Genomic DNA, 56,438 nt, shown 5'->3' with positions numbered 1-56,438 from the left:
CGACGCACGTTCGAACGCTATCGATCGCGTTCGGGTGACGGACGAAAACACTATTCTACACCGCGCGCGAGCAAGTGTCGGCTATCGATCGGCGGATCTGCGGGGTGGGAACACTTTCCAGTCTGGTAAAAAAGACGCCGAACATCTACTTCTATATTTTATTTTTCGGGACCTTTATCGAACCGAAAACAGCCATAATTGACCCTCACAGTATTATGCGGGAATCCCCGGAGGGCTTAACCGTGACAATTGGCGATCGCGGGACTGTATGTCGACAACTGTCGTTCAAAACGTATTGAGTGGCGATGGGGATCGGTTCGTGTACCTGGTCTCGGCGATGGCCGCGTTGAACGGCTTGCTCTTTGGTTTCGACACCGGGATCATCTCCGGGGCGATCCTGTTCATCAACGATACCTTCCAGATGTCGGCGCTGGTCGAGGGCATCGTCGTGAGTGGGGCGATGGCAGGTGCCGCGACCGGGGCGGCACTGGGCGGACGGCTGGCCGACCGCATGGGACGGCGACGGCTCATCATGCTGTCGGCTGGCGTGTTCTTCGCGGGCTCGTTCCTGATGGCCGTTGCGCCGACGGTACCCGTCCTCGTGGCTGGCCGACTCATCGACGGCCTCGCGATCGGCTTTGCCTCCGTCGTGGGCCCGCTGTACATCTCCGAGATCGCGCCGCCACGAATCCGTGGTGCCCTTACCTCGATGCACCAGCTAATGGTCACGATTGGTATCCTTTTGTCGTACTTCGTGAACTACGCCTTTGCCGGCAGCGGCGCGTGGCGGTGGATGCTCGGGGCCGGCATGGTCCCCGCGGTTATCCTCGGGATCGGCGTCCTGAAGATGCCCGAGAGCCCGCGGTGGCTTTACAGCCACGGCAAGCCCGAACGCGCCAAAGCGGTGCTCCGGCGGACCCGACAGGGAAGTGTCGAGCAAGAACTCGAAGAGATCAGAGAGACTGTCGAGCGTGAATCCGGGACGCGTCTCCAGCAACTCTTCGAACCCTGGCTGCGCCCGGCACTCATCGTCGGGATCGGCCTGGCGATCCTCCAGCAGATCACCGGGATCAACGCCGTGATGTACTACGCGCCGACGATCCTCGAATCGACTGGCATCGGGAGCGCGGCTTCGATCCTCGCGACTGTCGGGATCGGCGTCGTCAACGTCGCGATGACCGTCGTCGCGATGGTGTACATCGACCGGGTCGGCCGTCGGGCGCTGTTGCTCGTCGGGACTGCTGGCATGACGGTCACACTGGCGATCCTGGGTGTCGTCTTCTACCTTCCGGGCCTCTCTGGCGTCCTCAGTATCACGGCGACGATCTGTCTCATGCTGTATATCTCCTTCTTCGCGATCGGACTGGGCCCGGTCTTCTGGTTGCTCATCTCGGAGATCTACCCGCTTGCCGTCCGCGGGTCCGCCGAGGGGATCGCAACGGTCACCAACTGGGTTGCCAACCTGGCAGTCGCGCTGTCGTTCCCGATCCTGACCGCTAACATCGGCCCGTCGGCGACGTTCTGGCTGTTCGGCGTCTTCAGCGCGGTGGCCTTTGCCTTTACTTACGGACTCGTCCCCGAGACGAAAGGCCGGTCCCTGGAAGCGATCGAAAGCGACCTCCGGGATAACGTCTCGCTGACAGACTGACACTGATTCGACTTCGCCTCCCGAGAACGGTGGTTTGACGCCGACGCGTTCCGACACCCATTCGACTGCCGACGTGACCTCGTCTTTGCCCTCGGTCACTCCTCTCAAGCGACCAAGCCACGTTCCTCGCGCGTGCCCGATGCCGTAGACGAAGGCAATGATGCCACCGACGGCCAGCTGGACCCCCTGGCGACGAAGCAGGGTCTGACGCAGTTCACGGTCACGTCGGCGCGCATTTCCATCAGGTCTACCAGGACCAGCGGCACCACAATGTTCGCCCCGATCGGCAGGGTGTTCTGGATCCCCAGCAGGACTGATCGACCCACCGGTGGGTGATCCTCGATGCCGTATTCGACGAGTGAGTCGCCTTCTGTCTCCGTGTTCGTGTCTCCGTGTTCGTGTCTCCGTGCTCTGTGGCCTACCTGCATAGATGCAGTTGACACGGCATCGAAACGATCGCTTCGTCTACACCCGCGGTGAATCGACAGATCCGCCCCCAGTCTTGCTCTTTGTCGCGTTCCGATCAGACGCCGGCGGTATCCCTGCGTGTGGGTCGCAACGTCTATGCCCGTTGGACAGCCCTAGATACGCATATGAGTGACTTCGATGAGGAAGCCGAGCGGGAACGCTTGCGCGAGCAGTACGAACAGGAGCAACGCAAGCGCGAGGCGACCGAACACATGAGCGACCTTCTCCTGAAAGGGGCGACGATGACCGACGGCCACTGTGAGCAGTGTGGCGACCCCATCTTCCGGTACGACGGCCAGGAATTCTGTCCCACCTGCCAGCAATCGGTCGAGGCCGATGACGGAGGGGCGACCGACGAGCAGGCCGACCAGCAAGCCCAATCCGCGGCCGCCAACACTCAAGCCGAAACGGACCGGTCGGGGACACCGGACCAGTCTAGCGTGGAGGCACAAACTGAGCCTGTGAGCGAAACCCGGGAACAGGGAACAGCCGATGACCAGCCCTCGGCACCGCAACCGGGGTCCTCGGGAGCCCATCCCGCCAGCGGCACAGCGACACCGGAGGCTGATCGAGTCGAAGTGCCGACGATCGATCCAACGACCGGACGCGAGCAGACTGAGCGCGCGTCTGAGGCACCCGCAGGCAACCTCCAGTCGGCCCGTGAATCACTGGTCAAGACTTTGGCTACGTTCGCCCGGCAGGCCGAAACTACCGACGACCCACGGCGGGCGCGTGACGCACTCGAAACCGTTCGGGAAGCTGCAGAGGCCCTGGCCGCGCTCGATCAGGTTCGCTGAAGTCCGTCAGAGGCCCCATAGATCGTTCAATCCTGTCTCCCGCACGCTTCAAGTCTCCACTAATTTCTCCGCATGCGTTCGACACGACTCACTGTCGTTCGCAGAAGTCTCACGGGCCGGATGGGAGTGAGCGGATTCGACGAATCCGCGAACGCTGAACGACGCTGGCGTCGTTCAGAAATTGAACCGAGTGAAGACGTTCCGGGATGCTCGCTCACTGCGTTCGCTGCGCTTCCGGGGCTGCGACTTCCCGGCTTCAATTCCCACCGCATGTGTTCGACACTGCTCACTGTCGTTCGCAGAAGTCTCACGGGCCGGATGGGAATTGAACCACGGTCGTTCCCGTTCGCTCGCTGCCTCACAGCTACGCCGTTCGGCTTTTCGAGGTCGCTTCGCGACCTCGCACCGCTCACTCACCTCCCACTCCCTGATTCAATCCCACCGGCAACGCACAGCAGGCGCTCGCGGTTTCACCGCTCGCATTCGAGGTCCGTCACTCCGTTCGAACCTCGCTACGCTCGCGAGTTTGCGAGCGCCACATGAGCGGGCCGGATGGGAATTGAACCCATGACCGTCTGGTTAAAAGCCAGACGCTCTGCCTGACTGAGCTACCGGCCCTCAAGCAAATCTGGGGGAGTCGCCGGCTAAGTCCTTACGGTTGTCGACGATCGGATGCACCGACTGCATCGTAATGCTCTGCCAGTGCCGCAGCGATCAACTCGCCCGGCGATTCATCCTCCAGTGAGGCACGACGCCGGAGTTCACAGTAGGCGTCGGTCGGAAGTGTGACCGAAATCTCGCCGAGCCGGTACCCGTCCCGAGCCAGTGCCGTCACCGGACTCACTCCCTCGTTGATGTCGCTCGCCAGCGAGCGCACCTCCCGAACGGTCAAGTCGTGATCCAGGGCGGCAAAGGCCAGCAGGAACCGAGCCGGTCCGCCGACGCGGGCGATGTGCTTGGCTGCCGTCGGGGCGATCTCGCCTTTTGCGACGTGACGCCGGATCGACCGCGGCAGATCGTGCACCCGTGACCACTTCCGGACGAACGAGACGGTCGTTTCGCCGCCGGCCCGCTCGGCCGCGGCCTTGTAGGAGCCGACACCTCTGACCAGCGCTGCACAGGCGGCTGCGCCGCGGAGCATGTAGACGCTGTCTTCGTCGCCCACGGTGTTTTCGGCGAACGACCGCACGGTCTCGGCAGCCTCCTGAACGCTCTGTGGATCGTCCGGATCGAACTTCACGGCGCGGTCGGCATGCTCGCCGGTCGCCTCCGGATCCCCACGAATCACCGGTTGGCCGACTGGTGACTCGCGGTCGGTTGGCAGGCCCGGGGCCGGCGTCTCGTCGCTCATTCGTGTGCAATTCAGGTCATGCGAGGGTAAAAACGTCCGGTCGCCGGTCAGTCGCCGGCGGCTTCCGCCTCTCGCTCCTCGGAGAGGTGCTCCCACACCTCGGCACAGCCACACCCATCTTCGACGTTGTCGAGGTGGTCGGTCTCTGTGTCACTCATCTGTCGATCCCTCCAGTCCGCGACGGCCAAGCCCAGCCCCGCCGGCGGCCGAGGCCTGCCCGACGGGGACGTCGGCACTCTCGATCATCACTCGACCATACCGGCTACAGGCGTATAAGGCCGCTCGCAGTGGTAATCACTACCCGAACTCCCGTCTAGCAGCAATAGCTTCCGATACCAGTGACGCGACACTCGCTGCTGTTTGCCAGCCCTGGCCGCCGGGCTGGCGACGAATTGCCGATACGTCCTCCTACAGCCCGTCCAAATTGCGGCGATGCTTGTCCGGGGCGACGCCTACACCAACGAGGCCCCCGAAGGCCCGCCAATGACAACCGCCGTGCGGATTCTGGACGACGGCGCTTGGATCAGCGTCGATGACGAGCGCGTCGTCTCCGTGAGTGAACTCTGGCAACTCGCCGACCACGATGTTTGTGGCTGTGAGACGGCTGATTTTCTGATTGAGGGATTCGTCGACGTCGACGCGGCCGGCCCGGCTGTACTCGTTCGGGCTGCTGGCCAGTGCGTGACCTGTGGGGAAAGTGCCGTCTCGGGATGGCTTCCCGTCGGCCGAATCGTCGGGCCGGACCGTCGCTTTGCCTCGCTCGCCACGGGCCACGTTCGCACGCCGCGAGCCTGAAGCCAGCAATACTCGCTGCTTTCCGGGAGAGGGCGGGAGGCTTGACGAGATACCCGGTCGTTTACGTGGCCCAGTCTAGTAGTGCGTACATGCCTACTGACGTCGAGCGCTGGAAGGACGAAGTCTACGGGAACGAAATACGCGACCACCTCATGGAGTTCGCCGAGGAGGGATGGGACTCGATCCCCGAGGACGAAGAAGACGCCTGGTTCGAGCGCTTCAAGTGGTGGGGGCTGTACCACCAGCGGGCCGGCCAGGAGAGCTACTTCATGATGCGGATCGGGACGCCAAACGGCGTCATCGAGCCCGGACAGCTGCGGGTCGTCGGCGAAATCGCCAAGGAGTACGCGACTGGCCCCGTCGAGAACCCCGAATTCGGCGAGGCCTACTGTGACTGGACGACTCGCCAGTCGATCCAACTCCACTGGATCAAGCTGGAAGACGTTCCCGAGATCTTCGAGAAACTCGAGGACAATGGTCTCTCGACTCAGCAGGCCTGCGGGGACTCCTGGCGGAACATCGTCGGCTGTCCGGTCGCCGGCAAGGACAAGCAGGAACTCGTCGATGCCTGGCCGATCGCTCGTGACCTCCACGATACGTTCAAAGGTGACGAGGACCACACGAACCTCCCCCGAAAGTGGAAAGTCTCGGTCACGGGCTGTACGGAGGGCTGTGGCCAGGGCGATATCAACGACCTCGCGCTCGAACCCGCACGCAAGGAAATCGATGGCGAGACGGTCACGGGCTTTAACGTCCGGGTCGGCGGTGGTCTCTCTCGGAAGGAACCCCGGCTTGCGCGGGACATCGATGTGTTCGTTCGCCCGGACAACGCCGACGAAGTGGCGGGCGGGCTCTCGGCGCTCTTCCGCGAACATGGCGACCGCGAGAACCGCTACAACGCCCGGATCAAGTTCCTCGTCGACGAGTGGGGCGTCGAGAAGATCCGCCGAGTTCTCCAGGAGGACTTCGTGGACTTCGACCTTCATACTGCGGGCGAGGATCTTCGCGATGAGTACACCTACAACACCGGGAGCCAGGACGGTCATAACGACCACGTCGGCGTTCACGAGCAGGCCGACGGCAACTACTACGTCGGCCTGAACGTTCTCGTCGGGCGGATGGGTGCCGAGGACACCCTCGAACTGGCCGACCTCGCCGCAGAGTACGGCAGTGGCGAGGTCCGGCTCACCCAGCGACAGAATATTATCGTCACTGATGTCCCCGAAGAGAACCTCGATGCGCTGCTGGACGAACCCCTGCTCGAAGACTATTCGCCGGACCCCTCGCCGTTCATGCGCGGTTCGATCGCCTGTACGGGCACGGAGTTCTGCTCGCTGTCGATCGTCGAGACCAAGAACCGCCAGGTCCGGTACGCCCGCTGGCTCAAAGACAACGTCGAGTTGCCTGCCGATCACGAGGAGTTCCACATCCACCTTTCGGGGTGTACGGCCTCGTGTGCTCAGCCACAGATCGCCGACGTCTCCCTCCGGGGCATGAAGACCCGCAAGGACGGCGACCCGGTTGAGGCGTTCGATATCGGGCTTGGTGGCGGCCTCGGCGAGGACCCACGCTTCGCCGACTGGATCGAGATGCGTGTGGCTGCTGACGAAGTCCCGGGTGCCATCGCCAATCTCATTGCTGACTTCGAGACCGAACGTGAGGCGGGCGAGACCTTCCGGGAATTCGTCGAGGCACGCGACGAGGACGAACTCGGCGAACTACTGGACCCGGAAGAAACCGACTACGAGGACCCGTACATGCACAACACGAAGAAGACGTGGTATCCCTACGCGGACGACGACAACATGGACGACTCGCCAGCGCCGACGGACGGGCAGGGCGAGCCGTTGCCCGCCGACGACTAACCGGGATCCGATTCTCACTGACATCATTGTCGAACTAGAAGATTTTTGATGGGGGCGGTCCAGGCTCGATCTATGCGATCGCGAGCCCTCCTCGCAGTCGCCCTGACAGTATTGGTCGCGTTGAGTGGGTGTTCGGCGTTGCCCGGCGGTGGTGGTGACAGCGGGCCGACCGGCGAAGTCGCCACGATCCAGGAACAGTCGATGGACGCCGTAGCGGACGTCTCGACCTACGAGTTCCAGATGGAAATGTCGGCCTCGGGTGACGGCCGGACGATCTCCGCGGAGGCCACCGGCGCGGTTGACGAGGACGCCAAGCGGATGCGGATGAATATGACGGTCAACGGCCAGGAGATCGTCCAGTACGTCGACGGGCCGACGATGTACCAGAAAACGAATATGCTCTGGCGGACCCAGGATATCTCCGAGCAGAACCTCTGGGACAGCGGGACTGTCCTAGAGAACCAGCGCGATCTTATGGACTCCTCGGACGTGACCCTGGAAGGAACGACGACGATCGATGGCACTGAAGTCTACGAGATCCGGATCGATCCCACCAAGAAAGCCGTCGAGGACCTGCTCAGCCAGCAGTCGGGGACCAGCCAACTTTCGGCTGGTGACATCGACGAGATGGAACTGACCCAGTACGTCCGAACGGAGGACTCCCTCCCGAAGCGATCCGAAGTAAGCCTGACGGCCTCCAGCGATGGCCAGACTGTCGACGTGGACGTGACGTACACGCTGGAGAACTACGGGACGGACGTCTCGATTACCATTCCCGAGGACGCAACGTCCAGTTGACGCCAAGGTTCGGTGCCCCGGCGACGTGGTTCCGGCCCGTTGTCTCGGACGTCACGCCTAAGGTCGATCGACCATCACTGTTTCCATGGCCGATCGTATCCTCACGGTGAATGCGTACACGACCTTCGACCTCCTGGACGCCCGCGTCGAGGGTCACGGGTTCGACGAACGCGCGCCCGCCGTCTTGAACGTCACGGCTGCTCGGACGGACCCGGAGCACGTCCAACTCCAACTCGAACTCGATAACACTGTACTCCAAGCCCTGCCTGCTCACGCCGAGACCGTCGAACTGTCGGCCGATCAGGCCCGAGAACTCGCCACCGAACTACACGACTACGCCCAGACGGTCGAGTCCTCGTGATACTCTCCCCCAATATATGGGGTTTCGAATCCCTGGATACATTCCATATCCGTGATTAAAAAAGACCGTGATGCATCTCGAATCTGGTGAGGGAACTGTCGTGATACATCCCGGATTCGTGTAGACGGCGTTTTCACGCGCTGGGAATCGCGCTGTCATTTACTATCGTTAGGAACAGTTCTCCCGATGTGAATCGCATCTTAAGCCCACTATATAGGGGGTCAAACCACTGATGACCGACGGATGGAATATCGTTGTCTGCGTCAAGCAGGTACCTGACGCCGACGAGGTCTCGATCGACCCCGAGACGGGGATCCTCAACCGGGCGGACGCCGAGGCCGTCATGAACTCGCCGGACTACAACGCTGTCGAGGCGGCACTCGAAGTCCGGGACGTGGTCGGTGGCACTGTCACCGCCGTGACGATGGGGCCGGCAAGCGCGGACGAGGTACTGCAGGTCGCTGTCGGTATGGGCGCCGACAACGCCGTGTTGCTGACTGACCGGGCCTTCGGTGGCAGCGACACCTGGCCGACAAGCCTCGCGCTGGCTCGAGCAGCCGAGGAACTCGACGCCGACGTCGTCTTTGGCGGCGAGGAAACGACGGACTCCTCGACCGGGCAGGTCCCGCCGGGCATCGCCGCCCACAACGACTGGGCACAGCTCACCTACGTCGAGGGACTCGAACCGCGCCCCGAAGAGGACCGCCTCGTCGCGAAACGCGATGTCGAAGGTGGCTACGAGCGGGTTGCCGCCGACCTTCCGGTGGTCGTTGCCATGGAATTCGGCGAGAACGAGCCACGGACCGCCGGTCTCCACCGGAAGATCTACGCCGAGACGGACTTCGAGCCGGTCGAGTGGTCGGCCGCCGACATCGGCGTCGAAGACGAGGTCGGGCTGGCAGTCTCGCCGACCCAGGTCGGCGGAATGGCCACTGCAGAGCCAGTCCCGCGCGAACAGGAGATGGTCGAAGGCGTCGAGGAGCTCGCTGATCACATCGTGGAGGTGCTCTGAGATGGCCGCCGGTGCTGACGCCGACACGGCGGCCGATGTCGAGGCTCACTCAGACGTCTGGGTGTTCGTCGAACAACACGCTGGCGACGTCGCCGGCGTGACCTGGGAGTTGCTCGGCAAGGGCCGAGAGTTGGCCGATCAGAAAGACGAGGACTTGGTCGCGTTGGTCATGGGCGAGGCCGTCCGCGAGACGGACATCCCCGAGGAAGCGATCGCTCGCGGCGCGGATCGGGTGCTCGTCGCGGACGATCCGGCCTTCGAGCCCTACCGCGCCGATCCCTACGGTGAGCAGTTCCGCCACTTAGTCGAAGTCCGCAAGCCCGACATCGCGCTGATCGGCGGGACTCACACCGGTCGGGACTTCGCCGGTCGTGTCGCGGTACCGACCCACGCCGGGCTGACCGCCGACACGACGGAACTCGAGATCACCGACGAGCAATACGAGATGCGCCGGCCTGCCTTTGGCGGGGACGCCCTGGCGACGATCATCTGTCCGAATCACCGCCCGCAGATGTCGACCGTCAGGCCCGGCGTTTTCGACGCGCCCGAGCCGGACGAGAGCCAAGAGGGGGCTGTCGAAGACGTCGAGGTCGTCGTCGGCGAAGACGAGACGCTTACCGAGGTACTCGAACGCGAGGTCGGTGACGTCGCGGACATCACCGATGCCGAAATCGTCGTCGCCGGCGGCATGGGCCTAGAGGGCGACGTCGACCCGCTGTGGGACCTGGCAGATCTACTCGGCGGCGAGGTCGCGGCGACCCGCGAAGTCGTCGAAGAAGGCTGGATCGAACCCGCCCGTCAGGTCGGCCAGACCGGCAAGACCGTCCGGCCGAAACTCTACATCGCGGTCGGTATCTCCGGGGCGATCCAGCACGTCGAAGGGATGGACGACTCCGAGACGGTGATCGCGATCAACAACGATGCCAACGCGCCGATCTTCGAGAATGCAGACTACGGGATCGTTGCCGACTACGCCGACGTGCTGCCCGAACTCATCGAGATCCTGCGTGAGCGTCTCGACGCCCAGGAGGTGACAGCATGAGTACCGACGCCCAATCCGGCGAGGACGCCGGACCGGAGCCCGAAACCGCCGAGAGCGAGGGGCCGACGATGCCGACGCCCCAGACCGAGACGCCCAATTACGACGGCGAGTTCGACGCGATTATCGTCGGTGCGGGCCTGGCCGGCAGCGCCGCCGCGTTGACGCTCGCCCGCGAGGACAAGGATGTCATCATGCTGGAGCGGGGCAACTCCCCGGGGACGAAAAACGTCTTCGGCGGAATCATGTTCACGCCCCGGATTCGGGAGTTGACCGACTTCGATGACGCTCCCAAGGAGCGCTTCGTCGCCGAGAAGACCTTCTCGATGCTGAGTGAGGAGGGCGACGCCACCGAGATCTCGATGCAACCGGGCGCCTGGAAGGAGGAGCCACACAACGACTCCTGGATGGTCCTGCGCGGGAACTTCGACGAGTGGTTCGCCGAGCAGGCCGTCGAGGCCGGCGCGACGCTCATCACCGAGACGACCGTGACCGATCTCGTTCGCGAGGACGGCGCGATCGCCGGCGTCGAGACCGACCGCCCAGACGGACAGCTTCACGCGCCGACGGTCGTCCTCGCCGAAGGGGCAAACTCGCTGGTCAGCGAGGGCGCTGGACTGGCCGATCCCCAGCACCGCGAGGACGTCGCCGTCTCCGCCAAAGAGGTCCGCAAGTACGATCGGGAGACCATCGAGGATCGCTTCCACCTCACCGACGAGGAAGGAGCGGCGATCCACTACTTCGGCGACGGTGCAGTGGGCGATGCCGTCGGCGGCGGGTTCATCTACACGAACAAACGAACCCTCTCGATCGGCGTTGTCTACTCAATCGAGGACGCTGTCCACGACGAGCGCACGCCTGATGAAGTGCTCGACGAATTCAAGTCCCACCCCGCGGTCGCACCGCTCATCAAGGGTGGCCGGATGATCGAGTACTCCGCCCACGCGATCCCCGAGGGCGGCCCGGAAGCGATGCCCGACCTCGTCCACGACGGGGCCGTCATCACGGGCGATGCTGCGGGCCTCGTCCTCAACAACGGCCTGCACCTGGAAGGGACGAACATGGCCGTCGAGAGTGGCTTCCAGGCCGGCAAAGCCGTCGCCGATGCGCTGGCGGCCGGTCGAACGGACGCGAGAGCCCTCGCCGACTACGAGGACGCACTGGCCGACTCCTACGTCATGGACAACCTGAACCACTACGGGTGGTTCTTAGACACCGCGGCCGAGGACCGGGAGTTCCTCTTTGATGATCTGCCCAAAGCGTTGGCCGACGCCGAGACCGAATACTTCCGGATGGACGACGATTCGAAGACCCGCCACACGAAATCCGCTCGCAAGCGAGTCGTCTCCGCGATGGGCGGGTACCTGGGCGCGGCGAAGAAAGCCTGGAAATACCGAAAGCTGTTCCGCTAGACTCATGAGCGCACAACCATCAACCCCCGACGTCGAACAGCCCTCGATCGAAGACCGCCTGTACACGGTCAAGTACGAGGACCCCGGCGACTCCCACCTCGACGTGGAACTGCCCGGGATCTGCGAGGAGAAGTGTGTCACCTACGACTGCGTCTCTGTCTGTCCCGCCAACGTCTGGCGGGAAGAAGAGGACGAGGGCGTGCCGACCATCGCCTACGAGAACTGCCTGGAGTGTGGCAGTTGCCGGTGGGCCTGCTCGCACGGCAACGTCGTCTGGGAGTACCCCGAGAACGGGAGCGGCGTCTCCTATAAGTACGGGTAGGAAATCACAGGCATATATAGCGGGCTGGAATACGGAGACTGTTCTGAATTAGAAGACGTTGTGTCTCGGTTATAACGATATCTTCTCTGGGATGGATTTTCCTATGGCTAACTCGAATATATACACATGTGTGAGCTATCAGCTGGAGAGCTTGAAGCCCGGATGAGGAATGTAAATCACGATGACTTTCGAAAAATTGTCGGAGGGGTGTGGCAACGCCAAGGATGGAATACCTCAATAATTGCAAACGATATCCACGTAAAGTGTGTCAAATCAGGTCCGGACGGTGATACAGTGAAAGCGATCCAATGTCATCGCCATGCCATCGAAAATCCCGTAAACAAGACTCACGTAGAAGCGCATACTGAACTTGCAGCGAGAAGCGATATTGATAAAATAATCATCGTAACAACGAGTGAATTCACTGAGGGAGCGAGACGAAAAGCCCAATCATTGGGTATCCAATTGATGGACTCTACAGCGTTCGCTCGTACCATTAAAGAAAACGAAGCTGATGATTTCGTTATCGCTCTAACTGAGCCAACACTACGTGAGGTGAGTCTTGGAAGGGTGCTTCGTAGAGGACTTCGAAAAATACTACCTGGGAACTGACAAGTCTCTCGTACCGAAGCATTTTGTCACTCGCCGGCCTATCAGCAGTATGTCGCGAGCCAATTATGGTGACGCTGACGCCCCCAATCGGGAGATCCGACTCCTGAAAAATCCCGACGGTCAGTGGACAGCTCGCGACCTTGAGATTGGTGTTAGCGCGCAAAGCGAGACACGAGAGGGTGCCCTCGCGAACTTGGACGACGTCGTCACGGCCGTCGAAGATGACGGCGGACACGAGCCCACAGACGAGGAACTCCAGGAACTGGGCGTCGATCCTGAGACAGCCCGATCTCAGGATGACGAACTCCCAGACGTGTTGCGATAACGATGGTCACGCGGGACTTTTCTGGTGAAGAATATACAAGGTTCTGGTCAACGTCGGCGGGTTTCAGCACGTACGTACCACGGGAGACCATCTGATCTTGCGCTGGGTACCTCCGAAGAAGCAAAAATAGACGGACCCCGTATCGTGACCGTTCCGGATCACGTTTCAATCAGTATCGGAACGCTCCGTGACATCGCGACCGACGCCGGTGCCGAGGACTTCGAGGCGTTCTGTGCGTGGATCGACGAGCACCGCTGATCGACTCTCGAATGCACGGCACCGTCGTCTGGGAGTACCCCGAGAACGGGAGCGGCGTCTCCTACAAGTACGGATAATCTGTCCACCGAATTTTCACAACCGATAAGCCCCACCCTTGCGATCGAGCCCCATGGACGCCAAGGCAGTCGATTTTGTCCAGTACAACGTCACCGACCTCGAGACGGCCATTCCCTTTTATCGGGACACGCTCGGACTGGAGATGGAGGAGCATCTCGAGGAGTTCGGGTGGGCGGAGTTCGCGGCCCGACCGACGACGCTCGCGCTGAACGAACTCGATTCCGAAGCAGACAGCGAGCCAGGTCCCGGCGGGGCGGCGGTCGCCCTCGCCGTCGATGACGTCGAATCGGCAGTCGAAGAGATCAGTGAAGACGGGCAGGCGGTCTTCCAAGAACCGATCGATACCGGCGTCTGTGACATGGCGACGGTGGCCGATCCGGACGGCAACCCGATCGTGCTTCACCATCGCCAGGACGGCACGGCCGGTCGGCGCGACCCCTTCCAGTGAGTGAGCGACCGAGTCAACTACGATATTTATTTGTGTCAGTGACTATATCTGTGCCGCATGGCGACAGATACGGCCGGCGGAACGCTCGCCGCCTCGACCCAGCGGACGATCCTCGGAATCTTGCTGGCGATACTGTGGGCTGGGTTGGGGGCGACAGTGCCGTCAGTCCTCGGTGAGGGGCTTCTCGGGACGGTGGCGCTGATCGTGCTGACAGTGGTGCTTGGCGCGGCGATCGTTGCGCTGCTCATCGAGGGTATTCGGGAGGGTCAGAAGGAATAGCTTCATATGGGCAACGGGAGATGGGCGTCCTGAACGATGGGATTCTTCAGACGCATCTCGACCGGATTCGGACTGGCACGGCGTAGCGGCCGGGTCCTCCGAGCGCACCCGAAACTGCTCGCCTTCCCCCTGTTGGGTGGACTGGCCGGGCTGGCGTTCATGCTGACGTTGTTCGGCGGACTGTTCATGGTCGATCCCGAGCCAGGGCCGGTACTGTATGCGACCCTGTTCGTCGTCTATGTCGTCGAGACGTTCGTCGCGTCGTTTTTTACGGCAGCACTGGTCGCGGCGACGCGGCGCACCTTCCGGGGTGAAGCGCCGACAATACGGGAGTGCCTGGCAGTCGCCTGGTCGAAAAAGTGGCAACTCCTAGCCTGGGCGATCATCGCCGCCATTGTCGGCGTCATCATCCGGGCGATCGAGGAGTCAAGTGATCTCGCAGGGACGATCCTCGCCGCGGTGTTCAGTCTGGCGTGGGGCGTCATGACCTACTTCATCGTGCCGGTGATCGTCTTCGAGGAGACCTCGATCACGGGCATGTTCAAACAGAGCGGGCGGACGATTCGAAACACGTGGGGCGAGTCACTGGGGGCGTTGTCGGCGATCTCGATCGTCACATTCCTGCTCGTGCTCGGCGGCGTCGCCGTGGCGACCGTGACCTTCCTGGCGGTGCCCGGATCGGGGCTGGCCGTGATCCTCGCGACGGCAGCGGTCGGCGGCACGGCCATCCTGCTTGCGTTCTTGATCGGCCAGGCATTGACTGGGATCGCCAAGACCGCGCTATACGTCTATGCGACCGAGCAGGAAGCACCGGAGTTCTTCGAGGACATGGATTTCAGCCGGCTGGGGGTCGAGAGTCAGGGATCGGCCGGCATGGTTGGTGGCCGGATTTGAGTCGTCGCCCGGCCCCGGATGTCGCTGGCGTCGACACGACGGGTGCCGGGAATGCGTTCGACGCGTGGTTCGGAGTGGCACTCGCTGAGGGAATCGATCCCGTCGGAACTGCGACGTTCCTCGGTCGGACTGGTGGGCTTGCGTATACGGACTACGAGGGTGCCCCTGCATTCCAGGCCGAGATGCGATCGAATCGTTCGCTCTGACGCGGCGTGGGGTCCTTCAAGCGGCGGTGGGCCAAACAGTCATTTGTCCCCTGGCCAAGGTTTGGGGTATGTCTCTTCCAGACGAGCGAGCGGTTATCATCGACACGGACACGGCTGGCGACGACACGCAGGCCCTGTTGATGGGCCTGTTATCCGACCGAATCGACGTCACCGGCATTACGATCTGTGCTGGCAACGTCGCGTTCGACCACCAGGTCGAGAACGCCAAACGGACCCTCGAACTCGCGGGTGCCGAGGACGACGTGACTATCTACGAGGGCGCCCGCTCACCGCTCCAGAAGGACCACGAGTTCGCCGAGCACATCCACGGCGAAGGCGGCCTCGGCGGCGACCGTTTCCCCGACACTGGAATCGACTCGGGCGAACAATTCGCCGTCGATTACATCGTCGAGCAGGCGCGGGCGAACCCCGGCGAGATCACGCTTGCCTGTATTGCCCCGCTGACGAACGTCGCCCTCGCCTACAAGAAGGAACCGCACCTCGACGAGTTGCTCGACGAGGTCTGGGTCATGGGCGGGAACGTCAATTGCTTGGGCAATATCACCCCAGCCGCTGAGTACAACTTCTGGGCCGACCCAGACGCGACAAAAATCGTCTTGAACAACTTCGATGTAACGTTGTTCGACTGGGGGCTGACTGTCCGCGATACCGATTTCGGCCCCGAAACGCTCGAGCGGATCGAATCCGGTCCGGACACTTCCCTCGCAGCATTCTTCACCGACATCACGACGCAGGTACGAGAATTCAACCGCGAGGCGATGGGCCGAGACGTCGTCACGCAGCCTGATTCGGCACTGGTGGCGGCACTCGTCGAACCCGCTCTCATCGAGGAGACGGGGACGTACGCGGTCGACGTGGACGAACGCGAGGGACTGACCCGCGGATACACGTCGGTCGACGAATTGGGTGTGACGGAGACAGAACCACGAACCCGCGTCGTCGAGTCTCTCGACAGCGAGCGATTCGAGGCGATGTTCCTCGATATGCTGTTCGAGGAGCGACCAGATGCTGCCCTCGAATCGTAATCAAGCATCTCGGTTGCTACACAATTTACCCCAGTGCGACATCCAGATATAGCATCACGAAGATGCCGGCCATCGTGCCCAGCGTCGCGATGCGCTCGTTGCCCCGCGTGTGGGTCTCGGGGACGATCTCATCACTAATGACGAACAACATTGCGCCCGCCGCAAACCCCATCGCGTAGGGGGTAGCGGGGTGGCGACCGTGACGGCGACGGCGCCGATCACGGCCAGCGGGATCTCCACGACGCCCGCACGAATGCCGGCGACCGCCGCATAGAGCCGCCGATCGAGTCCGGCGTTGATCGCCGCGATGGAGACGGCAATCCCTCGGGAATGTTCTGAATCCCGATCGCCAGCATCAGGGCGAGCGCCCCGCCGACATCTCCCGAGCCAAAGCCGACCCCCACGGCCAGTCCCTGCGGCACGTTGTGGAGTGTGATCGCCAGGATGAACAGGACAACGGAGGCGATCCGGGGGTCGTCGATCGGCAGGGATTCCGACTGGCCGGCCGCGTCGGCGCGTTTACGTCCCGTCAGCAGGATGTGGGCGTGGGGAACCAGAGCGTCACCACGATCGAGCACGAGTGCGCCCAGCGCGATCCCAATCAGGACCGGCAGCGGCCCCAGGAGTCCGTCGGCGGCGACGCCCGGCACCAGGATTTCGGTTGCGTCGATCCCGGGAACGATCAGGCTGGTGAACGCCGCCGCCATCATCACGCCGGCAGCGAATCCCAGCGCGCCGTCCAGGGCGCGCTCGCTCGGATCGCGCCAGACGAGCACGAGCGACGCGCCAAGCAGGTTCATCAGGGCGATGACGATCCCACCGACCAGCGCCTGGACGATCGGGTTTGTTCCAACTAGATCGACGAACGCGTCGGTTACCATCGTCGGTCACCCTGGAACGGATGTGTCGTGGTAACGCTCGACAGGCCGTTATATATAAGTTGGCCGTCGAACTGCTGTCGTGATCGCAACGACATTCGGCGCGTTCGCGGGAATCGAGCCGGTCTCGGCGTCACTCGCCGTCGTGAACCGCCCGCAACGGCGTCACCCGCGGCCCGTCGTCGGTCGCTGTCACTCTGGCCTCGACACCGAACACCTCGGCGAGCATCGCCGCCGTGATCACTGCCTCTGGTGGGCCCCGATCGTAGATTCCGCCGTCATCCAACACGACAACGTGGTCAGCATACCGGGCCGCTTGCTCGATGTCGTGGAGGACGATCCCGACGGTCACGTCGCCGTCGTCCCGGAGTCGCTCGACGATCTCCATGACTTCGAGCTGATGGTGCATATCGAGGAACGTCGTCGGCTCGTCGAGTAGAAGGACGTCGGTGTCCTGGGCGAGGACCATGGCGATCCAGACCAGCTGTGCCTGGCCGCCGCTGAGATTTCCGACCTCGCGGTCCCGGAGGTGTTCGACCCCGGCAGTCTCGATCGCCTCGTCGATCGCTGCCCGATCGGCCGGCGAGAGCGACTCGAAAAAGCCGCGGTGGGGATACCGACCGTGGGCCACCAATTCCTCGACAGCGAGGCTGTTCGGCGCGACGTTCTCCTGGGAGAGCAACCCCAGCTTACGGGCGAGTTCCGTCGCCTCCAGCGCGTGGATGTCCTCGCCGTCGAGCAGGACGGTGCCCGCGTCGATATCGAGCTGGTCGGCCAGTCCGGCCAACAGCGTGCTCTTGCCGCTGCCGTTCGGGCCGACCAAGGCGGTCACTTCCCCCGGCGGGAGCCGGATCGTGGCACCGTCGATGACCGGTTCCGCACTGGTGGGATACCCTGCGACGATATCCTCGCCGACGAACTCGGCGGCCGCTCCGGCGGCTGGATCGGCCGGCTGGTCGTCTTCATCGATGGCCGCGCTAGGGATGTCGGCGTCTGTCCCTGGCGGCTGGAAGACCTGACTGCCGCCGTCTGTCTGTGGTGTGTTCTCGTCTGTCATATTTCACCCATGGATTCCTGTTTGCGCATCAGATAGAGGAAGTACGGCCCGCCGACGAGGCCGGTCACGATACCGACGGGGATCTGGACCGACAGGGCAAGTCTGGCACCCACGTCGGCGGCGACCATTAGCGCCGGGCCGACGAACAGGCAGCCGACGATCAGCTTCCGGTAGTCGCTGCCGACGATGTTCCGGACCATGTGCGGGACGATCAGCCCGACGAACCCGACGATGCCCGCGACGGCGATGCTCGCCGCGGCGGCGAGGACCGCAACCCCGGAGAGGGCAAAACGGACGCGTTCGACGCGCATGCCCAGCGAGCTCGCTGTCCGCTCACCCAGTAGGAGGACGTTCAACTGTCGGGCGGAGAGCACTGCGAGTGCCAGCGCGATCACCGACCAGGGCAGGACCATCCGGACCTGCTCCCAGTCGGTGCCGGTCAGCGAGCCGGTGATCCAGGCGATGGCTGACTGGACGACCCCGAGATCGTCGGCAAAGAAGAACATGGCGCGCTGGAGGCTGCCAAAGACCGTACTGACGATCACGCCCGCAAGCACCAACCGGACCGGCGAGGTGCCGTTCTTCCAGGCGATAGCGTAGACGATCACGAACGCGAGGACGCCGCCCACGGCGGCGAACACCGGCAACAGCATCGACGTGGAGACCTGCAACTCGGCGACGAGCAAGGGGACGACGATCGTCACGCCGGGGATGACCACGAGTGTGAACAAGATCGCGAGCCCGGCCCCCGAGGAGACCCCGAGGATGAATGGACTCGCGAGTTCGTTCCGGGTCACGGCCTGGAAGATCGCTCCCGAGACGGCGAGGTTCATCCCGACGAAGACGGCCACGATCACCCGCGGGATGCGCATGTCCCAGACGATCAAGCTCTGGTGTGACAGTTCGGGTAACTCCCCGCCGAGCAGGAACCCCTTCCAGGCCTGGACGCTGAAGAGGACGTTCGGGTCGGAGACGGCCGCCCACGCTTTCCCCCACGTCATCGCGAAGTCCCCGTAGCGGATCTGGACGAACCCGGCGACCAGCACCACGATGACGCTGGCGAGACAGAGGCTGACCAGCGAGCTATCGACCCGGGAGAGCCGGCCGAACCGCGAGGCGAGCCGGTCGCGCGTCGTCGGTTCGCCCGCCATGCTCAGGTGGACACCTCCACCGCGTCACGGTCGGCCGCGATCTCCGCGGCCCGTTCGAGTACCAGGTCCTCATCGAGACGGTCGAGCAATCGTCGCTGACCGCGTTGGGCTGTCGATTCGATCTCCTCGGCCGAGCGATACGCTGCGAGACGACGGTCGATCTCCCGTTCCCGGAGTTCGACGTACCGGCGTCGATCCACTGTGTGGTCGTCCGGCCACCGCTCGGCGATGGATGCCCGCCAGGTCTCGCGCTCGCCCCACTCCTCAGCACGTCCCTCCTCAGGGCGAACCCAGTCGTAGGAAGCCGCGAGGGCGGGCGGGTACCCCCGATCGCGGCGGGCGGCTTCGACGACCGCGATCCCGACGCGAGCGCCGCGGCCGGCGGCGACGATCGCCTGTCGATCCGCCGCCTTCGAGGGCGAGGCGACGTAGAGCCCCTCGACGGGCGTCGCCCCGTCACGGTCCGGATACGATCGGTCGAGTCTGCCCCGGCCGTCGTTCCCGTCGAGTGTCTCGAAAGCGTCGTCCTCGAGAGCGGGCCGGAGATATTCGCCGCCGTAGCGCGTCGCCGCAATGATCCGGGCGGCGGTGTGAGTGGTTCCGGTCGCCGTCTCGACGAGGAACCCAGGGCCGTCAGGACGGCGGTCAACGCGCTCGACGAGTTCCGGGGTGATTTCACAGCCGGCTTCCGCGGCGTGGTCCTCGAGGAGGGTCGACAGCGTTTCCACACCGATCCCGTCGGGGAACCCAGGGTAGTTCTCGACGACGGCGCACTGCCCGAGCGACGACCGTCCACGATCGAGGACGAGCGTGTCCAGGCCGTACCGGGCCGTGAACACGCCCGCCGAACAGCCGGCCGGGCCGCCACCGACGACGACCACGTCGTGCTCGGCGCCTTCCTCCGAATGCGATAGGTCGTGATCGGACATCGTTACGTGTCCCCGGTGATGGTGGCGGCGACCCGCTGGTGATCGAACAGCTGTTCGTCGGCCGAGAGATCGGGGTACGGGCCGGACTCGTAGCGCGGCCACGCGCCGAAGTGCTCGGGATAGAGTTGCTTTGCGCCCATCTCGAGCTGGAAGAGGTTCAGCAGGGGGCCCTGGTGTCTCCCGGCTTGAGCGTAGATCCGGTCGTTCTGGACCGCACTGACTGCGCTGGCGACGGGATCGTCGGCGAGCGTCTCTCGAATTGCGGGCATGTCGTGGGCGTCGACGATGCCACCGAGGATCACGAGGACGTCCGGATCGGCCGCAAGGAGCTCCTCGTAGTCGATCTGCGTGCCGCTGCCGACGCCGTCGTTCTCGGTGAAGGCGTCGACCGCGCCCAGCGGCCGGGAGTGGGCGGCGTGATACCCCGGGCCGTTCACGTCGTAGACCCACATCGTGTCGTCGCTCGTCGAGGGCAGGACCATCGTGACCGTCGGGCGCTCCGATTCCGGGGGCAGTCCCTCCCGGATCGTCGACACCAGCGCCTCGTGCTCACGTCGAAGGGCCTTGTAGCGCTCTTGTTCCTGGAGGACTGCGGCAACGTGACCGAAGGTCTCCCAGAGGGTGTAATACTCGTAGCTGTCGGCGTAGGATTCGGGCGGTGTGCCGTGTTCGGCGCTGAACTTGTTGCCGAACCACGGCGCGACGCCTTCCGCGACCTCCTCGATGTCCGCGTGCTCCCACTTGCCCATCGTGACCACGTGAGCGGGATCGGCAAGGTGGACGTCGCTGTCAAGATCGTAGACCGTCTCCTTGCTGGGGTTCCAGGAGTCGTAGCAGTCACTCCAGTCGACGGAGACACCCTCGAGTGGTGCCGTGATGGCGTCCATCAGCGAGTTCGTGTACTCGGCGGCGTAGACGGCGTTGACGTCCGCACCCCGGCCGAGGGCGAGTGCCATCTCGGCGTAGGGACTCATTATCGTGAAGATGTCCGCGGGCGTCTCCTCGAAGGTCACCTCACCCATTGGGGCCATCGAAACGGAATAGGACTCGGCTGTCCGCGCCTCGGTCGAGTCCGTCGTGGTTTCGGCCGTCGATTCGGGTTCGGTTAGGGTGTCCGTCTCGTCGTCGCTGCGGGTTGGTGTCCCCGTCTCATCCTCGCCGCTCAGACAGCCGGCCAGCAGGCCCCCACTGAGAAGTGCCGTTCCGCCCGCGAGCCATGCCCGCCTGGTCAGTCCAGCGTCTCCATCCGCTTCCGCCGGGAATTGGTCATCAGCCATCTCAGAACGCTCCGTTGACGACGTTGGCGACGCGTTCGCGGTCGAACAGTTCGCCGTCGGCGCCGTAGAGTGCCCGTGCGAGGCGCTCGGTCACGACCAGGTTCGTGATCGGCCCCTGATAGAGCGGGCCGGCCCGGTAGACGTCGCCGTTCTCGACGGCCGTCAACTGGCTCGCGACCGAGTGGTCCTCGAGGAACGCCACGACGGAGTTTCGGAACTCCGCGCCGGACTTGGCCTCCTGGCCGCGCAGCAGAATGACCTCGGGATCGACCGACAGCAGCGTCTCGAAGTCGATGGCCCCCCGGGAGCTGTGGAAGTCCTTGACGTCAGTGCTGGCGAGCGCGTCCCTGACGCCGAGATCCCGCAGGTGCTTGAAGCTCGTCCCGTCGTCGATCACGTAGGGGAAGAACTCCTCTGGTTCGTCGCCGCCGGCCCAGAGAACCGCCGCCGCGGGCCGGTCGCCGAGTCCGGGGACGACGGGTGCCAGCTCGGCCTGGAAGTCGTCGTGAATCCCGATGAACGCCTCGTAACGCTCGCGCTCGTCGAAGACGGCCGCGAGCTTCTCGAAGGCCTCCATGAGCGTGTAGTATCGGTAGTCGTCGTGCCAGGCGTAGCTGCGGGAGAAGATACTGTTGCCGAAAAAGGGGCCGACCTCGCGTTCGACCGCCGCGATGTCGTCGTCAGTCCAGCTGAATCGGTTCGTGATGAAGTTCGGATCGATCACGTGGACATCGGCGTCGATCGCGAAGAAGCGCTCCTTGCTCACGCCGTCCTGGGAGAGACGCTCGATCCCGGACTTGTCGACGGACACGCCCGGGATCTCGTTGTAGTACTGGGTGTGATATCGGTTCGGGAGCCAGACGCCCTTCGGGGGGTCCTGGCCGAGCGCGATCCCCATGTCCGCCCAGCTACCGTTGTTCGCGATCCAGGTCTCGGGGACGTCTTCGAAACTGACCTCGCCGACCGGGACGAGCGAGACGGAATCGGATTCAGGCGTCGATTCGGTGGTGGGTTCCGTGTCGGTTCCTGTCGGCGTCTCCGTCCGTGTTTGCGTTGCCGTGTCTGTCTGCGACCCGCCTTCCGTCGTGGTATCGGCGCTCGTGCCCAGACAACCGGCCAGTAAACCGCTTGCGACCGCCGCGCCGCTGTACTGCAACAATCGTCGTCGCGTCGGAGTGCGTGCGTCGTCGGATTTGGGCTCCATATGGATTAGGCTCGCCTAAATAAATAAGACCCTTTCGAAGTTTTGGCTTGCCTAAAACGGGTGAGCAATCAGTAGCGACTCCAACAGAGACGACCCGGAAAACCGATCCACAATGCAACTTTTGTCATGGATTGTCGGCTGCTGACGGGAGTCCGGTCGTGGAACTGCCAGCTGTAATGTCACATCCCTGGTGAGAACTATAATTTATAATAGTTGGATTTGTACGTTCAGTCGTACGCACCATGAAAGCGTTTGTTATGCGCGAGATCGGCGAAACGGCAATAGTCGAAAAAGAACGCCCGGAGCCGGGACCGATGGACGCGATCCTCGAACCCACCGAGGGGCTGATTTGCACCTCCGACTGCCATACAGTCCACGGCGCGATCGGTGAGCGCGAGGATCTGACGCTGGGTCACGAAATCGTCGGCGTCGTCGACGAAGTCGGCAGTGAGGTCGAACATTTCGAACCCGGTGATCGTGTCGCAGTCGGCGCGATCACGCCCGACTGGAATTCCCTGGCGGCCCAGGACGGTCATCCCTCCCAGTCCAATCAGGCCCTTGGCGGCTGGAAGTTCGCCAACGTCAAGGACGGTACCTTCGCGGAGTACGTCCACATCAACGACGCCGACGGGAACCTCGCGAAAATTCCCGAGGGCGTCACCGACCACGAAGCAGCCTATGTCGCGGACATGCTCTCGACCGGCTTCGCCGGTGCCGAACGCGGTGACATTCCGATGGGGGGGACCGTCGCCGTCTTCGCACAGGGCCCTGTCGGCCTGATGGCGACCAAGGGTGCCGAGTTGCAGGGTGCCGGACGGATCATCGCTGTCGAGACGGTTCCCGAACGGAAGGACCTCGCCCGCGAGTACGGCGCGACGGACGTCGTCGACTTCGGTGAAGTCGACCCCGCCGAGGAGATCATGGACCTGACGGACGGCGATGGCGTCGACGTGGCTATCGAGGCCCTGGGCGCCGATGAGACACTGCAGGACTGCATCAAAGTCACGAAGCCCGGCGGCACGGTCTCGAACGTCGGGTATCACGGTGAGGGCGAGTTCCGGAAGATCCCGCGCGCCGAGTGGGGCGTCGGGATGGCCGAGATCGACATCGTCACGGACCTCTGTCCGGGCGGCCGCCTGCGCATCCAGCGCCTGCTCCGCCTGCTCGATCAAGGGAAGGTCGACCCGACGAAGATGACCACCCACGAATTCGAGTTCGACGAGATCCAGACGGCCTTCGAGATGATGGAGACCAAAGACGATGGGATGATCAAGCCGCTGATCCACTTTTAACGTGGGTCAGCACGCAACTCACCGCAGAGGGTAATACATCGGGACGGTACTTCGCAATCGGCCAAGACGGAACACCTACCGAGTGTATCGTCGCTGAATGGCGTGTATCGTCGAATTTTTACGTCGGGTCACAAAGTGTGTGGCGCATGCCCTCCACCAGACGGCCGTACAGAACCGCTCTCGCAGTTGGATTGCTCGTCCTCGTCGCGCTGTCCGGTTGTGCGAGCTTGTCGGACACCGATTCATCGACGCCCACAACAGCACAACCTACCACCCCGACGCCGTCGGTGACACAGACGCCGACCCCATCACTATCGCCGACGGCACCGTCGGCCGTCGACTCCCCAACAGCGACACCGACGACGACTGCAACATCGACCGCGGCTGGACCCGATCAGCTCCCTCCGGGACTGACCGACACAGGCATTCGTAACGTCACACGGCTACTCCGTACACACCAGGCAAACGCGATCGAAACACCGGGTGTCGTGACTCATCAGACGAACACGACAATCCGCAACCTTTCCGTCGTTGCATCGGTGCGAGTGACGGCCGAAGCGAATCTCAAACGGGTTCTGTACGTCGCACAGAGCCAGCGTACGGCCGAAAATGAGGCACAGAACAGCACGACTGTCATTGCCGCCAATGAGACGGTTGTCAGACAGTCTACCGTCTCCGGTGGGAACGTCACGCTGGACAACAGCCGGAACCGAACCGACCTGTTCGACCGATCGCTCCGTGGGCTCTCGACAGCGACGAGTCCGCTCCGAGGGGCACTCCGGCGCGGGAACTTCAGTATCACCAGTGTTGACGACGGAGAGACCACCAGCTCCGTCACGCTTCGTGCTGACCGATACGCCGGTGGGAAACTGTTCGACGCTGGGAACGTTGTGGCATACAACGCAACCGTTCGAATCACGACTGATGGGCTGATTGTTTCTGCCACCGAGCGTATTGTCGCCCAACGAAACGACACTGAAAACCGGTATGACTTCAGTTACGAGTTCGAGCCACGGCCGGTTGCTCTTCCAGCGGTGCCACAGGTCCCTGCGAATGTCCGTGTCGAATCAGGTGACTCCGGGGCCGAGTGACGTCCGCTCGGGACGTGTGGAATGCACACATTCACTGAGAAGGGTGAGCAGGCGATTCTCCAGGAGGATAATTTATACATGAGACATTTCCGCACCGATCAGGCTGATGTCCGCCAGGAAAAGTCATTCACCGACTCATCCGATGAATTGACACCGACTCTACTGCTCGAACTCATCGTGAGTATCTGTCCAGATGACGATCCCGAGTCGTTGGTGGTGGCATACAGAGAACACTGCGAACAGGACTTTCCGACGACGTGGGGGTTCGATGCACTCGACCCGTGGCTCGGCACCGCCGAACTGGGTTTCGAAAAGCGGGAGCGAATCGGAGACGTGAGCCACTTCGACGGTCTGCCGACTGCGGTGTTCAGGCCAACGCCACGTTCGCGATCAGCGCAAGCGCCAACAGCGCCGAGACTCCGACTGTCACCAGGACGACTTTCGTTGCCGTGCTCATGTGCAACAGGCCGACCGGCGGCCGCATAAACGTTCCCCGCGTGGAGTCATTCGTCTCCTCACCCGACTGCCATCGGACTGGCGCACGATCGCTGTCACGATTCCGTCTTGAATCGGTCTCAACTCCTACGGGCCGGCTGCCATCCAGCTTCGGGACAGTCCACTCATTTGAGCCCATCCGGGACGTCATCGAACCCCAGCCATATGTCTGACGCCCGCACGACAGCCCCCCTTTCGAACCCCTCGATTTCAGATCGAACGTGAAGCGTTAGCATGTCAAAGTGCCGCAGTCAGCTTGGAAACGACCGCTGTACCGTCGGATACTGCCTAACTCCTCTTCGAACGGGGTCGCACGACCGGAATCCAGCGATCACCATCTCCAGGGGAAATCGCGTTCCACGCGTTCCACGGGATCCACTCGAAACGGGGGTCGGGCTGCTGGTTGGGTGCCAACAGGGAGCCTAGACAAGCGCTCCATCGCCGATCGAAACAGAAATCTATAGCGGGCGGGCGAGCCCAGGTCCACACGATGATCCACACTGACGAGTTGGACACGGACACAGTACTCGACGACGCACTCGCGTACGCGGAAGACGAAGCGATCGACGCCGTTTGCGTGGCTTCGACTGCCGGCGAGACGGGCGCAAAGGCAGCCGAGCGCTTCGGCGAGGACCTCGTTGTCGTCGGCCATGCCTATGGATACGACGAGGACAACGAGCAGGAACTGGGAGACGAACATATCGAGACGATCGAAGCTGCCGGTGGCGAGGTCTTCACCGGCCCGATGGTGTTCAGCAATCTGGGATCGGCTATCGCAAAGAAAGAGGGGTTCTCGGCGCACGAACTCGTCGCCGACGTGTTGCGGCTGTTCGGCCAGGGGACGAAAGTCGCCGTCGAGTGCCCCCTGATGGCCTGTGATGCGGGCCTGCTCGACGCTGGCGACCGGGTGCTCTCGATCGCGGGCACTGGCGAGGGCGCAGACACGATCCTCGTTGTCGAGGCGGCAAACAGTCGGAATTTCTTCGACTCGCGGATCCTCGAGGTCGTGGCCAAACCCGCCGATGCCGAGAATCTCGTCTGGTGGTAGTCCCGCCGATCGAGTGCCGGCGAGTCGATACCCTTTCGGTGATTCCTGACGAGGTCCACACATGGGCGAGATGGCGGAAGATCGGATCTACGCCGATCGACGCGGGAAAAGAGATGTTTACGTCGGGGCGGGACTCGGTGTGACGCTGGTTGCGATCTCCGACGACCGGGTCGGCCGGTTTCGATTGCTCCGGGGCGGTCGAGTACACTCGGTTGCCGCCGACGAGACGTGCGTTGTGATTGCAACTGACGAAGGGATCTATCGAGCTACTCACGGCGAGGAAACCTTCGAGGACCTTGGGTTCGGTCCGGCAGTCGCGGTGGGACTCGACGGCGAGCCAACCGCGACTGGTCCTGACGGCGACCCGATCGCGGCCGGCTCTGACGGGAACCTGGCGCGCTACGACGGCGAGGGCTGGCAGTCGATAGGCCAGGTCACGGACGTGTCCGCTATCGACGGTGAGTGGGTCGCAGCCCCAGACGGCGCGTATCGACTGACAGGATCGAGTGTCGAGCGAACTGGACTCACGAACGTCCGGGACGTTGCCGCCGGCGACGTTCCGCTGGCCGGGACCGACGACGGGCTCTACGCCTACGGAGACGGCAGCTGGACTCGCGAGCAGGAAGGAGCGTTCAGTGCCCTCGCTTCTGATGGACAGCGATCTCATGCTGTCGGCGAGACGGGTCTCTTCGAGCGTGGAGACGACGCGTGGCAACGCCGCTCGCTCCCGGTTGACGAACCAATCGTCGATGTGGGATACGCCCAGGGCCCGATCGCTGTCACCGATTTCGGGACGATTCTCGTCGATCCACCGGCCGCTAAAGACGGCGCGGAGGGCTGGCGATCACGATCGCTGGGTCTCACGGACGTCACTAGCCTAGCGGTCGCCGGATCGACGGCTTGAAAACCGAAAACGGGTTTACCGGCCGTCGCCACCGAACGCATATGATCCTCAGCGGGTCGGCTTCCCAGACGCTGGCGGCCAGGATCGCCGCGGCAACCGGCGAACCGCTCGGCGCTGCCGAGGTGAAGCATTTCCCCGATGGCGAATTGAACGTGCAGGTTACCGAATCGATCGACGGTCGGGCCATCGTCGTCATTTCGACGGTCTCGAACGACGCCCACATCGAGGCACTCCTCTTACAGGATGCCGCCCGCCAGGCCGGCGCTGAGGAAGTAATCACCGTTGTTCCCTACCCGGGCTATGCCCGCCAGAACCGAAAGTATCGACCGGGCGATATCGTCTCGCTGTCGACCGTCGCGCGGGCGCTCTCGCCAGGGACCGACCGGGTCATCACGGTCAACCCCCACGAGAAAAACGCCACGTCGATGTTCGAAGTGCCGGCGACGGCCGTCGATGCGTCCGGTCGGCTGGCCGAACCGCTGCCGTCCGGGCTGGTCGACCCGCTCTTTTTGGCCACTGACGAGCAGGCATACCCGCTGGCCGAGTCCGTCAGAGATGGCCACGGAACCGGCGTGGCCGACCATCTCGACCCGGCCGCCGGAACCGGAACGCCCGAAACCATTGCACCGACCGAAACGAGCGTCGACGGACGGGACGTCGTTCTCATCGATGACTTCGTCGCGACGGGTGCGACGATGGCAACCGCTGCGACGGCAGCCGACGACCGCGGTGCCGAACGCATCTATGCGACCTGTGTTCACCCGCTGCTTGCCAGTGGCGCCTGGAGCAAACTTCTCCGAGCCGGTGTCGACGAGATGTACGCCACGGACACCCTAGAACGGATCGTCAGCGACGTCAGCGTCGCCCCCGTGATCGCCGACGCACTGTAATGCGTTCGGGTACTGCCCGCTCACTCGATGTCGACGTGTTCGAGTCCGTCGACATCGCTCTGGAACGCTTCTTCTGAAATTTCGGACGATCGCTGAGCCGGGCGCTCCGATCGAGGGGCTGATGCCAACCGTTAATATCGGACGGCTGTGCCTTTCCCTATGCCCATCGTCAGTGTCTCGATGCCCGACAACCTGGTCGAGCGTCTCGATCAGTTCGCTGAGGAACACGGCTATAGCGGTCGCAGCGAAGTCATCCGGGACGCCAGTCGCGACTTGCTCGACGAATTCGACGACCAGTCTCTCGAGGGCCGACGACTGATGGCAACGGTGACGGTCCTGTTTGACTACCAGGCCGGCAGCGTCGAGTCCGATATGATGGAAATACGCCACGCATTCGACGACGTCGTCGAATCCAATTTCCACACCCACGTCGGCGACAACTTCTGTCTCGAATTGTTCGTCCTCGATGGGTCGCTCGAATCGATATCGACGGTCGTCGGCTCGATTCGGGCGACAACAAACATTCAGACGGTAGTTACTCCGTGCTGCCGATGGACGACGGCCAGGACCTCGTCGAGTGATAGCGCGGGAACTCGCCGTTGACGCCAGACACGTCCGCGCCCGAGCGTCCCCGGTCGGGGCGTTGCCGCCGTTCTCGGCGGTGACCAGCAGATCGTCGGTCACCCGGAGTACTTTCTCGAAGACGACCGTCTCCTCGGGGTGGACGTGTTTGAGCGTCTCGGCCGAGTAGACCACGTCGAAGGCTCCTGTTTCCAACTCGGGTAGGATATCCTCGATCGCGCCGATATGGAAGGTCCCCGGCTCAACGGTCCGGGGGAAGTACTCGGCCATCACGTCCAGTGCATCGTGGTTGAGGTCGACTCCGGTCAGGTTCTCATAGCTGGCCCGCCGGAGGGCTTCGAGATGCCGGCCCGAGCTACAGCCCAGTTCCAGAATCCGGGCGTCCTCAGTGGCGTCATACGACAGCGCGTCGACCAGTATTTCACTATCCTCGTTGGGTCCGATCCCGGCGCAGTACTCCGAAGAGAACACCCCTTCTGTTCGACCCATTGAGGGCGGTTCGTATCCGGGCTCCAGGCACCGTCGTTTTCCGTCCTGAAACGGGGTTGGTCAGGTGTGTCTACAATGCTAGCGACCCGCGACGATCGGGAGACTCTGTGAGTTCCGCAACCACGGTGCCAACCGTCAATAGTGGACGGCTTGGGGCCAGTTCGCCGAGGAGCACGGCGACAGCAGGCGCAGTGAGGTCTCCGGGACGCCAGTCGGGAGTGACTCGACGTGCTCGATGACGCCGCTTTGGCAGGCCGCGGCTTATGGTGACGGTCACCGAAGTCCGCTGGAGAACTCACAGGACGGCAATGTTAGGTAGATGCCTGCCGCGCCCCCGGTCAGGCCGGCCAACAGGAGGATTGCGCCGTCGAACTGGCCGGCGTCAGCGAGCACGCCGACGACCGTCGAAGCGACGGAACTCACGACGAACAGGGCGGTCCTGACCGTCCCCCAGGCCGTCCCTTCGACTTCGGCCGGTAGGTGGTCGATGATGAACGCGTTCGAAACCGGTGCGAATCCCATCCGAACGCCGATTAAGAGCGTGCTCGCGGCCACGAGGAGCCGATTTTCGAAGACGACCAGCCCGACCAGCGGGAGGACGCTCACTGCAGCGATGGCCGCAAGGACGCGGGCTGATCGCCGCTGCTGGGCGACTCTCCCGGCTAGCCACTGGGACAGTGCGCCGACGACGAACAGGCCGCCGAATAATACGCCTGCGCCGGACTGGGCGAATCCCTTCTCCGTGACGAGGTATGTCGTCGCCAGCGCGGTAACTCCCTGATAGCCAAAGTACATGATGATCGCTGCAAGGACCGCGAGTCCTGTCCGATAGCGACAGACTGACTGTCCGGCGATTTTGATCGCGCCCAGGACCGACGGGCCGCCTTCCTTGGCGCTCGAACTGCCGTCCGCGCGTTCCCCATCCGGTTGCCCGTCGGGTCTCTGTGTGCTCCGATAGACGAACAGTGCAGCGACGACGAACCCGGGCGCGGTGAGCGCAAGCGTCGTCCGCCAGCCGAGTCCCTCGACGAGTACCGCCGCAAGTGCCGGGAGGACGGCTGCACCGAGGCTCCCGGCGGCCAGCGTCGCGCCGAGCGCCCGATCGGCACGGCTGTCGAACACCCGTGTGAGCAAGGTTCCACGTGGCGGGCCGTACAGGCCGGTTGCGGCCCCGAATAGCCCCATCGCGAGCACGAACAACGAGAAGGTCGGCGTCACGGAAAAGGCGAGCACGCCGACAGCCGAAAGCAGCAGGCTCGCCGTCAGAACCCGTCCTTCGCCGATTCGATCGGCGGTGATCCCCGCCGGGAACTGCAGGACGCCGTAGGCGGCCCACAGGACCGTAACCGCCAGTCCGGCCTGGGTTTCGGTCGTCGCGGGGAACGACGCTGTGATCGTCGGCAAGATGGCTGGCAGCACGAAGCGCAACCCGAGCGCGAGAAACCAGCCGGCGGCGACGCTCACCAGCAGCGTCCCTCTGCTCCCCGACACTAATCCCCCTCGATCGTCGTCTCGGTTACCCGTCACCTCTATCGGTATTCCTCTCAGAGAGGCGGTAAAGTCTTCCGACACTCGCTTTCGGCTTTCTGCTGTCTCGCTGTCGTCGCACCCAATTACTTTGGGGGTGGTTGCGTAAGGTAGGCTATGCGAATCGGTGGTGAGTTGACTGCTTTCGTGGGTGGCACTGACGAGTCCCCTCCTCGAGACGACGATCTACGCTCGCGACGGCCAGACCAGACTGGGGGCGACCGGGCCATGACACCCGTCGTGGCGAACGTGCTGCTGGTCGCGATCGCGATCGCCCTCGGGATCACCGTCTCTATATTTGCACTCGGTCTCGCCGAACCGTTCCAAGCGGAGCCACCGATAGCGTCCTTCGAGACGGACTATACTGCCGATAATGGGCTCGTCATCCGCCATCAGAACGGCGATACCATCGACGTCGATCGCCTGTCTGTCCGACTCGATGGGCGGTCGTATCCGCTCTCGGCGTTCGTCGCCGACCAGCGTCTCGCTGCCGGGACGCAGATCGGCCCACTGTATCCGGCAGCGTCCCAGGACGCTCAACTCGTCTGGGAGCAGGGTGATACATCTTCGCTCGTGTACACAGCAACGCCGCCCCGGGAGGGCACGGTCCCCGCCTATCTTCGATTCGACGCGACGACTGTTCGATCGTACGGCGGCGGACAGGATGCCGATGCCGAATTCACGTCTACGATGGGGGAAAGAGAGGTCACTCTCAAGAACAACACCTGGAAGCTACTCGACTTCGAGTACAACGTCACTGCCCAAACGGTCCTGGAATTTGACTTTCGAGCGACGAACGCCGGGGAAATCCACGGGATCGGCTTCGAGACCGACGACAGCATCTCCAGTAACCGGATTTTCACGTTGCTCGGCTCACAGCCCTGGGGCATCGAGTACGGCGAGTACGAGACTGGAGATGGTTGGGTGCACTACGAGATCCCTGTCGGGGAACTTTATGACCGATCACTGCACGGGCAGACTCCCTCCCTTGCCCTCGTCAACGACGTCGACAACGAAACTAAACGGCCGAGTAATTCCCAGTTCCGGAATATCCGCGCCTACGAATCACTCTCGCAGGATTCGTCGATACAGTTCGAATTCAGTGTCGACGGGGCCACTGTCACCGAACCCGTTCGGAGCTACGGCACGCAGGACAAGGACTTCGGCACGGCGGTCAGCGACGACAACGCGAAGCTGACTCTCTCGGAAAACACGTGGACGTACGTGCCGATCAACAAAACCGTCACCGACAAGACCGTCCTCGCGGTCGAATTCAACGCAACGAGCCAGGGTGAGATCCACGGCGTCGGCCTGGAAACCGACGAATCAGAGACGGAATCGCGGTTCGTGCGCTTCTACGGCAATCAGTCGTGGGCCAGTGAGGCCAATCCAGCCTATTCGAGCGGCGACGGTTGGGTCCGCTACGAGATCGACGCTTCGTCGGCGCTGGCATCCAATGGCGAAACCGTCACTCATCTTGTCTTCGTTAACGACGATGACGCGGGTGGAAACGGTATCTCACAGTTTCGGAACGTGACGATATACGAGGAGTAGCTAGCCTCGGACTCCCCGACACAGTGGACGGCTGTTAGACTTCCTCGATCCCCTCGATCCCGCCACCACCTTTTTGCCGCTCGGGTGTCCTCGCTCGCAAAACTCGCTTCGGGCACCACTCTCACGGCGTCGCCGTTCGAGTGCCCGGCGGCCTCGTTCCACTCGGCCACCCTCTCGCGGCAAAAATCTGGACCAAAAAACCTCGGCGCTCACGGCTCCGCCGTTCGCGCCGAGAGAAACGCGGCCAGGGGCCGCGTATACTCGCGCCGATCTCAGACTTCCGCGACCGCGATTTCCGCGTCGACACCCTCGATCTCCCACTCTTTTCGGTATCCGTCTTTGACGCCGCCGAAGGCGTCGGCCCGGACCTCTTCGGCGATGAGGTCCTCGCGCTCTTTGACCAGTTCCGCCACCCGGTCGTCCGCAATCTCGTATTCGACGCGAATTCTCGCGTCCATCTCCAGATCGAGGTCCTTGCGCATCTCCTGGACCCGGCGGATCACCTCGCGAGCGTAGCCCTCGCTCTCGATGTCTTCGGTCAGCGTGGTGTCGACGTAGACCACGCCACCGCCATCCAGGGCCTCGAACTCCGTGCTCGCGACACCTTCGGGTGTGTTGCGGACGAACTCGACCATCTCCGCCTCGAGATCGACACCTTGGTCCAACTCGCTCCCAACGGCCGACTCCAGGGCCGCGACCGTCGGCTCGGCGACGCTGGCATCGTTGAGCGCGTTCATGATTGTGCCGGCGTCGTCGCCGAACGCGGGGCCGAGTTTGCTCATGTCAGCCTCGGCGCTGTAGGTGAGTTCGCCCCATTCCTCCTCGGGGCCGACGACCTCGATCGACCGTGCATTCAGGCGGTCAGCCAGGAGACCGGCCTGCAACTCGATGGAGCCACCGACTTCCTGGTCGTCGACGTCGACCACGACGCGCTTGACCGGCCATCGGAGCTTCCGTTCGGCCTGTTGGCGGGCGTTCGAGCCAGCCTCCTCGACGGCCCGGACGACTTCGATCTCGTCTTCCAGGCCCACGTCCCGCAACGTCCCATCGGGTTCCGGCCAGTCACACATGTGGACCGTGTCGTAGCCGGCGTCGCCCGTCAGATACTGGTAGATCTCCTCGGCGATGAACGGCGTGAACGGGGCCAGCAGTGCGACGGTCTCTTCGAGGACGCGATAGAGGGTGGCGTAGGCGGCCTCCTTCGAGCCATCATCGCCCTCTTGCCAGACGCGATCGCGGACGGCCTGGACGTAGAAGCGGGAGACGTCTTCGACGACGAAGTCCATCAACGTCTCGATGGCCCGGTCCTGCCGGCGATCCTCGAAGTGTTCGGTCATCTCGGCCTCGACGGTCTGGAGTCGCGAGAGGACCCATTCGTCTATTTCTTCGAGATCTGCGTCCTCGACGGTGATTTCCGCTGGGTCGAACCCATCTATCCGCATGTACGGCAGCGGGAACCGGAAGACGTTCCAGAGGATGTTGAGGTTGCGCCCCATCGAGTCCATCCCCTCCCAGGAGAAGCGCATGTCCTCGCCCTGGGGGTTCTGGGCAAGCAGGAACGCCCGCATCGGATCCGCCCCGCCCTCGTCGATGGCCTCCTGTGGCTCGACGGTGATGCCCTTCGATTTGGACATCCCGCGGCCATCGGGCATCAGCGCGTAGCCGTGCATCAACACCTCGTCGTAGGGGATCTCACCGACCGCCGCGGTCCCCATCCCGAGCTGGGACCAGAACCACCCGCGAGTCTGGTCGTGGGCCTCCATGATGAGATCGGCGGGCCACAGTTCCTCGAAGTCCTCGGTCTGATCCGGGTAGTTCAGCGTTCCCCAGGAGGCCACAGAGGAGTCGAGCCAGACATCGAAGACGTCCGGGACACGCTCGTAGGTCACCCCGTCCTCGGTGATCGTCAACTCGTCGACGGTCCCCTTGTGGAGGTCGACCGTCTCGGAATCGATGTCCTGATCGACCCGATCGGCGAGTTCCTCCCGGTCGCCGATGACGATGGCGTCGTCCATATCGCCGCTCCACTCGACCGGGTCTCGCGGGCCCTGCCCGCTCGACGGTTCCGAGGCGCTTCGCGCCTCGCTCGGAAGCCAAATTGGCAGGGGGATCCCCCAGTACCGCTGCCGGGAAACGTTCCAGTCGGGCGCTTCCTCGACGAAGTCCCGGAAGCGATTGTCCCGCGCCCAGTCGGGATGCCACTCGCTGTCCTCGATGTTTGCGAGCATCTCGTCTTTGATGTCCGTGACCGTGATGAACCACTGGTCGGTGACGATCTGGATGATTCCCGTGTCACACCGCCAGCAGTGGCCATAGCTGTGGTGGGTCGTCCCGCGAGAGAGGAGATTGCCGTTCGCTTCGAGGTCGTCCATGATCGTCTCGTCGGCGTCCTTGACGAACTGACCGGCGTAGGCACCGGCCGATTCGTCGTAGACACCGTTGCCACCGACCGGACAGAACACGTCCAGGCCGAGGTCCTCGCCACGCGCAAAGTCCTCCTCACCGTGGCCGGGCGCTGAGTGGACCAGCCCAGTCCGGTCGGCCTCGACGTAGTCGGCGGTGTAGACCTGCAGTGCGTCTTCGCCCTCGGGCGCGTCGGGGACTGCCTCCCGCAGTGGGTGTTCGTATTTCCAGCCGACCATCTCCTCGCCGGTCGCCTGGTCGATTACTTCGTAGTCATCGTAGCGCCCCTTCGAGAGGACGTCCTCGACGCAGGACTCGGCGATCCAGAGAACCTCGCTGTCGTCCCCCTTGTGGGCACGGACACCCTGGTACGTCAACTCCTCGTCGACCGCGACGAAGGTGTTCGCGGGGATCGTCCAGGGCGTCGTCGTCCAGATGACGAGGCTGCCCTCGCGGTCCTGTAAGTCGAATTTGACGTAGATCGACGGGTCCGAAACGTCCTCGTACTCGACCTCGTTGTTGGCGATGGCAGTTTCACACCGGGGACACTGCGAAATCGACCGTTTGCCTTGCTCGACCAGACCGCGCTCGTGGGCCTGGGAAAAGCCCCACCAGGCACCCTCCATGTACTCCGGAGAGATCGTCTTGTAGGGGTTGTCCCAGTCCATCCAGACGCCGAAGGACTCGAAGTCCTCCTGGAGGCCGACGAGTTGCTCCTCGGCGAAGTCCTTGCACTCCTCGATGAACGCCTCCTCGCCGAACTCCTGGATGTCCTTTTTGTTCTCGAAGTCGAGTTTCTCCTCGACCTTCGTCTCGATGGGCAGGCCGTGCATGTCATAGCCCGGCCGATCGGTCACGTCGTAGCCTTGCATCCGGAGATACCGGATGTAGACGTCCTTTAGCGTCTTGTTCCAGGTTGTGCCCATGTGGGCTGCCCCGGAGGTGTAGGGCGGGCCGTCGACGAAGAAGAAATCCTCGCCGTCGGATCGATGATCCTTGGTCTGCTCGTAGGCGTCGACGGCATCCCAGTGGGCGACCACCCGCTCGTGGACGCTGTCGGGATCGTACTGGTCGGCCACGTCGCCGAACCGGTCGTAGGCCGGCGGCGACTCCGGGGCGTGGTCCTCGGCGTCTGTCATACCCGTTTACACTGCCGCCGGCATTAAATGAGAATCGATCCCACGCGCCCCCGGTCTTCCCAGTGGCCGCTGTCCCCGAAACGACCCTCGGCTTTTTCGCGGCGGCACCCGATCGTCCACGTATGGAGTACCGTCCACTCGGTTCGACCCAACGCGACGTCTCGGCGATCGGTCTCGGCACGTGGAACGTCGGCCCCTCCTGGGAATCAGTTAGTGACGAACAGGCCAGCGACGCGATCCGCACAGCCCTCGATGCAGGTGTCAATCTGCTCGACACGGCGGAAGTGTACGGTAACGGTCGGGCCGAACGACTCATCGGCGAGGTGCTTTCCGAGGTGGGTCGCGATGACGTCTTCGTCCCGACGAAGGCCGCCCCCGACGAGGACGGTGGCCACTCGGCGGACGGGCTCCGGGACTCGATCGCGGGCTCGAAAGAGCGCCTCGGTGTCGAGACCCTTGACCTCGTCCAGTTGCACTGCCCGGAGACGCAGGCCTTCTATGACCCAACCACGTTCGAAACGCTGGAGCAACTGCGCGAGGAAGGCGAGATCGCCCACGCCGGTGTCAGCGTCGAGAAGGTCGAAGAAGCGGCCAAGGCCATCGAGTATCCCGTCGTCGAGACGGTCCAGCTCATCTTCAACCCGTTCCGCCATCGCCCCGCCGAGCGGTTCTTCGAGCGGGCGGCCGCCCACGACGTCGGGATCATCGTGCGTGTCCCGCTGGCATCGGGGCTGCTCGCAGACGCCTTCGAGGGCGTCGAGGACTTCGGCGAGGACGACCACCGCAGGACTGCCGCCGAGGAGGGCGTCGACGCCGGGGTCGGTCGCGCCGGTGGTGAGACCTTCGCCGGTGTTCCCTTCGAGGCAGGACTGGACGCTGTCGACGAGCTGCGCCCATACGTTCCCGACGACATGACGATGGCCCAGTTCACGCTCCGGTGGATTCTGGACTTCGACGCCGTCTCGACGGTCATCCCCGGCTCGACGACGCCGGCACACGTCGAGCAGAACGCCGCTTCCGCGGATTTCGATCCGCTCTCACACGAAACCCACGGCGCAGTCAGGGACATCTACGAGAAATATCTCTACGACACCGTACACCATCGCTGGTGAACTATTGGACTCCGTGAAATTGACTGTCCAGCTGTGCGGTAACAACCCTTGATTCAGGCCTCGGAAGCGTCGACAAACTCGACCAGTACCTTCTCGCGAACCAGTTTCACGCCGGCGACGAGTAACAGGATCCCGACGACTGCTTCCCAGGCACCCAGCATACTCTGGCCGGCCATGAGCGTGTCGATGCCTGCGGATTCGACCAGAAAGCCGCCGACGCTCAGGAGACCAGCGATGGCTGCGTAGAGAACTGTCGTAAGCTGTTCGAGGACAATGTCGAGCATACGTATTCTCTCGTAGCAGGTCCTATGACCTTTTCTGTTCGCCGCCGTCGTGACGAAAGTCTTTTTACCAAGGTTATAAAATCCGAAACGATGTCAACGACACAGAATCTGAATTATCCCTCGCTGGCACGACGCGGTTTCATCCTCGGGGCAGCGATGTTCCTGATCGGCGGTCTCGGTCACGTTGTCGGTCCGGCCGTCGTCGGCTCGCTCCCCGACTGGGAAGCGGGACTGTTGCTCGACATGGAGATCGCCGGTATTTTGATCGGTTTGTTCGCCCCGTTGATCTTCGGCATCGCGATGCCGCTACTCGAGTGACGGCAGACCGACGCCGGCCGCGGGCAATCACTTAGAGAAACTCAACGGCCTCTCTTGCGTACTCTTCCGGCGGTACGTCCACGACACTCTCGTCGTGGAGTGTGACGAAGAACGGCGAGTCTGACCAGTAGTACTGATCGAACACCGACCGGGCAACCAGATCGACGACGGGCGGGTTCGCCGGATCGTCGTCCTGTAGTGTCACCGCGAGGTTGAAGCTATTGTGTCCTGCCGACCCGAAGTATTCCAGTATCGAGACGATCCCCTCTGCGAAGTCTTCGACGACGGGATCGTCCGGATCTGGGACGGTCACGTCAGGGGCGACCCCGCGGACGTGGCGGTGGTGTTTCGGTGCGTAGGGTGCCAGCCACTCGACGTCTCCCGTCGAACCGATATGACGATCGCTATCTGCGGTCTCCGCGAGAAGGGTCTCCCAGTAGTTCTCGTCGTGTTCATCCCGGTAGGCACGGGCGGCTTCGGCCCGTTCGGCCTGACGATTGGTCCCACACTCGTCGACTAAGGTCTGCATGTGGGGGTGGATAATACTGCTACCCGCCGGTCGCAGGAAATTCATGTTGATCGAGGCGTACTCGTCGGCGGCGTCGGACTCGAAGGCGACGTCGACGAACTCCAAAGCAGCTGCTAGCCCGTCGGTGAACTGCTGGACGGTGAACTCCTCGATCGGGACGTAATGATCGTCAGTGAGGACGACGACGTTGGAGTGATCGCCGTACGGGTTGAGATTCGGGAACGAGGTCGCTTCACCCCATGATCCACGGTCGAAGCCCACCCAGTCGGGATAGGTCGGGGTCGCGTCGGTCACCATTTCGGGACAGAAGAAACAGCCCTCGTCGTCGTTGACGACCGCGTCGATGTCCGGTTGACCGTCCGGCCGGACGAAGTTCTCCGAGACGATACGACTCTGTCGGCCGGTGAGTGGGTCCCGGCGGACCTCTGTCTCGACGGATACCTCCTCGAAGTCCTCTAGGGGGCTGTGGAACCACGTCGCCTGGACCTCGGGATCGAACTGGAATGACATGCTGATATCACCTTCGTATAGCGTACTCAAAAAGCTAGGCGGGACCCGGCGGTTTTTGGGCTGGGGACGCCACCCTTCTACCATGACAGACTGCGTGTTCTGTGCGATCGTCGCTGAGGACGTACCCAGCCACACCGTCCACGAGACGCCCGATGCTCTGGCGTTCCTGGATGCGAATCCGCTTGCCAAAGGGCATACGCTTGTCGTCCCCAAGGCCCACTACGAACAACTCGACGACGTTCCTGCCGAAACGGCGTCGGGCTTCTACGACGCCGTCCACGACGTCGTCCCGGCCGTCGAAGCCGCCGTGGATGCACCGGCAACAACCGTCGCCGTCAACAATGGCGAGGCCGCCGGCCAGGAGGTCCCACACGTTCACGCCCACATCGTCCCGCGCTTCGAAGACGACGCTGCTGGCCCGATTCACGCGTTGTTTCGCGGCCGACCGACCGTCTCGAAGGACGAGCACACGACTCTCGCCGATGCAATTGTCGACCATCTCTGAACGTTCACTCCAGAATGTAGTATCAATGGATTAATTACGTTCAATTTACTCTTCTCAGCCACCGTGCACCCTCCACGCTCGACCGGGCAATGCCCGGAATGCGACAGCGAACTGTCGCGTCGCGACCGCGAAACGATCTGTACCGACTGTGGCTTGGTCGTCGACGAATCACGCATCGACCCTGGTCCTGAATGGCGAACCTTCGAGGACGCCGACGGCGAGCAGCGCCGCCGGACCGGCCCCCCGCTCTCGCGTGCCAGACACGATCGCGGATTCTCGACCCGGATCGGTCGCGATCGCGGTGCTCCGCCGCGACGGCGACGCCGAATGGCCCGACTTCGCCGCCAGCATCGCCGTTCCCGGACGGCCTCGAAGGCCGACCGGAACCGCATGTACGGCATGATGGAGATCCGGCGGCTCGTCGATCAATTATCCCTCACAGACAGCTTCCGGGACGACGCGTGTGTTCTCTTTGAGGCTGGACAGGATGCCGGGCTGTTACACGGTCGGACGATCGAAGGCATGGCGGCCGCAACTGTCTATGCCGTCTGTCGGACGGCGGACGTCTCACGCATGGTCGAGGAGGTGACGGCCGTCGCCCAGGCGAGCAGCGACGAGTTGACGGTCGCCTACGCCGCACTCAATCAGGAACTCGGGCTCGATACGGGACCGATCGACCCGCGTGAATATCTGCCCCGCTTTGCCGACCAGTTGGATCTCGATCCGGCGATCGAGCGCCGAGCGACCGAGTTCGCGGCGATCGTCGTGGATCGAACCCTTGCTGGTGGCCGCGCTCCCAGCGGCGTCGCCGCCGCCTGTCTGTACACCGCCGCCCGCGAACACGGGGCCGACGTGACCCAGCAACAGGCTGCCGACGTCGCGGGCGTCGCGCCAGCCACACTTCGGTCGACGTACCAGGATATTTGCGATGCGGCGATGGGTGAGGGCGGAGCCACTACCGCAAAAGCTGACGGCGATTGATCACCACGGACCACTCCGATCACGTTGTCCGCAAGTGATCGTTCCGTGGTTCGTAGACCTCGCCCTGCTGTTTGAGTTTCTCGATTTCGTGTTCGGCCTTGCTGGCCTCCATGCCGACCTCTTCTGCCCGTTCGATCACGACGTCGACGGGTGCGCCCTCGTCGTACTCCTCCTCGATATCCGAGATGATCCCCCGAATGTTCTTGATCCGATCGCGCTGGGACTTGGAGGTGCCCGTTTCGACCACGTCGGCGTCGAGTTCGCCCGTCTCAGGGTCGATCCCGATGTCCTCCAGGGAGGACCGGACGATCCCGATGACGCGCTCGGCGTCCGCCTCTTCGACAGTATCGGAGAGACGCACGCGTGCGCTGGCCTCCGCGAGGCGCACCAGTGCTTCCAGTTTCCGGGCCGTGACGGGGACCGGCGCGTCCTCGCCCGAACCCTTCGTCCGCAATTCGACGTAGAAGTCCCGGATCGCGGCCTTGGCCTCCTCTGTCATCGTCGGGAAGCAACTGCGCTTGGCGTAAGCGACGTACTTCCGGAGGAGTTCGGGGTCGATCTCCGGGGCGACCGTGTCAGTGACGTTATCGACCTCCTCGGCGCTGTAATCCGGCGTGCTGTTCTGCTCGCGATGGGTGTTGAGTTCGCCCGCGTAGTTCGTCCGGAGGATGTGTTCGGCCAGTTCGGCGTCTTTCTCCTCGTCAGGTTCGTCAGTGACCGTGAAAATGAGATCAAAGCGCGAGATCAGCGCGGGTTCGAGGTCGATCTGCTCGCCAATGGGTTCGTACTGGTCGAAGCGGCCGTACTTGGGGTTTGCCGCGCCAAGGAGAGAACATCTGGACTTGAGGGTAGCGTTGATGCCAGCCTTTGAGATGCTGATGGACTGCTGCTCGAGGGCTTCGTGCATGGCCGACCTATCTTCCGACCGCATCTTGTCGAGTTCGTCGACAGCCGCAATGCCACGGTCGGCCAACACCAGCGCTCCTGCCTCCAGCGTCCACTGTTGACCGTCGCCGAAGTCGTCGCGAACAGCAGCCGCCGTGTTGTGCGTGACCAGTCCGTTGCCGACGAAGTTGTGCGTCTCCGGAACGGTCAGGTCGAAGACTTCCTTCTCGCCGGTGTCGACGGCAGCGACGACTTCCTCCCACCGGAGGTCGGCCTCGACGGCTTCCTCGACGAGCGGTTCGACCGGCCCGAGGTCGATGTCCGCGAGCATCGACCTGGCGCGAGCGCGACCCGGGTTATCGCCGCGTTTGACGTTCTCGTAGTGCGCCCCAGCGACGCCATCGACAGCGGCCAGCGCCGACCCGACCGGGAGCTTCTCGGGCTGGCGTCGTTCCTCGCGGACGATCGATTCGAGTGCAGCCGCCTTCTCGGCGCTCTCGAAGCCGATCGCTTCGGCGTAGCTGTCGATCTCCGCACCGTACATCTCCAAGAAGTACTGGACGTGCTTGGATTCAATCTCGTGGCCGCTGGCCAACTCGGACGTTCCACGCCGATCGCGTTCCCTGAGTCGAGCCTTCACGCCGTAGGACTCAAGCATGAGTTGGACCTGCTCGGCCAGGGACTCGCTGATCGTCGACAGCAGGACGCTTGATCCGCCTTTCTCACCCCGTACCGAGACTGAGCCGTCAGCATCCATCAGCCCGCGCAGGAAGGCGTCGGCGTGTTCGGCCGTCGTGAGTCGCGGATCGAGCGAGAGGTCTTCTTTCGGCGTCTCCATCCCCGCGTTCGCGAACAACCGGGCGATCGTGACGTTGCTGACCCGAATCGATGGCACGCGGTCGTCCTGGCGTTCGATCTCCGGGCGCTTGTCGAACTTCGATTCGAAAATGTCGGCGGCCCGTTCGAGCAGTCGTTCGTCCCCGTTGGAGATGCGGACCATCCCGCGATTCTCGCCGCGGCGGTCCAGCGAGATGTCACCGTCGCCAAAGACCAACCCGAGCAGATACATCAGGTCCGCGTCGAAGGTCTCCGGGATCGTGATGGAGTCGCCGTGACGCACCATCAGGCGATCGAACTCGACGTCCGGCCGCGTCGCGTCGATGGCATCGAGCATCCGGTCGAGCTTCGCGAGCGGGACGTGTCGGTTCTTCAAGTGCAAGTAGATGAAGTCCTCCGAGAGATCCAGTTCAGCAGCTGCGTCTCGCAACGTGCCGAACTCCTCGCGGAGTGCCGTCCGGAAGAACTCAATGGAGTCCTCGGTGAGCAGCAGTTTCTCCGTTGTCAGCGTCAGGAACTCCCGGATGTCGACCCCGGCACGGTCGGGATTCTCGAAGCGCGGCGCGGCCACGAAATCACCGGCCTCGACGTCCGATACCTCGGTCCATTCGATCCCATCCGCCCCGCAGGTCAACACCGGCGTGTTGACCGACGCTTCGATCTCTTTGCCGTACTCGGTCTCGATCCGCCGCGTCGGCTTCTCGGGCATCCGCCAGACGTGACTCGACTCCCTGGACTCCATCTCGCCGTCGTCCTGATCGAACGTCTGGACGTCGATCGACCGCTCGGCGGCCGTCTCGGCGTCGACTGGATCGGGGATTTCCTTGTCGACCACCTCTCGAATCCGTCTGAATCCGTTTTCAGTCTGGATCCGCGTGTCTCCGGTGACGCACAGCCCGGCCGAACTGGATCCCTTCCCCGATGTGAAAACTGACCGTGGGGCGATGTGGCGAATGTACTGCAGAATCTGGGAGTTGTGCGAGACGACACCGTTGGAGACGTAGCTGTGCGTGCCTGCGACTTCCAGGTCGTAGACCCACTCGCCGTCGGGCTCGACTGCGTCGATCGATTCGATTCGATCCCAGCGAACGTCGTTCGTGGCGAGGTCGCCCAAGCGGTCGACGGTGGATTCAACGGCGAGGGCTGTTTCGAGTCGGTCACGGACGACGCCGCTGGCGGCGACCGTTTCACCGCCGTCAGGAGCGACCTCGTTGCGCTCGTAGTAGCTAACCGCTGTCTGGGTGACGTCCATGCTGTCGGCGAGAGATTGCTGGGAGATCCCGAGTTCGTCCCGCAGTTCAACGATCGTCTTCCAGTTGTCGCCAGCCAGCCCGTCTTGTCGGTCTTTCAGCCACGCCAGTCGCTCCTCGAACGCGTCGACGACAGCCCGCAGCGATTCCCGGCTGGGATTTCGGTCGCCGCGCTCGTAGTGCTGGTAGGTAGTTCTGGGAACGTTGCAGTCCGATTGCGTGAGCGCGAGTGCTTCGCGAACCTCTCGGAGTGTCTCTCCGGAAACAGGAACGACATCTCGGTTTGTGTTGCCGACCGTCCCATCGTAGGACTCCGCCGCGAGTTGCTTTCGGTCGGTGACGAAGCCCACCTCCGAAATGTAGCGACCGAAGTCAGCTCCACTGATACGGAGACGATAGCTCCCGTTGACGCGTTCGTGAATACTCGCGTCGATGCCGAGGGAAGTGAGCAGGCCGCGAACGTCTTCGAGCAACGCTTTACTCATTGAGGCGACCGTGAGTTCACGCTCTGACGCGGCCACGTGGCCTTCCCCTTCGACGTACGCCCGGAGGAACGCCCGACGAATGGAATCGCTCGCCCGCTTGATCCCTTCGGGGACGCGTTGCTGTGCCGAGTTTTCGAGGATCGCCGGCTCGATAGATTCGAGAAAGCTGACGAACTCGCTGGAGTGACAACGGAGCCGAGCGATGCCGGATTCCGCTCGTACGTCCTCAGAGTAGGGCAACTCGAGCGTCTCGAAAACCGATCGAGCGTCCGCCAGGACTGGCTCGTCCTCGTTCGTGATCCGGAGATCCGCCGTGTTGTCCTCCCGGTGGACGACGTGCCCTTCCGCGACGACGTACCCGACGAGTCGAGCCAGTGAGGGCGTCCAGCTCCCGGGTGCGGAAAATCGTACTGCATTAGGCGATTGAGACTTGCGATACTCTGCCTCGATTCGATCGTCCTCGGCCGTCGGAACTGACCGCGGCGTGGCGACGAACTGTCCCTCCTCCAGTTGTTCCGCTTCCATCGCCGTCGGTCCCCCGTCCTGCTGGACGAACAGGGGATGGGAAGGCGTCACGTCGAGCTCCCGCCCGCTCTCTGTCCGGATTCGGCAGAGGTGTTCGGGAGCCTCCCGTTTCCAGACCTTCGTCGCTTCCGCGGTCCGTATCGTACCGTCAGGCGTGAGCGTCGGTAACTGAATCGACGCGTGATCCCAGACGCCGTCGTCGACAGGTTTCGGATCGTCGAGGTTCGCCTCTACGAGGCCACCGATCGCTCTCGTCGTTCCGTCGGCAAGCCGAATATTTGTATCATATTTTACACATTTTCCCGTACCAGGGTCCCCGATTAGAAGTACGTGCAGATCGCCACGAATCCGAGATTCGTCAGGAAGATGTTTTGTCACGCCAGAGAATAGTTGGAGGGCGATCGCGAGTTTCTCCTGGTCGTAGCCGTAGATCGAGGGGGCGATGGAGGCGGTCATCTGCTCGTAGATGTCCCGTTCTTCCGAGAGGGCGACGATTTCCTTTTTGTCGGCCTCGTCGATGTCCATCTCCTCGAACTCTTCGTCCTCGATCTCGACGTCGACGCCGTCCATGTAGACATCGAACATCGGGGACTTCTCCCGATCGTTGCCCCGCTGATCGAGTTTCAGGACGCCCGTCACGCGGACGTGATCGCCTGCGGTGACGTGGCCGGTGATGTCGTCCTCGATATTGACGTCGATGTTCTGGGGCGTCTCCCCGCCGCGAAGTCCTTCGGGTGACTCCTGGACGCGGAGCTTCTGGGCGTCGATGAACTCCGATTGATCGAAGTTGATCCGGAAGGGACCCTGGCGTTCACAGCCCTGGCACTCGTGGGGTTCCTGAAAATCGCCCGTGGACTGGGGGATGCGGGTGAGGGTCCCACAGCGCTGGCACTCGAAGGCGGCGTCGGTGATCTTCGGCCGGACTTCCGTCGCTTTCCGGATAATGCCCTGGATGCTGACGAGCTGGCCACGGTGGTCGGCTCGAATGTCCCGGATGTCCATCGATTCCGGGAGGTTGGTCATTCGGACGTGGGCCTGGCCGAGTTTCACGTCGATCGGCAGGTCAAAGAGACGGAGGGCCTCCTCGGCGTACTCCTGAAGCTGGTCGGGTTTGTTTCGGTAGTCCTCGGCCAGGTCGGGATCGAACCGGTAGAGGTCCTGGTAGTCGACGAACAGGGACTTTTGCTCGTTGGGGTACTTCTGGGCGAGTTCGCCGATCTCGTTACGGTAGTAATCCCGGTAGAACTCTTCGAAGAGATCGATAAACTCCGTGTTCTCCGCGCGAGCCATTATGGTAGCATCTGTTGTGCGCACTCCCTCAAGAAGGTTCCCAAACCAAAGTGAAAGTAAACCGAACGGATGCTGCCACGATTGATGAAGCGACCGGTGGCGCCCAAATGCGCCGAGACCAGCCACCCGAATCCGGCGAGACGGGCGCTATTCGATCGTTTCGAACCAGTCCTTGACGCGCCCGACCGGAGCCTCGGCGGCTTCGGCGACCGTTTCGGGATCCGATTCGGCCAAATCCTCGACCGTCTCGATACCGGCCGCCTGCAGTCGTTCGGCGTATGTCGGGCCGATGCCGTCGACCGTCTCGACGCCCGGTGATGCCTCGGCCGTCTCAGTGTCACGTTCGTCTGCCTCGGCCGATTCCTCGGCTGTGTCTCCTGCAACCGATTCCTCGGCCTCGTCTGCCTCGACCTGTGACCGCTCGCTGAACCACTCGGCGACCTCGGGCCAGACGTCCTCGTGGGTACTCGAGGACACTGAGAGGCCGATATGGCCGGTCGAGTACTCGATGATGTGCGTGTCCTCGCTCGGGATAACATCGTTGAATGGCTTGCTCGCCGCCGGGGGGACGAGGTGGTCGTACTCCCCGAGGATCTGGATGACGGGCATGTCGATGTTCTCGATGTCGACGTGCTCGTCGTCGAGGGTCAATTCGTTTTCGTAGAGCTCGTTGCCCTGATAGATCTTCTCGAGGAACTGTGTGTACGTCGTGCCGGCGACGTCGATGCCCTCGTCGAGCCACTGCTCCATGCGGGCGAAGTTCTTCACGAACTCCTCGTTGTCGACGTTCTCGGCGAAGCGAACGTACTTGGTGACGTAGTTGTCGATCGGATCCATCAGTGCGAACCCGACGTCGAGGAAGTCCGCGGGGACGTTCCCGACGGCGTCGGTCACGGCCGCCGGATCGTAGTACTCTTCCTCGCCCCACATCTCCAGGACGCCGCCGCTCTCCTCGAAGTACAGCCCGGCCGCCAGGAGGCCTAGTGCGTTGACTTTCTCGGGATTGAGCGCGGCGTACATCGTACTCATCGTCCCGCCCATACAGTACCCCAGCAGGTTGATCGCGTCCTGGCCCGAGCGCTCGCGGACCACGTCAACGCTATTCTCGATGTACCGATTGACGTAATCGTCGAGCGTAAGGTGCTGGTCGAGCCGCGAGGGCTCGTTCCAGTCGATCATGTAGACGTCGTGACCCGCCTCCAGCAGGCGACGCACCACTGACCGGTCGGGTTGCAGATCGAGGATGTACGGCTTGTTGATCAGCGCAAACACCAGGAGAATCGGCACTTTCTCCTGTTCGTCTTCGGGCACGTCGATACCCGCCGCCTCGGCGTCGTAGTGGAGGAGTTCGAGCTTGTTCTCCTCGTAAACGACGTCGGCTGGCGTCTGTCCGACCTCGACGTCACCCATCGTTTCGAGGCGCTCATCGAGCACAGCGGCTGTCTCGGTGGCATCGGTCATCTCTTCGAGGGCTCGACGCTGGATGTCCAGCGCGGCACTCATTGGGTCGGCCATGCTGATCACTCCTCTATGGCCTCGAGGACGCGGTCGAGTTTCTCCTCGACGTCCTGTTGGCGCCGTTCGAGTTCGAGCAGGCGCTCACCCACTTCTTCGACGTCCCCTCGCGTCGGGAAGCCCATTTCGGCGATCGTCTCCTGGCTGACCTCGTCGGCCTGTTCTCGCATCTCCATCATGGACTCGATCAGCTGCCCGTTCGCCGCTGCGAAGGCGCTGGTGCCCATAATCTCCTTGAAGGCCTCGTTGGCCGATTGGAGCCAGATATCGCGAAACTCCGTGGGATCGACATCCTCGCCCTGGGCCGCATCCCCCGAGCGCTCGAACATCCGCTCGGCGGCATCCATCCAGACTTCGTAGGCCTGGTTGTACCCCTCGACACCCTCGGCAAGATTCTCGTCTTCGGGTACTGAATCTGACAGCGCTTCCGTCCAGGACTCGACGAACGCCGCCTGGGCCTGCATGTTCTGCTCCATGGACTCGGCGACCGCATCGTTCATTTGTTCGACCATCCCACTCCACTCTTCTTGTACGTCTGTGTTCTTGTCGCTCATGGGTAGAATCGTGCGTGCATGCGAGAAAAAACTACGGGACGGTTCAGGCCTCGACCGCTTGGGCGGCCTGTTCCTGCACGTCCTGGACCTGCTCTTGGACTTCTTCGACCTGCTGTTGGAGGTCTTCGACCTGGTCAGCCATGTCTTCGACGACGTCGACCGACTGGGCTTCGACGTCCTCGTGGGCCTCGATCAACATCGTGAGCTGCTCGTCTAAGGCATCGAGGGAGTCAGCCGACAGCTCGTCGTAGGCCTCAACGCCCTCGCTAAGCTCTTCTTCGACGGCATCGAAGGTCTCGGCGTGGTTCTCGAGCAGGAATTCGAACTGCTCGTCGACGGTGCTGCGGAGTTCCTCGACGGCCGGCTCGACGCCGGGAACGCTGGATTCGAGGGTGTCGAGATACGTGTGGATGGCCGTCTGGCTCAGCTCGACGCTGCGACGCTGGACGGACTCCTGGCTCTCGAAGCTGCCAAGCATTGCCTGGCTCATGTGCTGCTGGAACTGCACGCCCTGTTCGAGGGCGGACTGTCCCTGTTCGATCGATGCGCGCTGTAGTTCGAATGCGGTCGTGATTGGTGCGGTGTAGTCTGCCATAATTTACTCACTCCGGTTGCGTTTGACCGGCAGGACGACGGCCTGGACGATATCCCCCTCTTCGATGTCCAGCGCCTCGCGCTCGGCATCGGGGATGCTAATCCGACCGCCGCTCTGCACACGGGTCTTGAAATTCGCCAGCTGGCTCATCGTCCCGAGCTGGTTCATATCTAGCCCGGACGCCCCTCCTCCCATCATCTGGCGAAGGAACTCCTGCTGTTGTTCGAGCGCCTGCTCGCTCGCTTCCGTGAACATTGCGGGCGGCCATTGGAAGCCGTCGTCCTCGTCTGTCATCGGTCAACTGTACATACAATCTACAAGTACATAAGCTTTCCTCTGAGTACCATTGAACCCCATCAGATGCCATTGAGGTCCTAAATTCACCTCCTATTAGTTCCTACGTGGGTACTATACTCCGCAGTCGGGTGTTTTTGGCTTGCTCCGAAACAGGCAGGCCCAGATAGTGGTGTCACCCTACAGTTTAGTAACCGGCCGTCGAACGATCGCCTGCAATGAGCGATAATCCGAAGCCGACAGTCGAGGGCGGTAGCGATCTCCCTGGGTGGGAGTGGGACCGAACCGTCGAGGACAGCGAGGCCGTGGCGGTCGGAGATAGCGTCACGTTCAGCAAGGACATCACTGACGACGACGTGGTGAGATTCGCCGAAGCCAGCGGCGATACCAATCCACTCCACCTCGAGGACGACTACGCCGCCGAGACGCGATTCGGCGGCCGTATCGCTCACGGGATGCTCGTCGGCGGGCTCATTAGCGCCGCCCTGGCTCGGTTTCCCGGCACTGTCGTCTACCTCTCCCAGGACTTCGAGTTCAAGGGCCCCGTCCGGATCGGCGACCGGGCAACGGCCGAGGTCGAAGTAGCTGACACTCTCGATGGCGGGCGCTACCAGCTCTCGACGCAGGTGCTGGTCGACGACGAGGTCGTCATCGACGGGGAGGCGATCGTGCTGATCGACGAGGCTCCCTGACGTCCACGCGAGGCTACCCCTTACTTTTCGACGACCAGCATCGCGACGCGTTCGAGAACCAGATCAGCCAGCGTTGCATCGGTTGCGGCCCGCTCGGCGTCCGAAATGTCGAAAAAGTCGGCGATCAACGCTGGATTAGCTATTCCGAGTGTCTCGGCCGGTTCGAAACACGCCATCGTCTCGACCACCTCACAGGCCGCTCGCTCGCGGTCGGCAGCGGTGTCGTCCCCCTCCTCGCGGGCACCGACTGCGTGACAGACGACGACTGCCGGCTGTTGGCCTCGGGAGACACCCATCGTCAGGGCGTCCTGGATCTGTCGGCGACCGGCCGCGTACAGCAGGATCTCCACTGCGGGATCGCGGGCGATCAGCTCCTCGCGTGCGTGTGCGCGATCAGCCAGTTCGCAGGCCCGCTGGAGGTGTTTGAGGCCGGCGACGTACCGCGCATCGACGGCCTGGACCGCCACGTCGTGTTCGGCCCCGATCGCTTCGAATCGCTCCAGAACGGCGTCGAGATCGTCGATTTCGAGATGGCCCCCAACGACCTCCATCAGAAATCACCCAGGCTGGACTGGTCGGCCGGCGATCCGTCCTCCTCGCCAGTGCCCTCGCCGGCCCCGTTCGCGGTCGTCTGGCCGCCCCCAGTCGCCGGTGGCGCTTCATCCGGCTCGACCGGTGCGACGCCGTCCATGGATGGATCGCGGTGCCCGGCATTTTCCAGGATGTTCTGGGCCGTCTTCTCCCGGCCGCGCAACGCACCGAGGACGACCCCCTTCTTGGCCTCCCGCAGGTCTTCACGGGACTCGATCCCAGCCGCGAACAGTCGGCGGGCGCGCTTGCGACCAACACCGCGCACGCCCGCCAGATCGACCAGTTCCGAGCGCACCCCGTGTTCGACGCGCACGCGCGCCTCGCGAATCGCGGGCGTTACGTCCAAACCTTGCTCGCCTGCCAGTCGTTCTGCCGCGTTGAGCAGCCAACTCGCCGTCTCGACCTTTCCGCGGATGTCGCCCGGGCCAACGCCATACCGGTCCGTGATCACCCCTTCCTCGCACTCGTCCGCCCAGTCTTCGAGCAACCGGGCCGTCTTCAACGCCGACAGCCAGTCCTCGAAGCGGCTGTCCTCGAACTCGCTGGGCATCGCCCCGAGAAACTCGTCTTCGCGATCGTATGCTTCCATGGAATACTCCTCCTCGTCGCCCGACCGGAGATACAGTTCGTACATGTCCGGCGTCCGGGAGACGAGGTGGTACAGTCCCATCGCTGTCGGGCCGGAGCTATCGTCGGTATCGTCGAGTTCGTCCGACACCAGTTCGCTGGCGGTCTCGAAGCCCGGCGGCTCGCCATCCGCGGCTGTCTCCCCGTCGTGGGGCGATCGAGATGCTGGCTGGCTGGCTGTCTGCTCAAATTCGCGGAGTCCGTCGAGCATCTCCGCCGCGCTCATCGGATCGAGGTAGAGCCGCGAGACAGTCTGGCCAATCGAGGTGGCACGCAGGTGACCGTCCCCGTCCTCGCGCGTGAGGAACTCGTTCGCCTCCAGATAGGCGATCACCTCGTCGACGACCGTCTCCAATCGGCCACCTTCGGTCGTTTGGCTCGCATACAGCGTCGCCTCGAGGAACTCCAGTAGTTCGTCCCGGGAGTTGGCAAACCCGGAGGCGACCGTCGAGAGAATGTGGGTCCGCAGCGCTGGCTCGGCGGCGAGTTTCGAGCGCACCGGTTCGGGATCAGCCCAGACGTACCGCTCGAACAGTTCGTCGAGTTCGTCGTGGCTGCTGGCGAGCAACAGTGCCTCGCCGTACGGATCCAGACCCGGGCGGCCCGCCCGCCCCATCATCTGGTGGACCTCCAGGACGGAGAGTGGCTGCATTCCGCCGGCGGTCCCGTCGTAGCGTCGCCAGTCTCTGACGACGACGCGCCGTGAGGGTGTGTTGACGCCCGCCGCCAGCGTCGGTGTCGCCGAGATCACCTTCACGAGCCGCTCCTGAAAGGCATCCTCGACCAGTGAGCGGTGTTCTCGGGAGAGGCCGGCGTGGTGGAACGCCGCGCCGCCCTCGACGGCCGAAGCCAAATCGTCGCTAGTCTCGGTGTCGCTGACCTCCCGGATCTCGGCCGCGATCTCAGCGAGTCGGTCTCGCTCCTCACTGTCGAGATGGGGCTCGGTTGTCGAAGCGAGGCGTCTGGCGGCCGCCTCGGCGTTTCGCCGCGAATTCACGAACACAAGGGTCGATCCGTCGTCTTCGAGTGTATCTCGAACGATGGCGGCGGTCTGCTTCTCGCTATCCCTGACTGGAAGTCGTTTCTGACTGCCGTCTTCGAGATGGAGCGCCTGCCCGTAGTGGACGCCCTTTTTGAGATCGATCGGTCGCCAGGTCGAGTCGACGAGCTCGGCGTCCAGCCACGTCGCGAGTGCGTCCGCGTTGCCGATCGTCGCCGACAGCGCCACGGTCTGGAGAGCCGGGTTTCGCTTGCGAAGTTTTGCGAGGGTCACTTCCAGGGTTGGGCCGCGCTCGCCGTCGTCGACGAGGTGTACCTCGTCGGCCACAACGCAATCGAGGTTGTCGATCCACGGTGCGTCGTTTCGCACGAGGGAATCTACCTTCTCGCTGGTGGCGACGACGACGTCTTTATCGGCGAGCCACCCGCCGTCGCTCTCGTAGTTGCCTGTTGAGACGCCCACGTCCAGGCCGTAGGCTTCGAACTGCTCGAACTCTTCGCGTTTCTCGCTGGCCAGGGCCCGCAGCGGGACGATATACAGCGCTGTCCCGTCGGTCTCGCCACTGTCGTCTCCTCCATTGTCTTGGCTGTCCGTAATCGCCGAGAACATCGCGAGTTCGGCGATTAGGGTCTTCCCGCTGGCCGTCGGCACGCTGGCCACCAGGTTTTCGCCGTCGGTGACGCCGCGCTCGACGGCTTCTGCCTGGGGTGGATAGAGTTCCTCGATGCCCTGCTCGCGGAGGTGCTCTTTCAACCACGACGGGACCCCCGGAATGTCCGCAACGTCCATTGGACATGGATAGGGTCGTCCTCTGGTTTAAGGGTTCGTTCGTGCACCAGGTGGGCGGCGTTTATGAGCCGCCGGACCAACCACACCCACATGCGCATTGAATTCGATCGAGACGCCTGTATCGGGATGTTCCAGTGCGTCGCCGAGTCCGACGCCTTCGAGCGCGACGAGGATGCCGGCAAGGCAATACTCGTCGGCGGTGACGAGAGCGAGGACGGCGTTGTCACGCTTGACGTGCCCGAAGGCGATGAGTTGGACGCGAAGTTCGCTGCTCGAACCTGCCCGGTGGATGCGATTCGGGTGATCGACGACGAGGGCGAGCAGGTGGTGCCGTAACTGAGACGAGGCGTCTTTGGACTTCGTCGAGTGACTGGATTGATTCGGATTATTCGTCGATTATTTCCGGATGACGCTGACCCGGGGTCGGCGGATACTGGTAAATCACTACAATAATCCGTATGACCGCTGGGCCGAATCAGAACGAGCACGGCACGAGGTCACCAACCCCGACCCGAGCTCAGAAGATTGCGATGGGATGGTGGGTTGCCGTCCCAGCGACGATAACCCAGGTGATGAACAGGGCGTTCGTGAACGCGCCCGTCCAGATGCGGCCCGTCTTCCGGTAGAAGTACGTCGAGACTAGCGGCGCGACCGTCAACAGGACGAGGAACTGGAAGGCAAGGATCGTCAGCAGGTCGACGCCGGCCGTCAGGAAGTTGTCCATCAGGTAGCCGGTCGCCAACAGCGTCCCGTACTGGACAGCCAGCAAGAGGACGAATGGCCCGCCAACCAGTGCCCAGTTGGTCGCCATCTCCTTCCGGAAGGACGCGTAGCCGCCGCGTGGGCGCAATTCACCGTGCAACAGGATGCCGAGTGCGACGAAGAACACGGTGAACGGAATCAGGTACCGCAGGAAGATCCAGAACTGGAAGGTTTCCAGCGGACGAATCCCGAAGACCCAAAAGCGCATCCCCTGCCCGGTCAGGTACTCGGTGATCGACAACAGGAGGTACAGCCCACCGACGATGCCGATACTTGTCAGCGCTGCCCGTCCAATTGTCCGGAGGCCGTTATCGGTCCCCAGCCCGTAAGACGCCCGGAGCTCAGCGAACGTTCCTTCGTTCCTGTAGTGGAACGCTGCGAAGCCGAGTAGGATGACGATCGCGTTGAACGTGGCCCACACCGCGACGCCCGTGGTAATCGTCTGGGGGAGCAATGCACTGGCTTCGAACGTACTCGAGCCCCATTCTTGGAGGTGATAGTAGGTCACGATCGGCAGGAAGAACGCGACGATCGCCGTCCCGATCCGTGCTGCCCCCTCGATCCCGATTGACTCGGGTAGTTCTCGGCTGAACGAGGCTTCCCGGTCGTACCGTTCGACCAGCAGCGAGCCGAGCGGAAACATGAACAGGATGCCGCCGAGCATCGCAAGCAGGGTTCCCAACTCTTTGAAGTACCAGGTCTGGTTGCCCGGCGGGAGCGAATCCTCGCCGTCCAAGGTTCGCTGGAACCACTCGATCGAGTCGGCGGTCGCGGTCGGTGAGAGATGCAGCCCCGGATGGGTCGTCCCTGGCGTGGTGAGTTTTCGGGCGGTCCCGTCCTCAATCGAGCCGTACGTCTCTCCTTCCTGAATCGTCGAGTCAGTCCCGAAGACGTTCTGGAGCTTCGCGCTGTCAGGCACGTTCTGGGCTTTATCGACTGCCCACATGTACCGGAACTCCTCGTACTCACCGTAGATCACCGCGAGGTTCCGCGGGAACTCGGGTGACCCTGGCGGAGCACCAAACGACCCTGTCGATGAGCCTGCAAGCACCATCGACTCGTAGCCGTCAGGGTGGACGGCCGCGGCGACGACGCTTGCCCAGCCACCCATCGAGTGGCCTTCGAGGCCGATGTTGTCGGTGTCGACCATCGACAGCGATCGAAGATATTCCAGGGCCGGCGGGCCGCCGAACCCGTGGCCGAACGCCGGTGGATCGGACCCGCCGTGGCCCGTCTGATCGACCGCCAGCACGACGAACCCGCGTCTGGCGTACTCGATCGCAAACGGCGATTGGGTCTCGTGATAGTTGATGTAGCCGTGGGTCGCAAGGATGCCCGGCGCCGGGTCGGCCGTCGAGGCATCCGGTGGGACGTACAACTCCCCACTCATCATGGTCCCGTTGGTCGCCTCAAACTGGACGTCCCGAACTTCCACTGTCTGGCCGTCCGTTTCTACCCAGTAGGCTGTGCCACTGCCGACTAGCACCAGCACAAGTGCAACAATGAACAGCGCCGTTCGCGCATTGATATCGGTGAGCGCCATCCTCAGCCTCACTTCACACACCTTTTATATAACTATTTTTGTGGCTGTTTGGCTTCCAACGCTGTTCAGTGTCATTCATTTGGTGGGGAGCCACCGATTCCAGCTATCGACGACTGCAGATCGCTTCGAGATAGGAAGGCCTTTTTCCGGCGACAAACTCCGACCTATTACTTCGTGTCTGGTCTCCGTTCGGCAGTCAGTCGGGCCGCCCAGTCACTCAAGCGTGCCGGTGCCCGCGCGAACCCGGTCCGTGGCGTCATTCTCCTCATTGGACTTGGACTCGCTCGCCTCGGATTGGTTGACCGCGCCCGGGCACGCCGAGCGACGGATCTCTCCTGGCCGCGCGTGGTCACCGGGATCGCCCGGATGTCGAAAAATGCTGCCGACGTCGCGATGGTCGGGGTCGCCTCAGGGGCTGCTTCGACGCCGGCGATCTCCGGGATCGGGCTGGCCGGCCCGTTCTGGGGGCTCGCGTTTGCCTTCGGCGGCGGGTTCGCTGCCGGGACGATCGCGTTGGTTTCCCAGCGTTTCGGTGCCGAGGAGTTCGCTCAATTAGGTCAGGCCGTCCGATCGAGTTTCGTGATCGTCGTGGTAGTCACACTCCCCGTCGGCGCCGCGTTCTGGCTTTTCCCCAGTGAACTCATCGGTCTGCTCAACAGCGACACCCAGGTCGTCGAGTACGGGGCGACCTACCTCAAGATCCTGGGCCTGGGCGTGCCCTTCGCCGGGCTCAATCTCGTGGGCAGCCGCGTCCTCATCGGGGCCGACGACGCCCAGATCCCGATGATACTCCGGGGCGGTGGCGCGGTCCTCAACATCGTTCTCAACGGCGTGTTCATCTTCGGGCTCGGCATGGGCGTGGCCGGTGCAGCCTGGGGGACTGTCCTGGCGAACGTTCTGGTTACGACGCTGTTCGTCGTCGGCTTGATCGTCGGCTGGCTCCCCGGCATCGGTCAGTTCCCCGTCTCGATCGGGGCACGTGGTACGTACTTTCACTGGGGCGACATCACGGACATCGTCTCGATCGGGACGCCCGTCGTCGGCCGGAACATGACCTGGACGGTCGCCCGCTTTCCCATGCTGTTCATCGTCGGGATGTTCGGGACGACCGTGCTGGCAGCCTACACGGTTACCCGGCGAATCTGGGGGCTGATGAACGTCCCTGGCTGGGGCTTTGGACTCGCTGCTTCCAGTCTCGTCGGCCAGCACCTCGGCGAAGACGACGAGGGGACTGCCGAGGTTTACGGCCGCGAGATCGTCTACATGGCAGTCGCGACCTACACCGTCTCGGCGGCGATCGTCGCTGTCGTCGCCGAACCGGCCGTCGTCATGTTCGGGACCGAATCCGGGGCCGTCCCGATCGCCGTCGGCATGGTCCTGGCTGGGTGCGTCGCGATCGTTCCACAAGGGGTCAACAGCACGATCGCCGGGGCCTTGGACGCCAGCGGCGACACCAACTGGCCCTTCGTCTATCAGGCGCTTGGCGTGTTCGGCGTCTCGATCCCCGCGGCCTATCTCGGTGCGACGACGCCGATCGGTGTCTGGGGCATCTACGTCGCACTGCTGGGGGAGACGCTCGTCCCCGCGGTGGGCAACTACTACCGCTTCTCGACGGGCAAGTGGAAGGCTATCAGCCGGGAATATCGCCCCGAGACCGCGCTCGACGACTGACTCGGAACGTTTTTGCGTGACGGGTTGTCATCCCACGCGTATGGCACCGAACGCCCAGTTGCGGCGAAATCACCGATCTTCGCTTGTAATAGACCGCAGTATGGCGATTGATTTCATCTGCCTAACGTGAACAGCTGAGTCTCTAACTTAACGCGCCCATCTCCTTTGGCGAAACATTTATCAACTCTAATGCATTTTTAACAGTATGGTCGGAAATACAGTCGCCCAAAATGAGAGTATTGAAAGTACATTGTTGTATGACGCCATCATCTTCATCGGGCTATTATCAATAGGTGCTCTTATTTTGTTTCTTGGGGTCAATTCGATCTTCCTGTTGGTTACTTTCATCGTCGCACTTGCAGCATTTATC

51 protein-coding genes, 1 tRNA gene and 3 pseudogenes are annotated in these 56,438 nt (G+C 62.9%); 32 read left to right on the top strand and 23 right to left on the bottom strand.

What is annotated here, in order from left to right; translation table 11 throughout:
• Positions 1-268: 268 nt before the first annotated feature.
• Positions 269-1,648 (top strand): sugar porter family MFS transporter, encoded by a 1,380-nt coding sequence (locus tag HZR20_RS12580; protein WP_181687090.1) that lies wholly within the window; start codon positions 269-271, stop codon positions 1,646-1,648.
• A gap of 104 nt (positions 1,649-1,752) precedes the next feature.
• On the opposite strand, the gene HZR20_RS14735 is transcribed toward HZR20_RS12580, so the two are convergent.
• Complete coding sequence (locus HZR20_RS14735) at positions 1,753-2,076, bottom strand: hypothetical protein (protein WP_181687104.1); 324 nt, start codon at positions 2,074-2,076, stop codon at positions 1,753-1,755.
• Between the two features lie 165 nt (positions 2,077-2,241).
• Here HZR20_RS14735 and HZR20_RS12570 point away from each other — a divergent pair, with 165 nt between their 5' ends.
• Positions 2,242-2,913 (top strand): Sjogren's syndrome/scleroderma autoantigen 1 family protein, encoded by a 672-nt coding sequence (locus tag HZR20_RS12570; protein ID WP_181687089.1) that lies wholly within the window; start codon positions 2,242-2,244, stop codon positions 2,911-2,913.
• A gap of 544 nt (positions 2,914-3,457) precedes the next feature.
• On the opposite strand, the gene HZR20_RS12565 is transcribed toward HZR20_RS12570, so the two are convergent.
• Positions 3,458-3,531 (bottom strand) — tRNA-Lys (locus HZR20_RS12565).
• Between the two features lie 34 nt (positions 3,532-3,565).
• A complete protein-coding gene (locus HZR20_RS12560) occupies positions 3,566-4,264 on the bottom strand; it encodes a DUF7119 family protein (RefSeq protein ID WP_181687088.1) in 699 nt (232 codons plus the stop codon).
• Between the two features lie 483 nt (positions 4,265-4,747).
• Between HZR20_RS12560 and HZR20_RS12555 the strand changes: the two genes are divergently transcribed.
• From HZR20_RS12555 to HZR20_RS12480, 15 genes are all read left to right on the top strand, one after another.
• Positions 4,748-5,059: a hypothetical protein gene (locus HZR20_RS12555; protein ID WP_181687103.1), complete on the top strand. Its 312-nt coding sequence runs from the start codon at positions 4,748-4,750 to the stop codon at positions 5,057-5,059.
• An 89-nt stretch (positions 5,060-5,148) separates the two neighbouring features.
• Positions 5,149-6,924 carry a nitrite/sulfite reductase gene (locus HZR20_RS12550; protein ID WP_181687087.1) on the top strand — a complete coding sequence of 592 codons (1,776 nt, stop codon included), beginning with the start codon at positions 5,149-5,151 and terminating at the stop codon, positions 6,922-6,924.
• 72 nt (positions 6,925-6,996) lie between these two features.
• Positions 6,997-7,722, top strand: a complete 726-nt coding sequence (locus HZR20_RS12545) for a hypothetical protein (RefSeq protein ID WP_181687086.1) — start codon at positions 6,997-6,999, stop codon at positions 7,720-7,722.
• Positions 7,723-7,807: 85 nt separating this feature from the next.
• The gene (locus tag HZR20_RS12540; protein ID WP_181687085.1) at positions 7,808-8,083 is read left to right on the top strand and encodes a DUF6360 family protein; all 276 of its coding nucleotides are present in this window, start codon (positions 7,808-7,810) and stop codon (positions 8,081-8,083) included.
• 232 nt (positions 8,084-8,315) lie between these two features.
• On the top strand, positions 8,316-9,095 hold the full coding sequence (locus HZR20_RS12535; protein WP_181687084.1) for an electron transfer flavoprotein subunit beta/FixA family protein: 780 nt from the start codon (positions 8,316-8,318) through the stop codon (positions 9,093-9,095).
• A 1-nt stretch (position 9,096) separates the two neighbouring features.
• Positions 9,097-10,137, top strand: a complete 1,041-nt coding sequence (locus tag HZR20_RS12530) for an electron transfer flavoprotein subunit alpha/FixB family protein (protein ID WP_181687083.1) — start codon at positions 9,097-9,099, stop codon at positions 10,135-10,137.
• Complete coding sequence (locus tag HZR20_RS12525; RefSeq protein WP_181687082.1) at positions 10,134-11,546, top strand: FAD-dependent oxidoreductase; 1,413 nt, start codon at positions 10,134-10,136, stop codon at positions 11,544-11,546. The genes HZR20_RS12530 and HZR20_RS12525 overlap by 4 nt, the downstream gene beginning before the upstream one ends.
• Before the next feature lie 4 nt (positions 11,547-11,550).
• Positions 11,551-11,868, top strand: a complete 318-nt coding sequence (locus HZR20_RS12520; protein ID WP_181687081.1) for a ferredoxin family protein — start codon at positions 11,551-11,553, stop codon at positions 11,866-11,868.
• A gap of 126 nt (positions 11,869-11,994) precedes the next feature.
• The gene (locus HZR20_RS12515) at positions 11,995-12,480 is read left to right on the top strand and encodes a restriction endonuclease (protein WP_181687080.1); all 486 of its coding nucleotides are present in this window, start codon (positions 11,995-11,997) and stop codon (positions 12,478-12,480) included.
• 49 nt (positions 12,481-12,529) lie between these two features.
• Positions 12,530-12,805: a type II toxin-antitoxin system HicB family antitoxin gene (locus HZR20_RS12510; protein ID WP_181687079.1), complete on the top strand. Its 276-nt coding sequence runs from the start codon at positions 12,530-12,532 to the stop codon at positions 12,803-12,805.
• A gap of 388 nt (positions 12,806-13,193) precedes the next feature.
• Positions 13,194-13,589 (top strand): VOC family protein, encoded by a 396-nt coding sequence (locus tag HZR20_RS12500; protein ID WP_181687078.1) that lies wholly within the window; start codon positions 13,194-13,196, stop codon positions 13,587-13,589.
• 57 nt (positions 13,590-13,646) lie between these two features.
• Positions 13,647-13,868: a hypothetical protein gene (locus HZR20_RS12495; RefSeq protein WP_181687077.1), complete on the top strand. Its 222-nt coding sequence runs from the start codon at positions 13,647-13,649 to the stop codon at positions 13,866-13,868.
• 36 nt (positions 13,869-13,904) lie between these two features.
• Positions 13,905-14,762 (top strand): DUF6159 family protein, encoded by an 858-nt coding sequence (locus tag HZR20_RS12490; protein WP_181687076.1) that lies wholly within the window; start codon positions 13,905-13,907, stop codon positions 14,760-14,762.
• Positions 14,759-14,968 carry a hypothetical protein gene (locus HZR20_RS12485; protein ID WP_181687075.1) on the top strand — a complete coding sequence of 70 codons (210 nt, stop codon included), beginning with the start codon at positions 14,759-14,761 and terminating at the stop codon, positions 14,966-14,968. Before HZR20_RS12490 ends, HZR20_RS12485 begins: the two co-directional genes overlap by 4 nt.
• A gap of 68 nt (positions 14,969-15,036) precedes the next feature.
• Positions 15,037-16,014, top strand: coding sequence for a nucleoside hydrolase (locus HZR20_RS12480; RefSeq protein WP_181687074.1), 978 nt, complete (start codon positions 15,037-15,039; stop codon positions 16,012-16,014).
• Positions 16,015-16,039: 25 nt separating this feature from the next.
• Here the strand turns inward: HZR20_RS12480 and HZR20_RS12475 are convergent.
• From HZR20_RS12475 to HZR20_RS12450, 6 genes and pseudogenes are all read right to left on the bottom strand, one after another.
• A pseudogene (locus HZR20_RS12475) lies at positions 16,040-16,895 on the bottom strand (ZIP family metal transporter).
• 130 nt (positions 16,896-17,025) lie between these two features.
• The gene (locus HZR20_RS12470; RefSeq protein WP_181687073.1) at positions 17,026-17,949 is read right to left on the bottom strand and encodes an ABC transporter ATP-binding protein; all 924 of its coding nucleotides are present in this window, start codon (positions 17,947-17,949) and stop codon (positions 17,026-17,028) included.
• A complete protein-coding gene (locus tag HZR20_RS12465; protein WP_181687072.1) occupies positions 17,946-19,100 on the bottom strand; it encodes a FecCD family ABC transporter permease in 1,155 nt (384 codons plus the stop codon). The genes HZR20_RS12470 and HZR20_RS12465 overlap by 4 nt, the downstream gene beginning before the upstream one ends.
• Before the next feature lie 2 nt (positions 19,101-19,102).
• Positions 19,103-20,029, bottom strand: a complete 927-nt coding sequence (locus HZR20_RS12460) for an FAD-dependent monooxygenase (protein WP_181687071.1) — start codon at positions 20,027-20,029, stop codon at positions 19,103-19,105.
• 2 nt (positions 20,030-20,031) lie between these two features.
• Positions 20,032-21,306: an ABC transporter substrate-binding protein gene (locus HZR20_RS12455; RefSeq protein ID WP_181687070.1), complete on the bottom strand. Its 1,275-nt coding sequence runs from the start codon at positions 21,304-21,306 to the stop codon at positions 20,032-20,034.
• A gap of 1 nt (position 21,307) precedes the next feature.
• Entirely contained in the window at positions 21,308-22,510 is a 1,203-nt protein-coding gene (locus HZR20_RS12450) for an ABC transporter substrate-binding protein (protein ID WP_181687069.1), read from the bottom strand.
• Positions 22,511-22,752: 242 nt separating this feature from the next.
• On the opposite strand from HZR20_RS12450, the gene HZR20_RS12445 reads away from it, so the two are divergent.
• From HZR20_RS12445 to HZR20_RS12435, 3 genes are all read left to right on the top strand, one after another.
• On the top strand, positions 22,753-23,802 hold the full coding sequence (locus HZR20_RS12445; protein WP_181687068.1) for an NAD(P)-dependent alcohol dehydrogenase: 1,050 nt from the start codon (positions 22,753-22,755) through the stop codon (positions 23,800-23,802).
• A 217-nt stretch (positions 23,803-24,019) separates the two neighbouring features.
• Positions 24,020-24,235, top strand: a complete 216-nt coding sequence (locus HZR20_RS12440; RefSeq protein WP_181687067.1) for a hypothetical protein — start codon at positions 24,020-24,022, stop codon at positions 24,233-24,235.
• Between the two features lie 55 nt (positions 24,236-24,290).
• Positions 24,291-24,893, top strand: a complete 603-nt coding sequence (locus HZR20_RS12435) for a hypothetical protein (protein WP_181687066.1) — start codon at positions 24,291-24,293, stop codon at positions 24,891-24,893.
• A 367-nt stretch (positions 24,894-25,260) separates the two neighbouring features.
• On the opposite strand, the gene HZR20_RS14890 is transcribed toward HZR20_RS12435, so the two are convergent.
• Complete coding sequence (locus HZR20_RS14890) at positions 25,261-25,350, bottom strand: hypothetical protein (RefSeq protein WP_449272334.1); 90 nt, start codon at positions 25,348-25,350, stop codon at positions 25,261-25,263.
• Positions 25,351-25,878: 528 nt separating this feature from the next.
• Between HZR20_RS14890 and HZR20_RS12430 the strand changes: the two genes are divergently transcribed.
• From HZR20_RS12430 to HZR20_RS14645, 4 genes and pseudogenes are all read left to right on the top strand, one after another.
• Entirely contained in the window at positions 25,879-26,436 is a 558-nt protein-coding gene (locus tag HZR20_RS12430; protein WP_181687065.1) for a pyruvate kinase alpha/beta domain-containing protein, read from the top strand.
• 61 nt (positions 26,437-26,497) lie between these two features.
• Complete coding sequence (locus HZR20_RS12425; RefSeq protein ID WP_181687064.1) at positions 26,498-27,340, top strand: HVO_0234 family beta-propeller protein; 843 nt, start codon at positions 26,498-26,500, stop codon at positions 27,338-27,340.
• A gap of 41 nt (positions 27,341-27,381) precedes the next feature.
• The gene (gene prs / locus HZR20_RS12420; RefSeq protein WP_181687063.1) at positions 27,382-28,230 is read left to right on the top strand and encodes a ribose-phosphate diphosphokinase; all 849 of its coding nucleotides are present in this window, start codon (positions 27,382-27,384) and stop codon (positions 28,228-28,230) included.
• Positions 28,231-28,389: 159 nt separating this feature from the next.
• Positions 28,390-28,811, top strand: a pseudogene (locus HZR20_RS14645) (CopG family ribbon-helix-helix protein).
• 124 nt (positions 28,812-28,935) lie between these two features.
• On the opposite strand, the pseudogene HZR20_RS14640 reads toward HZR20_RS14645, so the two are convergent.
• Positions 28,936-29,301, bottom strand: a pseudogene (locus tag HZR20_RS14640) (class I SAM-dependent methyltransferase); the annotation flags it as partial.
• A 273-nt stretch (positions 29,302-29,574) separates the two neighbouring features.
• Complete coding sequence (locus HZR20_RS12405) at positions 29,575-30,792, bottom strand: MFS transporter (protein ID WP_181687061.1); 1,218 nt, start codon at positions 30,790-30,792, stop codon at positions 29,575-29,577.
• A 264-nt stretch (positions 30,793-31,056) separates the two neighbouring features.
• On the opposite strand from HZR20_RS12405, the gene HZR20_RS12400 reads away from it, so the two are divergent.
• Positions 31,057-32,382 (top strand): type IV pilin, encoded by a 1,326-nt coding sequence (locus HZR20_RS12400; protein WP_181687060.1) that lies wholly within the window; start codon positions 31,057-31,059, stop codon positions 32,380-32,382.
• 272 nt (positions 32,383-32,654) lie between these two features.
• Here the strand turns inward: HZR20_RS12400 and ileS are convergent, their stop codons facing one another.
• Complete coding sequence (ileS, locus tag HZR20_RS12395; protein ID WP_181687059.1) at positions 32,655-35,924, bottom strand: isoleucine--tRNA ligase; 3,270 nt, start codon at positions 35,922-35,924, stop codon at positions 32,655-32,657.
• A 122-nt stretch (positions 35,925-36,046) separates the two neighbouring features.
• Here ileS and HZR20_RS12390 point away from each other — a divergent pair, with 122 nt between their 5' ends.
• A complete protein-coding gene (locus HZR20_RS12390) occupies positions 36,047-37,036 on the top strand; it encodes an aldo/keto reductase (RefSeq protein ID WP_181687058.1) in 990 nt (329 codons plus the stop codon).
• Positions 37,037-37,089: 53 nt separating this feature from the next.
• On the opposite strand, the gene HZR20_RS12385 is transcribed toward HZR20_RS12390, so the two are convergent.
• Positions 37,090-37,320 carry a hypothetical protein gene (locus tag HZR20_RS12385; protein WP_181687057.1) on the bottom strand — a complete coding sequence of 77 codons (231 nt, stop codon included), beginning with the start codon at positions 37,318-37,320 and terminating at the stop codon, positions 37,090-37,092.
• A gap of 90 nt (positions 37,321-37,410) precedes the next feature.
• Between HZR20_RS12385 and HZR20_RS12380 the strand changes: the two genes are divergently transcribed.
• Entirely contained in the window at positions 37,411-37,638 is a 228-nt protein-coding gene (locus HZR20_RS12380) for a DUF7860 family protein (protein ID WP_181687056.1), read from the top strand.
• Positions 37,639-37,669: 31 nt separating this feature from the next.
• Here the strand turns inward: HZR20_RS12380 and HZR20_RS12375 are convergent, their stop codons facing one another.
• Entirely contained in the window at positions 37,670-38,677 is a 1,008-nt protein-coding gene (locus HZR20_RS12375) for a hypothetical protein (RefSeq protein WP_181687055.1), read from the bottom strand.
• Between the two features lie 82 nt (positions 38,678-38,759).
• Between HZR20_RS12375 and HZR20_RS12370 the strand changes: the two genes are divergently transcribed.
• Both HZR20_RS12370 and HZR20_RS12365 read left to right on the top strand, forming a co-directional pair.
• Entirely contained in the window at positions 38,760-39,182 is a 423-nt protein-coding gene (locus HZR20_RS12370; protein WP_181687054.1) for an HIT family protein, read from the top strand.
• 63 nt (positions 39,183-39,245) lie between these two features.
• On the top strand, positions 39,246-40,163 hold the full coding sequence (locus HZR20_RS12365; protein ID WP_181687053.1) for a transcription initiation factor IIB: 918 nt from the start codon (positions 39,246-39,248) through the stop codon (positions 40,161-40,163).
• A 19-nt stretch (positions 40,164-40,182) separates the two neighbouring features.
• Here the strand turns inward: HZR20_RS12365 and HZR20_RS12360 are convergent, their stop codons facing one another.
• The 5 genes from HZR20_RS12360 to HZR20_RS12340 form a co-directional block, all read right to left on the bottom strand.
• Positions 40,183-45,435: an LAGLIDADG family homing endonuclease gene (locus HZR20_RS12360; RefSeq protein WP_181687052.1), complete on the bottom strand. Its 5,253-nt coding sequence runs from the start codon at positions 45,433-45,435 to the stop codon at positions 40,183-40,185.
• A 147-nt stretch (positions 45,436-45,582) separates the two neighbouring features.
• Positions 45,583-46,950: a class III poly(R)-hydroxyalkanoic acid synthase subunit PhaC gene (gene phaC / locus HZR20_RS12355; RefSeq protein WP_181687051.1), complete on the bottom strand. Its 1,368-nt coding sequence runs from the start codon at positions 46,948-46,950 to the stop codon at positions 45,583-45,585.
• A 5-nt stretch (positions 46,951-46,955) separates the two neighbouring features.
• Positions 46,956-47,504 (bottom strand): poly(R)-hydroxyalkanoic acid synthase subunit PhaE, encoded by a 549-nt coding sequence (locus tag HZR20_RS12350; protein WP_181687050.1) that lies wholly within the window; start codon positions 47,502-47,504, stop codon positions 46,956-46,958.
• A gap of 43 nt (positions 47,505-47,547) precedes the next feature.
• A complete protein-coding gene (locus tag HZR20_RS12345; protein ID WP_181687049.1) occupies positions 47,548-48,099 on the bottom strand; it encodes a hypothetical protein in 552 nt (183 codons plus the stop codon).
• Positions 48,100-48,102: 3 nt separating this feature from the next.
• Positions 48,103-48,393, bottom strand: a complete 291-nt coding sequence (locus HZR20_RS12340; RefSeq protein ID WP_154552925.1) for an AbrB/MazE/SpoVT family DNA-binding domain-containing protein — start codon at positions 48,391-48,393, stop codon at positions 48,103-48,105.
• A 218-nt stretch (positions 48,394-48,611) separates the two neighbouring features.
• Between HZR20_RS12340 and HZR20_RS12335 the strand changes: the two genes are divergently transcribed.
• Positions 48,612-49,085 carry a MaoC family dehydratase gene (locus HZR20_RS12335; protein ID WP_181687048.1) on the top strand — a complete coding sequence of 158 codons (474 nt, stop codon included), beginning with the start codon at positions 48,612-48,614 and terminating at the stop codon, positions 49,083-49,085.
• Between the two features lie 20 nt (positions 49,086-49,105).
• Here HZR20_RS12335 and cgi121 read toward each other — a convergent pair whose 3' ends face one another.
• Both cgi121 and HZR20_RS12325 read right to left on the bottom strand, forming a co-directional pair.
• Positions 49,106-49,636, bottom strand: a complete 531-nt coding sequence (cgi121, locus tag HZR20_RS12330; protein WP_181687047.1) for a KEOPS complex subunit Cgi121 — start codon at positions 49,634-49,636, stop codon at positions 49,106-49,108.
• Positions 49,636-52,092, bottom strand: a complete 2,457-nt coding sequence (locus tag HZR20_RS12325; RefSeq protein WP_181687046.1) for an ATP-dependent DNA helicase — start codon at positions 52,090-52,092, stop codon at positions 49,636-49,638. Before HZR20_RS12325 ends, cgi121 begins: the two co-directional genes overlap by 1 nt.
• A gap of 90 nt (positions 52,093-52,182) precedes the next feature.
• On the opposite strand from HZR20_RS12325, the gene HZR20_RS12320 reads away from it, so the two are divergent.
• Positions 52,183-52,428: a ferredoxin gene (locus HZR20_RS12320; RefSeq protein ID WP_181687045.1), complete on the top strand. Its 246-nt coding sequence runs from the start codon at positions 52,183-52,185 to the stop codon at positions 52,426-52,428.
• A gap of 181 nt (positions 52,429-52,609) precedes the next feature.
• Here the strand turns inward: HZR20_RS12320 and HZR20_RS12315 are convergent, their stop codons facing one another.
• A complete protein-coding gene (locus tag HZR20_RS12315) occupies positions 52,610-54,397 on the bottom strand; it encodes an alpha/beta hydrolase family protein (RefSeq protein WP_181687044.1) in 1,788 nt (595 codons plus the stop codon).
• 258 nt (positions 54,398-54,655) lie between these two features.
• On the opposite strand from HZR20_RS12315, the gene HZR20_RS12310 reads away from it, so the two are divergent.
• Positions 54,656-56,068, top strand: a complete 1,413-nt coding sequence (locus tag HZR20_RS12310) for an MATE family efflux transporter (protein ID WP_374057596.1) — start codon at positions 54,656-54,658, stop codon at positions 56,066-56,068.
• Positions 56,069-56,438 lie beyond the last annotated feature (370 nt).

Origin of the sequence: Halorhabdus salina (genome assembly GCF_013839425.1) — an archaeon.
In the GTDB taxonomy this organism is placed as follows: Archaea; Halobacteriota; Halobacteria; order Halobacteriales; family Haloarculaceae; genus Halorhabdus; species Halorhabdus salina.
Note: the sequence above shows the minus strand (reverse complement) of the source record. Positions and strands in the feature narration are given on the sequence as shown.

What these genes read in the sequence shown, in the direction of transcription:
- HZR20_RS12580 (WP_181687090.1), top strand. Translation starts at nt 269, where the DNA reads ATGTCGACAACTGTCGTTCAAAACGTATTGAGTGGCGATGGGGATCGG.
- HZR20_RS14735 (WP_181687104.1), bottom strand. Translation starts at nt 2,076, where the DNA reads ATGCAGGTAGGCCACAGAGCACGGAGACACGAACACGGAGACACGAAC.
- HZR20_RS12570 (WP_181687089.1), top strand. Translation starts at nt 2,242, where the DNA reads ATGAGTGACTTCGATGAGGAAGCCGAGCGGGAACGCTTGCGCGAGCAG.
- HZR20_RS12560 (WP_181687088.1), bottom strand. Translation starts at nt 4,264, where the DNA reads ATGAGCGACGAGACGCCGGCCCCGGGCCTGCCAACCGACCGCGAGTCA.
- HZR20_RS12555 (WP_181687103.1), top strand. Translation starts at nt 4,748, where the DNA reads ATGACAACCGCCGTGCGGATTCTGGACGACGGCGCTTGGATCAGCGTC.
- HZR20_RS12550 (WP_181687087.1), top strand. Translation starts at nt 5,149, where the DNA reads ATGCCTACTGACGTCGAGCGCTGGAAGGACGAAGTCTACGGGAACGAA.
- HZR20_RS12545 (WP_181687086.1), top strand. Translation starts at nt 6,997, where the DNA reads ATGCGATCGCGAGCCCTCCTCGCAGTCGCCCTGACAGTATTGGTCGCG.
- HZR20_RS12540 (WP_181687085.1), top strand. Translation starts at nt 7,808, where the DNA reads ATGGCCGATCGTATCCTCACGGTGAATGCGTACACGACCTTCGACCTC.
- HZR20_RS12535 (WP_181687084.1), top strand. Translation starts at nt 8,316, where the DNA reads ATGACCGACGGATGGAATATCGTTGTCTGCGTCAAGCAGGTACCTGAC.
- HZR20_RS12530 (WP_181687083.1), top strand. Translation starts at nt 9,097, where the DNA reads ATGGCCGCCGGTGCTGACGCCGACACGGCGGCCGATGTCGAGGCTCAC.
- HZR20_RS12525 (WP_181687082.1), top strand. Translation starts at nt 10,134, where the DNA reads ATGAGTACCGACGCCCAATCCGGCGAGGACGCCGGACCGGAGCCCGAA.
- HZR20_RS12520 (WP_181687081.1), top strand. Translation starts at nt 11,551, where the DNA reads ATGAGCGCACAACCATCAACCCCCGACGTCGAACAGCCCTCGATCGAA.
- HZR20_RS12515 (WP_181687080.1), top strand. Translation starts at nt 11,995, where the DNA reads ATGTGTGAGCTATCAGCTGGAGAGCTTGAAGCCCGGATGAGGAATGTA.
- HZR20_RS12510 (WP_181687079.1), top strand. Translation starts at nt 12,530, where the DNA reads ATGTCGCGAGCCAATTATGGTGACGCTGACGCCCCCAATCGGGAGATC.
- HZR20_RS12500 (WP_181687078.1), top strand. Translation starts at nt 13,194, where the DNA reads ATGGACGCCAAGGCAGTCGATTTTGTCCAGTACAACGTCACCGACCTC.
- HZR20_RS12495 (WP_181687077.1), top strand. Translation starts at nt 13,647, where the DNA reads ATGGCGACAGATACGGCCGGCGGAACGCTCGCCGCCTCGACCCAGCGG.
- HZR20_RS12490 (WP_181687076.1), top strand. Translation starts at nt 13,905, where the DNA reads ATGGGATTCTTCAGACGCATCTCGACCGGATTCGGACTGGCACGGCGT.
- HZR20_RS12480 (WP_181687074.1), top strand. Translation starts at nt 15,037, where the DNA reads ATGTCTCTTCCAGACGAGCGAGCGGTTATCATCGACACGGACACGGCT.
- HZR20_RS12470 (WP_181687073.1), bottom strand. Translation starts at nt 17,949, where the DNA reads ATGACAGACGAGAACACACCACAGACAGACGGCGGCAGTCAGGTCTTC.
- HZR20_RS12465 (WP_181687072.1), bottom strand. Translation starts at nt 19,100, where the DNA reads ATGGCGGGCGAACCGACGACGCGCGACCGGCTCGCCTCGCGGTTCGGC.
- HZR20_RS12460 (WP_181687071.1), bottom strand. Translation starts at nt 20,029, where the DNA reads ATGTCCGATCACGACCTATCGCATTCGGAGGAAGGCGCCGAGCACGAC.
- HZR20_RS12455 (WP_181687070.1), bottom strand. Translation starts at nt 21,306, where the DNA reads ATGGCTGATGACCAATTCCCGGCGGAAGCGGATGGAGACGCTGGACTG.
- HZR20_RS12450 (WP_181687069.1), bottom strand. Translation starts at nt 22,510, where the DNA reads ATGGAGCCCAAATCCGACGACGCACGCACTCCGACGCGACGACGATTG.
- HZR20_RS12445 (WP_181687068.1), top strand. Translation starts at nt 22,753, where the DNA reads ATGAAAGCGTTTGTTATGCGCGAGATCGGCGAAACGGCAATAGTCGAA.
- HZR20_RS14890 (WP_449272334.1), bottom strand. Translation starts at nt 25,350, where the DNA reads ATGAGCACGGCAACGAAAGTCGTCCTGGTGACAGTCGGAGTCTCGGCG.
- HZR20_RS12430 (WP_181687065.1), top strand. Translation starts at nt 25,879, where the DNA reads ATGATCCACACTGACGAGTTGGACACGGACACAGTACTCGACGACGCA.
- HZR20_RS12425 (WP_181687064.1), top strand. Translation starts at nt 26,498, where the DNA reads ATGGGCGAGATGGCGGAAGATCGGATCTACGCCGATCGACGCGGGAAA.
- prs (WP_181687063.1), top strand. Translation starts at nt 27,382, where the DNA reads ATGATCCTCAGCGGGTCGGCTTCCCAGACGCTGGCGGCCAGGATCGCC.
- HZR20_RS12400 (WP_181687060.1), top strand. Translation starts at nt 31,057, where the DNA reads ATGACACCCGTCGTGGCGAACGTGCTGCTGGTCGCGATCGCGATCGCC.
- ileS (WP_181687059.1), bottom strand. Translation starts at nt 35,924, where the DNA reads ATGACAGACGCCGAGGACCACGCCCCGGAGTCGCCGCCGGCCTACGAC.
- HZR20_RS12390 (WP_181687058.1), top strand. Translation starts at nt 36,047, where the DNA reads ATGGAGTACCGTCCACTCGGTTCGACCCAACGCGACGTCTCGGCGATC.
- HZR20_RS12385 (WP_181687057.1), bottom strand. Translation starts at nt 37,320, where the DNA reads ATGCTCGACATTGTCCTCGAACAGCTTACGACAGTTCTCTACGCAGCC.
- HZR20_RS12380 (WP_181687056.1), top strand. Translation starts at nt 37,411, where the DNA reads ATGTCAACGACACAGAATCTGAATTATCCCTCGCTGGCACGACGCGGT.
- HZR20_RS12375 (WP_181687055.1), bottom strand. Translation starts at nt 38,677, where the DNA reads ATGTCATTCCAGTTCGATCCCGAGGTCCAGGCGACGTGGTTCCACAGC.
- HZR20_RS12370 (WP_181687054.1), top strand. Translation starts at nt 38,760, where the DNA reads ATGACAGACTGCGTGTTCTGTGCGATCGTCGCTGAGGACGTACCCAGC.
- HZR20_RS12360 (WP_181687052.1), bottom strand. Translation starts at nt 45,435, where the DNA reads ATGGCTCGCGCGGAGAACACGGAGTTTATCGATCTCTTCGAAGAGTTC.
- phaC (WP_181687051.1), bottom strand. Translation starts at nt 46,950, where the DNA reads ATGGCCGACCCAATGAGTGCCGCGCTGGACATCCAGCGTCGAGCCCTC.
- HZR20_RS12350 (WP_181687050.1), bottom strand. Translation starts at nt 47,504, where the DNA reads ATGAGCGACAAGAACACAGACGTACAAGAAGAGTGGAGTGGGATGGTC.
- HZR20_RS12345 (WP_181687049.1), bottom strand. Translation starts at nt 48,099, where the DNA reads ATGGCAGACTACACCGCACCAATCACGACCGCATTCGAACTACAGCGC.
- HZR20_RS12340 (WP_154552925.1), bottom strand. Translation starts at nt 48,393, where the DNA reads ATGACAGACGAGGACGACGGCTTCCAATGGCCGCCCGCAATGTTCACG.
- HZR20_RS12335 (WP_181687048.1), top strand. Translation starts at nt 48,612, where the DNA reads ATGAGCGATAATCCGAAGCCGACAGTCGAGGGCGGTAGCGATCTCCCT.
- cgi121 (WP_181687047.1), bottom strand. Translation starts at nt 49,636, where the DNA reads ATGGAGGTCGTTGGGGGCCATCTCGAAATCGACGATCTCGACGCCGTT.
- HZR20_RS12325 (WP_181687046.1), bottom strand. Translation starts at nt 52,092, where the DNA reads ATGGACGTTGCGGACATTCCGGGGGTCCCGTCGTGGTTGAAAGAGCAC.
- HZR20_RS12320 (WP_181687045.1), top strand. Translation starts at nt 52,183, where the DNA reads ATGCGCATTGAATTCGATCGAGACGCCTGTATCGGGATGTTCCAGTGC.
- HZR20_RS12315 (WP_181687044.1), bottom strand. Translation starts at nt 54,397, where the DNA reads ATGGCGCTCACCGATATCAATGCGCGAACGGCGCTGTTCATTGTTGCA.